The sequence below is a fragment of the Riemerella anatipestifer genome (genome assembly GCF_009663465.1).
In the GTDB taxonomy this organism is placed as follows: Bacteria; Bacteroidota; Bacteroidia; order Flavobacteriales; family Weeksellaceae; genus Riemerella; species Riemerella anatipestifer_C.
Map to the genome: position 1 here is coordinate 333,597 of NZ_QXHU01000002.1, position 55,699 is coordinate 389,295.

67 protein-coding genes (1 of these 67 running past the window's edge) are annotated in these 55,699 nt (G+C 36.1%); 22 read left to right on the forward strand and 45 right to left on the reverse strand.

Translation table 11 applies throughout. From position 1 onward, the window contains the following. The 12 genes from D1003_RS11070 to D1003_RS03920 form a co-directional block, all read right to left on the reverse strand. Positions 1–2,982: phage tail protein (locus D1003_RS11070; RefSeq protein ID WP_221410915.1), on the reverse strand; the 2,982-nt coding region annotated here is incomplete at its 3' end. Further along, positions 2,982–3,395 carry a hypothetical protein gene (locus D1003_RS03870; protein ID WP_014938808.1) on the reverse strand — a complete coding sequence of 138 codons (414 nt, stop codon included), beginning with the start codon at positions 3,393–3,395 and terminating at the stop codon, positions 2,982–2,984. The genes D1003_RS11070 and D1003_RS03870, both read right to left, overlap by 1 nt. Before the next feature lie 11 nt (positions 3,396–3,406). Next, a complete protein-coding gene (locus D1003_RS03875) occupies positions 3,407–7,774 on the reverse strand; it encodes a hypothetical protein (protein ID WP_153935783.1) in 4,368 nt (1,455 codons plus the stop codon). Positions 7,775–7,776: 2 nt separating this feature from the next. After that, positions 7,777–7,935 (reverse strand): hypothetical protein, encoded by a 159-nt coding sequence (locus tag D1003_RS03880; protein WP_153935784.1) that lies wholly within the window; start codon positions 7,933–7,935, stop codon positions 7,777–7,779. A 59-nt stretch (positions 7,936–7,994) separates the two neighbouring features. Then, entirely contained in the window at positions 7,995–8,468 is a 474-nt protein-coding gene (locus tag D1003_RS03885) for a hypothetical protein (protein WP_153935785.1), read from the reverse strand. Continuing rightward, the gene (locus D1003_RS03890; protein WP_049589134.1) at positions 8,468–8,941 is read right to left on the reverse strand and encodes a hypothetical protein; all 474 of its coding nucleotides are present in this window, start codon (positions 8,939–8,941) and stop codon (positions 8,468–8,470) included. The genes D1003_RS03885 and D1003_RS03890 overlap by 1 nt, the downstream gene beginning before the upstream one ends. A gap of 37 nt (positions 8,942–8,978) precedes the next feature. Continuing rightward, entirely contained in the window at positions 8,979–9,512 is a 534-nt protein-coding gene (locus D1003_RS03895) for a hypothetical protein (RefSeq protein WP_260393311.1), read from the reverse strand. A gap of 13 nt (positions 9,513–9,525) precedes the next feature. Continuing rightward, positions 9,526–10,215 (reverse strand): DUF6808 domain-containing protein, encoded by a 690-nt coding sequence (locus D1003_RS03900; protein WP_153935786.1) that lies wholly within the window; start codon positions 10,213–10,215, stop codon positions 9,526–9,528. Then, entirely contained in the window at positions 10,205–10,534 is a 330-nt protein-coding gene (locus D1003_RS03905; protein WP_153935787.1) for a hypothetical protein, read from the reverse strand. The genes D1003_RS03900 and D1003_RS03905 overlap by 11 nt, the downstream gene beginning before the upstream one ends. A gap of 2 nt (positions 10,535–10,536) precedes the next feature. Next, positions 10,537–10,986 (reverse strand): N-acetylmuramoyl-L-alanine amidase, encoded by a 450-nt coding sequence (locus tag D1003_RS03910; RefSeq protein WP_153935788.1) that lies wholly within the window; start codon positions 10,984–10,986, stop codon positions 10,537–10,539. Between the two features lie 64 nt (positions 10,987–11,050). Beyond that, positions 11,051–11,992 carry a hypothetical protein gene (locus D1003_RS03915; RefSeq protein WP_153935789.1) on the reverse strand — a complete coding sequence of 314 codons (942 nt, stop codon included), beginning with the start codon at positions 11,990–11,992 and terminating at the stop codon, positions 11,051–11,053. A 30-nt stretch (positions 11,993–12,022) separates the two neighbouring features. Continuing rightward, a complete protein-coding gene (locus D1003_RS03920; RefSeq protein WP_153935790.1) occupies positions 12,023–12,952 on the reverse strand; it encodes an HK97 family phage prohead protease in 930 nt (309 codons plus the stop codon). A gap of 176 nt (positions 12,953–13,128) precedes the next feature. Here D1003_RS03920 and D1003_RS03925 point away from each other — a divergent pair, with 176 nt between their 5' ends. From D1003_RS03925 to D1003_RS03955, 7 genes are all read left to right on the forward strand, one after another. Continuing rightward, entirely contained in the window at positions 13,129–13,593 is a 465-nt protein-coding gene (locus D1003_RS03925; protein WP_153935791.1) for a helix-turn-helix transcriptional regulator, read from the forward strand. Positions 13,594–13,597: 4 nt separating this feature from the next. Then, complete coding sequence (locus D1003_RS03930; protein ID WP_153935792.1) at positions 13,598–15,112, forward strand: hypothetical protein; 1,515 nt, start codon at positions 13,598–13,600, stop codon at positions 15,110–15,112. A gap of 18 nt (positions 15,113–15,130) precedes the next feature. Further along, on the forward strand, positions 15,131–15,541 hold the full coding sequence (locus tag D1003_RS03935) for a phage protein Gp36 family protein (RefSeq protein WP_153935793.1): 411 nt from the start codon (positions 15,131–15,133) through the stop codon (positions 15,539–15,541). Further along, positions 15,541–16,830 (forward strand): DUF935 family protein, encoded by a 1,290-nt coding sequence (locus D1003_RS03940; RefSeq protein ID WP_153935794.1) that lies wholly within the window; start codon positions 15,541–15,543, stop codon positions 16,828–16,830. The genes D1003_RS03935 and D1003_RS03940 overlap by 1 nt, the downstream gene beginning before the upstream one ends. Before the next feature lie 62 nt (positions 16,831–16,892). Further along, on the forward strand, positions 16,893–18,146 hold the full coding sequence (locus D1003_RS03945) for a phage minor head protein (RefSeq protein ID WP_153935795.1): 1,254 nt from the start codon (positions 16,893–16,895) through the stop codon (positions 18,144–18,146). 109 nt (positions 18,147–18,255) lie between these two features. Then, positions 18,256–18,777, forward strand: coding sequence for a phage virion morphogenesis protein (locus D1003_RS03950; RefSeq protein ID WP_153935796.1), 522 nt, complete (start codon positions 18,256–18,258; stop codon positions 18,775–18,777). Beyond that, positions 18,774–19,205, forward strand: coding sequence for a hypothetical protein (locus tag D1003_RS03955; RefSeq protein ID WP_153935797.1), 432 nt, complete (start codon positions 18,774–18,776; stop codon positions 19,203–19,205). The genes D1003_RS03950 and D1003_RS03955 overlap by 4 nt, the downstream gene beginning before the upstream one ends. Here the strand turns inward: D1003_RS03955 and D1003_RS03960 are convergent. The 18 genes from D1003_RS03960 to D1003_RS04045 form a co-directional block, all read right to left on the reverse strand. Next, entirely contained in the window at positions 19,129–19,455 is a 327-nt protein-coding gene (locus D1003_RS03960; protein ID WP_153935798.1) for a hypothetical protein, read from the reverse strand. The genes D1003_RS03955 and D1003_RS03960 overlap by 77 nt on opposite strands. A gap of 52 nt (positions 19,456–19,507) precedes the next feature. Further along, positions 19,508–19,981, reverse strand: coding sequence for a hypothetical protein (locus tag D1003_RS03965; RefSeq protein ID WP_153935799.1), 474 nt, complete (start codon positions 19,979–19,981; stop codon positions 19,508–19,510). Between the two features lie 58 nt (positions 19,982–20,039). Next, positions 20,040–20,162 (reverse strand): putative dsRNA-binding protein, encoded by a 123-nt coding sequence (locus tag D1003_RS11430; RefSeq protein ID WP_409347763.1) that lies wholly within the window; start codon positions 20,160–20,162, stop codon positions 20,040–20,042. Positions 20,163–20,273: 111 nt separating this feature from the next. Continuing rightward, positions 20,274–20,561: a hypothetical protein gene (locus D1003_RS03975; RefSeq protein ID WP_153935800.1), complete on the reverse strand. Its 288-nt coding sequence runs from the start codon at positions 20,559–20,561 to the stop codon at positions 20,274–20,276. A gap of 6 nt (positions 20,562–20,567) precedes the next feature. After that, the gene (locus tag D1003_RS03980; protein ID WP_153935801.1) at positions 20,568–21,008 is read right to left on the reverse strand and encodes a hypothetical protein; all 441 of its coding nucleotides are present in this window, start codon (positions 21,006–21,008) and stop codon (positions 20,568–20,570) included. After that, the gene (locus D1003_RS03985) at positions 21,005–21,328 is read right to left on the reverse strand and encodes a hypothetical protein (RefSeq protein ID WP_153935802.1); all 324 of its coding nucleotides are present in this window, start codon (positions 21,326–21,328) and stop codon (positions 21,005–21,007) included. Before D1003_RS03985 ends, D1003_RS03980 begins: the two co-directional genes overlap by 4 nt. 1 nt (position 21,329) lies before the next feature. Continuing rightward, complete coding sequence (locus D1003_RS03990; RefSeq protein WP_153935803.1) at positions 21,330–21,800, reverse strand: hypothetical protein; 471 nt, start codon at positions 21,798–21,800, stop codon at positions 21,330–21,332. A gap of 12 nt (positions 21,801–21,812) precedes the next feature. Beyond that, on the reverse strand, positions 21,813–22,010 hold the full coding sequence (locus D1003_RS03995) for a hypothetical protein (protein WP_153935804.1): 198 nt from the start codon (positions 22,008–22,010) through the stop codon (positions 21,813–21,815). Positions 22,011–22,012: 2 nt separating this feature from the next. After that, a complete protein-coding gene (locus D1003_RS04000; protein WP_064970211.1) occupies positions 22,013–22,192 on the reverse strand; it encodes a hypothetical protein in 180 nt (59 codons plus the stop codon). Positions 22,193–22,261: 69 nt separating this feature from the next. Next, entirely contained in the window at positions 22,262–22,612 is a 351-nt protein-coding gene (locus D1003_RS04005; RefSeq protein ID WP_153935805.1) for a hypothetical protein, read from the reverse strand. Beyond that, positions 22,587–23,303 (reverse strand): DUF3164 family protein, encoded by a 717-nt coding sequence (locus tag D1003_RS04010; RefSeq protein WP_153935806.1) that lies wholly within the window; start codon positions 23,301–23,303, stop codon positions 22,587–22,589. Before D1003_RS04010 ends, D1003_RS04005 begins: the two co-directional genes overlap by 26 nt. Next, the gene (locus D1003_RS04015) at positions 23,300–23,485 is read right to left on the reverse strand and encodes a hypothetical protein (RefSeq protein WP_153935807.1); all 186 of its coding nucleotides are present in this window, start codon (positions 23,483–23,485) and stop codon (positions 23,300–23,302) included. Before D1003_RS04015 ends, D1003_RS04010 begins: the two co-directional genes overlap by 4 nt. Before the next feature lie 102 nt (positions 23,486–23,587). Further along, positions 23,588–23,881: a hypothetical protein gene (locus tag D1003_RS04020; RefSeq protein WP_153935808.1), complete on the reverse strand. Its 294-nt coding sequence runs from the start codon at positions 23,879–23,881 to the stop codon at positions 23,588–23,590. Position 23,882: 1 nt separating this feature from the next. Continuing rightward, positions 23,883–24,512, reverse strand: coding sequence for a hypothetical protein (locus D1003_RS04025; protein WP_153935809.1), 630 nt, complete (start codon positions 24,510–24,512; stop codon positions 23,883–23,885). After that, a complete protein-coding gene (locus D1003_RS04030) occupies positions 24,513–25,409 on the reverse strand; it encodes an ATP-binding protein (RefSeq protein WP_153935810.1) in 897 nt (298 codons plus the stop codon). Between the two features lie 14 nt (positions 25,410–25,423). Beyond that, on the reverse strand, positions 25,424–27,469 hold the full coding sequence (locus D1003_RS04035) for a hypothetical protein (protein WP_153935811.1): 2,046 nt from the start codon (positions 27,467–27,469) through the stop codon (positions 25,424–25,426). 126 nt (positions 27,470–27,595) lie between these two features. After that, complete coding sequence (locus D1003_RS04040; protein WP_153935812.1) at positions 27,596–27,742, reverse strand: hypothetical protein; 147 nt, start codon at positions 27,740–27,742, stop codon at positions 27,596–27,598. Then, positions 27,739–27,954: a hypothetical protein gene (locus tag D1003_RS04045; protein WP_015345303.1), complete on the reverse strand. Its 216-nt coding sequence runs from the start codon at positions 27,952–27,954 to the stop codon at positions 27,739–27,741. The genes D1003_RS04040 and D1003_RS04045 overlap by 4 nt, the downstream gene beginning before the upstream one ends. A gap of 82 nt (positions 27,955–28,036) precedes the next feature. Between D1003_RS04045 and D1003_RS04050 the strand changes: the two genes are divergently transcribed. Beyond that, positions 28,037–28,735 carry a hypothetical protein gene (locus D1003_RS04050; protein WP_153935813.1) on the forward strand — a complete coding sequence of 233 codons (699 nt, stop codon included), beginning with the start codon at positions 28,037–28,039 and terminating at the stop codon, positions 28,733–28,735. 714 nt (positions 28,736–29,449) lie between these two features. Here the strand turns inward: D1003_RS04050 and D1003_RS04055 are convergent. From D1003_RS04055 to hemB, 7 genes are all read right to left on the reverse strand, one after another. Beyond that, entirely contained in the window at positions 29,450–30,514 is a 1,065-nt protein-coding gene (locus tag D1003_RS04055; RefSeq protein WP_153935814.1) for a DUF4407 domain-containing protein, read from the reverse strand. A gap of 147 nt (positions 30,515–30,661) precedes the next feature. After that, a complete protein-coding gene (locus D1003_RS04060; RefSeq protein ID WP_153935815.1) occupies positions 30,662–32,917 on the reverse strand; it encodes an inorganic phosphate transporter in 2,256 nt (751 codons plus the stop codon). A 163-nt stretch (positions 32,918–33,080) separates the two neighbouring features. Continuing rightward, entirely contained in the window at positions 33,081–33,353 is a 273-nt protein-coding gene (locus D1003_RS04065) for a hypothetical protein (protein WP_153935816.1), read from the reverse strand. 88 nt (positions 33,354–33,441) lie between these two features. Next, entirely contained in the window at positions 33,442–35,049 is a 1,608-nt protein-coding gene (locus tag D1003_RS04070; RefSeq protein WP_153935817.1) for a fumarate hydratase, read from the reverse strand. 130 nt (positions 35,050–35,179) lie between these two features. Next, on the reverse strand, positions 35,180–35,509 hold the full coding sequence (locus D1003_RS04075; protein ID WP_153935818.1) for a hypothetical protein: 330 nt from the start codon (positions 35,507–35,509) through the stop codon (positions 35,180–35,182). An 80-nt stretch (positions 35,510–35,589) separates the two neighbouring features. Continuing rightward, positions 35,590–36,849: a peptidase T gene (pepT, locus tag D1003_RS04080; RefSeq protein ID WP_153935819.1), complete on the reverse strand. Its 1,260-nt coding sequence runs from the start codon at positions 36,847–36,849 to the stop codon at positions 35,590–35,592. Positions 36,850–36,923: 74 nt separating this feature from the next. Beyond that, a complete protein-coding gene (gene hemB, locus D1003_RS04085; protein WP_153935820.1) occupies positions 36,924–37,916 on the reverse strand; it encodes a porphobilinogen synthase in 993 nt (330 codons plus the stop codon). A gap of 107 nt (positions 37,917–38,023) precedes the next feature. Between hemB and D1003_RS04090 the strand changes: the two genes are divergently transcribed. The 8 genes from D1003_RS04090 to D1003_RS04125 all read left to right on the forward strand — a co-directional run bounded on the left by D1003_RS04090 (position 38,024) and on the right by D1003_RS04125 (position 43,872). After that, positions 38,024–38,377 carry a T9SS type A sorting domain-containing protein gene (locus D1003_RS04090; RefSeq protein WP_153935821.1) on the forward strand — a complete coding sequence of 118 codons (354 nt, stop codon included), beginning with the start codon at positions 38,024–38,026 and terminating at the stop codon, positions 38,375–38,377. Between the two features lie 85 nt (positions 38,378–38,462). Then, entirely contained in the window at positions 38,463–38,999 is a 537-nt protein-coding gene (locus tag D1003_RS04095; RefSeq protein ID WP_153935822.1) for a 30S ribosomal protein S16, read from the forward strand. A gap of 16 nt (positions 39,000–39,015) precedes the next feature. After that, complete coding sequence (gene rimM, locus D1003_RS04100) at positions 39,016–39,540, forward strand: ribosome maturation factor RimM (protein WP_153935823.1); 525 nt, start codon at positions 39,016–39,018, stop codon at positions 39,538–39,540. Positions 39,541–39,689: 149 nt separating this feature from the next. Next, positions 39,690–40,322 carry a 7-carboxy-7-deazaguanine synthase QueE gene (locus D1003_RS04105; protein WP_153935824.1) on the forward strand — a complete coding sequence of 211 codons (633 nt, stop codon included), beginning with the start codon at positions 39,690–39,692 and terminating at the stop codon, positions 40,320–40,322. 6 nt (positions 40,323–40,328) lie between these two features. Continuing rightward, complete coding sequence (locus tag D1003_RS04110) at positions 40,329–41,660, forward strand: exopolysaccharide biosynthesis polyprenyl glycosylphosphotransferase (RefSeq protein ID WP_153935825.1); 1,332 nt, start codon at positions 40,329–40,331, stop codon at positions 41,658–41,660. Positions 41,661–41,698: 38 nt separating this feature from the next. Beyond that, positions 41,699–42,460 carry an ABC transporter permease gene (locus D1003_RS04115; RefSeq protein WP_013446861.1) on the forward strand — a complete coding sequence of 254 codons (762 nt, stop codon included), beginning with the start codon at positions 41,699–41,701 and terminating at the stop codon, positions 42,458–42,460. Continuing rightward, complete coding sequence (locus tag D1003_RS04120) at positions 42,460–43,236, forward strand: ABC transporter ATP-binding protein (protein ID WP_153935826.1); 777 nt, start codon at positions 42,460–42,462, stop codon at positions 43,234–43,236. Before D1003_RS04115 ends, D1003_RS04120 begins: the two co-directional genes overlap by 1 nt. A gap of 12 nt (positions 43,237–43,248) precedes the next feature. Next, the gene (locus D1003_RS04125) at positions 43,249–43,872 is read left to right on the forward strand and encodes an outer membrane beta-barrel protein (RefSeq protein WP_153935827.1); all 624 of its coding nucleotides are present in this window, start codon (positions 43,249–43,251) and stop codon (positions 43,870–43,872) included. Positions 43,873–43,909: 37 nt separating this feature from the next. On the opposite strand, the gene D1003_RS04130 is transcribed toward D1003_RS04125, so the two are convergent. Both D1003_RS04130 and D1003_RS04135 read right to left on the reverse strand, forming a co-directional pair. Next, the gene (locus D1003_RS04130) at positions 43,910–44,203 is read right to left on the reverse strand and encodes a hypothetical protein (protein ID WP_153935828.1); all 294 of its coding nucleotides are present in this window, start codon (positions 44,201–44,203) and stop codon (positions 43,910–43,912) included. A gap of 54 nt (positions 44,204–44,257) precedes the next feature. Continuing rightward, positions 44,258–45,070 (reverse strand): M48 family metallopeptidase, encoded by an 813-nt coding sequence (locus D1003_RS04135; RefSeq protein ID WP_038694287.1) that lies wholly within the window; start codon positions 45,068–45,070, stop codon positions 44,258–44,260. 280 nt (positions 45,071–45,350) lie between these two features. On the opposite strand from D1003_RS04135, the gene D1003_RS04140 reads away from it, so the two are divergent. Genes D1003_RS04140 through D1003_RS04165 form a run of 6 tightly spaced genes read left to right on the forward strand, consistent with a single transcriptional unit; the run spans position 45,351 to position 51,021 of the window. Continuing rightward, positions 45,351–47,108: a long-chain fatty acid--CoA ligase gene (locus tag D1003_RS04140; RefSeq protein WP_153935829.1), complete on the forward strand. Its 1,758-nt coding sequence runs from the start codon at positions 45,351–45,353 to the stop codon at positions 47,106–47,108. 21 nt (positions 47,109–47,129) lie between these two features. Then, positions 47,130–48,188: a diphosphomevalonate/mevalonate 3,5-bisphosphate decarboxylase family protein gene (locus tag D1003_RS04145; RefSeq protein WP_153935830.1), complete on the forward strand. Its 1,059-nt coding sequence runs from the start codon at positions 47,130–47,132 to the stop codon at positions 48,186–48,188. A gap of 15 nt (positions 48,189–48,203) precedes the next feature. Beyond that, entirely contained in the window at positions 48,204–48,581 is a 378-nt protein-coding gene (locus D1003_RS04150) for a VOC family protein (RefSeq protein ID WP_153935831.1), read from the forward strand. 35 nt (positions 48,582–48,616) lie between these two features. Beyond that, positions 48,617–49,726, forward strand: coding sequence for a 5-(carboxyamino)imidazole ribonucleotide synthase (locus D1003_RS04155; protein ID WP_153935832.1), 1,110 nt, complete (start codon positions 48,617–48,619; stop codon positions 49,724–49,726). A gap of 29 nt (positions 49,727–49,755) precedes the next feature. Continuing rightward, positions 49,756–50,256: a 5-(carboxyamino)imidazole ribonucleotide mutase gene (gene purE / locus D1003_RS04160; RefSeq protein WP_153935833.1), complete on the forward strand. Its 501-nt coding sequence runs from the start codon at positions 49,756–49,758 to the stop codon at positions 50,254–50,256. A 51-nt stretch (positions 50,257–50,307) separates the two neighbouring features. Then, positions 50,308–51,021, forward strand: coding sequence for a hypothetical protein (locus D1003_RS04165; RefSeq protein WP_153935834.1), 714 nt, complete (start codon positions 50,308–50,310; stop codon positions 51,019–51,021). 29 nt (positions 51,022–51,050) lie between these two features. Here D1003_RS04165 and D1003_RS04170 read toward each other — a convergent pair whose 3' ends face one another. The 6 genes from D1003_RS04170 to D1003_RS04190 form a co-directional block, all read right to left on the reverse strand. Beyond that, positions 51,051–51,692 (reverse strand): alpha/beta hydrolase, encoded by a 642-nt coding sequence (locus D1003_RS04170; protein ID WP_153935835.1) that lies wholly within the window; start codon positions 51,690–51,692, stop codon positions 51,051–51,053. A gap of 7 nt (positions 51,693–51,699) precedes the next feature. After that, positions 51,700–52,992 carry a tyrosine--tRNA ligase gene (tyrS, locus tag D1003_RS04175; protein WP_052910073.1) on the reverse strand — a complete coding sequence of 431 codons (1,293 nt, stop codon included), beginning with the start codon at positions 52,990–52,992 and terminating at the stop codon, positions 51,700–51,702. Between the two features lie 1,091 nt (positions 52,993–54,083). Beyond that, complete coding sequence (locus D1003_RS11205; protein WP_260393312.1) at positions 54,084–54,218, reverse strand: hypothetical protein; 135 nt, start codon at positions 54,216–54,218, stop codon at positions 54,084–54,086. 4 nt (positions 54,219–54,222) lie between these two features. Beyond that, entirely contained in the window at positions 54,223–54,705 is a 483-nt protein-coding gene (locus D1003_RS04180) for a hypothetical protein (RefSeq protein ID WP_153935836.1), read from the reverse strand. Between the two features lie 14 nt (positions 54,706–54,719). Continuing rightward, positions 54,720–55,289, reverse strand: a complete 570-nt coding sequence (locus D1003_RS04185) for a hypothetical protein (RefSeq protein WP_153935837.1) — start codon at positions 55,287–55,289, stop codon at positions 54,720–54,722. Between the two features lie 44 nt (positions 55,290–55,333). Further along, positions 55,334–55,699, reverse strand: the 3' portion of a protein-coding gene (locus tag D1003_RS04190) for a hypothetical protein (RefSeq protein ID WP_153935838.1). 267 nt of this gene lie beyond the right edge of the window; 366 of the gene's 633 nt are visible here — the last part of the coding sequence; the start codon falls outside the window, past its right edge; its stop codon occupies positions 55,334–55,336.

Genomic DNA, 55,699 nt, shown 5'->3' on the forward strand with positions numbered 1-55,699 from the left:
GGTGTATGTTTTTGAAATACGCCCTTTAAAACTTTCTCCCAAGTTCAAGTATTTCCAACATCTCAAATACATTCTACTTCCGTCTTGAAATAAAAACGATGGTTCAAAACCTATTCTAACTCCAGAAGTTATATCCGAAACTTCTATATCTATTGAAATAGTGATTGTCTGCCCTTGTATTTTAGAAAAATCGTCTTCAAACTCATAGCTAAAATTATAATCTGAATGGGTAATCGTTTTCTTAGAATCTAATACTAAATTCCGACCCCCGATAATGATACTATTGATGGCATTATTTAATTCTGCCGAAGTCGCCCCTCCACCGTTACTCACTATTGCCGAAGCGTTTAATAGCTCTGTTTTAATGTAACCGCCTTGTATAATCGTGTCGCCCAACATCGCTTTTTCCACAGAGTTCTGCCACGCCATTGTGCCAAGATTATCTATTTGATTAACTTTTGACTTTACCGCTATTATTTCCTGCTCTATATCTTGCGGATTGGGTGTCCAATCCGTTGGTTTATTACCTTTTTCAATTTTCCAACATTTAATGACAAACTCTCCATTTGCAGGTGCCCAACCTAAATGAGGGTGTAATGATTTGGCTTTTTTCCAAGTTCCTGTATAGCTTAGAGGCTTGAATTCGGAGTTGTTTAATTCGCCTTTCAGATAAAAGTAGCCCATTCCATCTTTTAGATAAATAGTAGGCTTGCCATAGCCACTCAACCTTTTCACCCAAAAGGTAATAGTGAAGGCTTCGCCTTCTGTCATTTGCTCCTCCATTTCATCTGTTCTTGAATACCATCTTGTATGCCAATTGTTATTTGAAATTGAGCTAATAACCCTCAAGTATCCTTCTGAAGTTATATTACTGCTTATTCCGTCCGCCGATATGCCATTTAGAAAAATATTGGATTCTCTCACTAAATTTCTGCCTCCTACACTCACCGCATCTACCGCTTGTTGTATCGCAGGGCTATTACTCGCAAAAGTAACTTTCGCATTTATTTCTATACCGTCTTGTTTTAGGTCTATATAGTTACTACCGTTTGGGCTGGCTATTCGCCCTGTGCTTATTTCACCAGGAGTTATTTGTGTGTAGCCGTAGCTTGTTTTGATACGCCGAACGCCGTTAATAATTGAAGAAACTGAACCCGCAAGGAAAAAATAAAAAATAGGGTCGCTATCAAACATGATTTGTTGTTCGGTTACGACTATGGTTGCGTTAGAACCTATTTTGTCCGCCTTAATATAAATGAAGTTGAAATTATCACTAAATTGTGATGTTATATTTTCCGCTAAATTCCAAGTCCTCGGGGCATTTGGGTCTATCGTTAGATGCACCATTTGCCCCGCTGTATTGTGCAGGCGTTTATTGTCGCTTGTAAGATTTAGAGCGATGTTTGGAAGCGAAAACTGTTGCATCCTAGCTGTTACTGCTATCATTGGAGTTTCGATGCTCAATGGCTTAATCTTCTTTGGGTCTAAATGCCCCTCATTATCAAAGGTATTATTATTGATTTCTTCGGCAAACAACCAAGAACGGCGAGCCATTTCCTCATTGTATTTCTGTTGTTTTTTGATTGCCGTTTGGGCTTTTTCTTTTTCGATGTAATTTCTTACAATTTGAGTAATAGTCGCTTGTTCTGATATTTCAAAACTAATGTCGTAGGGATTATTGATGTTTCTAGTGATACTAATCACTCTAATATCATCATCTAATCCAAAATCTGAATCTTTAAACCGTATGGTATGCCCCAGCTTCAAATTGAAATTTATTTTTTTTAGATAGATGGGGTCGGGTTCTACGGCATAGATAAATCGCTGTTTACTGTTTTTATCCAAATATTCTTGTGCAGCAGCTTGTAGCTCTTGCTCGGCATTATCTACATAAGATTTAGGCATAGCAATGTCAATGATAATGTACTTATCGCCCACTTGCGGACGGAAAGTATCGCTTGGAATATCAAAAGACTTTTCATCTTGATTTTTTAGCAGTGTGAATGTTTTGGTTGCACTATCAAAACCGTACTCTTTAACCTCCAAAGTGTACCCTGCCAAATCGCCTGTTTGGAAAATAATTTTTGCCGATATACCCTTTTGTATTATAGTATTTCCGTATTCGTTATATTCGTTTAAATCAAAATCTAAAGTGCTATCCGAGAACTTTAAAGGGTTATCTGCATATACTTGTGTAACGGTGCCCACACGCTTTGGGTAAATATCCTCAAAAGGTTGTGTATGTTCTACAATCCCATATTTATCGGTGTTTTTTTCCAAAAAAGGCACTGGCATACGCAGGAACTTTTGCCCATTGCGATAGTTCTTCGGGATATTTCGGGAAGAACCTCTTGCATACAGACGAGTAACTAAGCTACTCTCTGTGTAAGGATTTCGGGTAATACCTTTCAGTCCTTTGCTTTTGCCATATTCCAAAGTGTAACCAGACACCTTTTTTCTTTCCTCTAAATGGATAGATTTGTCCTCATCTACCCAAAACTCTAATCCAAATTCCTCAGATATTTTGGTGAGTGCAGCTAAACAATTATACTCGCTAAAATCTACCGTTTTAGTTTCTGTACTGTCTATGTTCCCAACACTCCAGCCTGTTTGCGTTCGGTTGGCATTAGCCACTAAAAGCTCTACCATTTTTTGAGCGGTTGCTGTGATAGAAAATTCCGAAATATTAAGTTCGTTGTTTTCATCATAGAAAAAATATTGAACTTCAGCGAGGCGGTATTTTTCGCCATTGAAAACTAAGTTGTAAACATACTCCCGTGAACTTTTTTTATTAACCACAGGTTCTTGCGATATATAGTAAGTTTTGCCATAAACCTCCACGGCATCGCCTATGCGGAAAAGAACGAAATGAGGCAGGCTAAAATCCATCGTAACAGTCTCCTCGCCAAATAATTTTTCGACAACTGTACCTTTCGCTTTTATTGGTGCAACGGTGCTATTATTTCTCTTAATTATGAACATCAGAACAAAACTTTAAAGGTTAAATCAAATTTCACAAACACTTTTTCTACATTTTTAAGGCGTTTTAAAACTTTTTTAAAGTTTCCAGACTTTTTATAAAACACCTTGTAGGTTTGGTCGTGGTCAAATACATAGAGCGACAATTCCCCCTCTTTTTTCAACTCGGCAAATAGTGTGTTATAATACTGCCAAAACTGAACATTATCATCTGCTAAAATTGCCATTTTAAGCGTTACCTCTTTGTCTTTAAATTTAGGAGAAGAGAGGTCATAATCTCCGCCGTTTTCTTCTGCCCAATCATTCTCCATTACTTCTTTTCTTTCGGGAAAAGCGAGCAATTCCTCTGTGCCTGTCATAATGACCACGCCTATATTACTGAGAAGAATGTTGTTTAATTTATCTTTAAAATCCATTTTAAACTATTTTAAAACCCTAAACCTTTAGCATCGTTGCCGTTGCCTTTGATTGCTTTTTCTACCTTAGAAATACCCTCATCTATATCGTGCAGCTTCTCCGTATTTTCCGCTGTTTTTCTGGTGTTTCTTTCAATATTCATTTGTATTTCTATCAACTTTGATAGCTTTTCCAAACCGCTCGTACCGTTAGATTTCATCATTTTAACTATCTCTATCACATGAAGTCTTACGCCTGCGAAATGCCCCGAAAGAATATCTATACTTTCCTGTGAAGCCCCTTTTATGGCTCCTTGTAAAGAATTTAGACGCTCTTGGTCTTTAATAACACCAATACCTGCTTGGTTAAGTATTTCTACTTTTTGCCTTTGCTCTTCAACCATTGCCATATAAAGCTGATTAAATTGCTCTCTTTCTTCCGATGTAATTACGCCATCTTGTAACATTTCTTCCATTACTTCGTGTAGCTCCTGTGTTTTCTTTCTAAACACATCGGTTTCTAAACCTGCTAAAACGGCATTTCGTAAAAAGCCCTCAATATCGTCCGCAAAATCTGCAAAAGACTTTTTTCCCGAAGCTATGCCCTGTTTGATACTATCGGCTAGGCTGTCTGCAGTAGTACCTGTTATAGCTTCTCGGAGTTGTTTTTTTAGTTCTCTATCGGCTGCCTCAATTGAACCGTACTCATCTCGCAATTTTTTTAATTGCTCGTAGGCTGTTTTAGCATCACCTGTGAGCGGTTTTTCGGCATTGAGTTTTTCTAGCTTATCAAATATTTCATCTGTTAATTCTACTTCTCCAGGTTCAAATACTCTTATTTTTAAAGACCAACCTGCTATTTTGGCAATTTCTTTTTCTACCCATTTCCCTATCCCTAGTAGTTTTGCAACACTGCTAGTTTCTTCTACGGCTCTAGTTTTTCTACCAATACCTAGAAAACCACCGTATTTTTCCGTGTGCATACCTGTAACCGTTCTGGCATTCAAAAGTCTTTTAAAAACCGCTTCTTGGTCTTTTTTTATACTCGCTGCATTTTTGCGATGAGCTTCCATTTCCTCTCGGATATTCGTAACTCGGGATTTATAAAGGTCGTTGAGTTTGACTTCTTCTGCTACTCGCTTCCGTAATTCTGCATTGTAGTTGAGTTGCGACTGAAAAATCTCATCATGATATTTTTTAATTTGCTCTTGGGCTTTTCTTTCACTCTCTCGTGCTTTTGCACCAATAGAAAATATAGAGGTGATAGCTTTTATGGTTTTTGTAATTCCACCAACAATATCGCCCGAAGCAAACGATGCAGCAGCTCCCGCAACATCACTCGCTACATTAAGGAGTTCTCCCATGGTTTCTACCGTGTCGCCAAGTCCCTCATCATATTCTTTCAATGCTCCACCTAGCTCTGAAAAAGCTCCACCTAATTGCCCTGCAACTTCGGATACTTTCGCAAATTTCTTAGCGAGAATATCCTTTAATTTCATATTGACCTCTTCGAGTTGTTTCAGCTCATCGGATACATTGGTAATGCCCTTAGATTGTAAATCAGTAATGCGTTTGAGTATCGCTTCTTTTTCTTGCAACAGTACTTTTTCCTCTACGCCGACATCGGTGGTCGCTCTTACCGCTTTAGCTTTTTTAAGTTCGTTTTGCACAAACTCTTTTTGGGTAGAATCTAAATGGTCTCCTGCTTTCTCCAAATATTCCTCTAGAGAGGCTATTCTGCTATTTAGCTCTCTTCTAGTAATGCCCATCAGATTTTCAGAGAGGCGTTGCATGATAGTTTCTCTATCGTACGCCTCCGTATTCACAGCATCTAATGCTACCTTTTTCTGAAACTCCAGCTCTGCTAACTTAGCCTGTCTTACTTTCTCATCTGTAATTTGGGTCAATAGAACCTTATCTTGTTGATATTTCTTATCTATCGCTCGGCGTTTATCATCAAACGACAATAGGGAATTGTAAGCCTCTGCGTACTTTTGCTCCGCTTCTTTGTTTTTGTCTTTGTCGTAGGACTGCTTTTCGCCTTGTAGTTTTTCTAATTTCTGCAATTGCTCAGGAGTAAGAGCATCGCCCAACGCCTTTATTTTTTCTATTTCCGCATCTAGCAAAGCACCGTAATTTTCAAATGCCAACAATTCATTTTGATAGCGTTTGTCTGCCTCTTCTTTGCCTACTTTGGTTTTAAACACCTCGTAAGCTGCGAACAATTCTTTTTGCTCTTCTAGTTCTTTGAAAAATTGCTCATTGGCGTGTTTCTCGGTTACGCTTTTGCTTTCTGATTTTTCGAGGTTATCAATACGCATGATGTCCATTGCTCCAAGTTTTGCTTTTTTCGCTTCGGCTCTAAGTTTGGCGTATTTATCTTGTATGTCTGCCAATTCTTTATCCGTGGCTATCATACGGGACTTTTGATAGTCCCTTTCAGCTTGGGCAATACTTGCTAGAGCCGCCTTTCTCGCCTCTGCTTCTTGTCTTGCCAATTGCTCTGCTTTTTTAGCGGCAGCTTCGGCTTGTCTTTGCCTTTTGTCTGCTTGTTTTTTAGCCTCGTCGTTTCGTTCTTTTTCCTTTTCTGCTAAAAGCATATTTCTCTGATGAATAAGCTCTGCCTCTTCCTTAGAACCTTTATCAACGAGCCTTAGTTGGGCTTTGATAGATTTTTCTCTTCTGTCATACTGTTTTTTGCCTGTTAAGTGTTCTATTCTTTCGGTTTCCCTGTCGTAGATTTCCAAACTTTTTTTAAGGTGAGCATCTTTCTTCTCTTGCTCCGATGCACTCAAACTATCCTGTTTGGCATTATTATAAGCATTTTTCGCATTATTAAACACATTCAAAGCTTCATTTACTGCTCCTTTAATATCTAATTTGAACAACTTTTTTAAGGTGTTCCAGACCGTTTCATATAGAGATAAATAAGCATTCAAAAATCCCATAACATGGGCTTTCACTTCGTCTACTTTATCGCCAAAACCTTTAAGTACTGGAAAAGATTTTTTAATACTCGCCGTTACTTTATCCCAGTTTGCAACCAGCGAAGCTAGGAGGACGATTATTAAACCTATCCCTGTACTCGCCAAAGCTATACGAAAAATTTTCAAAGCACCTGTACTGCTCCCAACTACTGCTGTGTATAAACCTTGGGCTTTCGTCTGTGCCATAGTAGCAAGACTATCAGACTTTTTTAGTTCTGCTTGTATCTGCTGTAATGACTGAAGGGCAGACATTGCAGCGGTAATTTTCATAATACTTTGCTCTACTTCTTCGTTTTCTGCACCAAATAAGGCAGCTGTACTTTGAGCTAAAGAATACCCCGAAGCTACAGCAGAGGTCGCCCTTATCAAAGTGTCTAAACTGCTTGTAGTAGAAGCAGAAGAGTTAATCTCTTGATTAGTCAATTGAATTGCAGACCGCACCTCTGTGGCTCTATCTCTCAACTCTGCATATTCCTGTGAGTTTTGCTGTCCCGCCATGCGGAGGCGTGCCATAGATTGCACCAAGTTTTCCAGCTCCGTTTGGAGATTGACCGTCTTTTCTTTGTTTTCCTCTAACTTGTTCCCGAAGTCATCAAAGCCCTCTTTTCCTGCATTTTTCAGTTTTTTGATGCTGTTTTCTAAATTCTCAATATTTTTATTGAGAATTTTAATCGCCTCGGGGTCGGTTTCGGATTTCAATTGGTCTTGAAACGCTTTCAATGCATCGGTCATTTGGTCGATGCTGTTACCTGCCGTGTCGTACGATTGCGGCAACCTACCCAGCATTTGGTTTGCAGTCGCAATGTCTTTCTCTAAATCTTTGAACGCCTGAGAACCGCTGTCCATGGTTCCCATTTTCGCCGAGATAAAATCTATCACAACGCCGAGCTGTTCCATTTCGTCGTTAGCGGTGTTAATTTCCTTGCTTAGAACTTCCAACTCTTCGGGAGAAGCAAACGAGGGTGTGAATATTTTATCCGAAATTTGGTCTAATAATCGCTCAGCCTCTTGTAGCTTTTGGTTGGCTTTTTCCATTTCGGCAGTATCAATCAATGTAGCTTTATTATTTGCCGATTCTAATATAGAATTGATAGCCTGCTGGGCTTGTTGCAATTGATAATTATAAACACCGAGTTGCGTAGGGTCAAAAGTATTAGCGACTTGACCTTTCAAATAGTCTATCGTTTCAGCGTGGCGTTGGAGGGCTTTCGTTTGAGCATCTGTGAGCTCTGCATTTTTTGACAATGCCCCAGAAGCGGATAGTTGAGTATTGATATACTCTTTGAATTTAGATTGAGCATTATCCACACTTTTCGTCTGCTCCTGAGCCGCCTTAACCATCTTTGCAAATTCTTCAAAGACGGTACTATTATTCACGGTAAAATCTAACTTGATAGGTTCTAAATCGCTCATCGTTATTCTGTTTCTATTTCTTCCGCTCCCAGCCACTCGGCGAGCTCGTTAATGTTTTTTAATTTCTTGGGTTCTTTTTTCTTATATTGAACCTTTGGAGCGTCCATAAGCATCATGTTTAATTCAGCAAAAGTGCTTTGCAGGACTTCTTTTTTACTCATATTCAGCTTGTGGCAACAATAGCCTACAAACCCAAAAACGCTATGAAAGCTGTCGCTTATTAACTCGTTTTCTCCGTCGGACTCAGGTTCATCGGCTTCGTTATCCTCGTTTCCTGTATTAACCTGATAGTATTCGTAAAATCATGCACGCCCGAAAAGGCAACTAAAAGACTAAACAAATAGGACATTTCCTCTGTATTGATGGTTTGGCGTAATCGCTTGGCTAATCTGCGAACTTTCCAATTGATTTTCGTTTCATTTTGGATAGCCATCGCCACGATTTCCGTGATGCGTACGCCGTGATTGGATAGAATTTCTAACGCTTTTTGCATAGAAATTTCGTCTTCTTTGAGGAAAATACCCGTTTGCAAAAAAACCTCTGATATAGCCAACTGACTTTCCAAACAAGGCGTTTTTAGCGTTAGTTTGATTTGCTTTTTGCCAAACAACCTAAGAAAAAAAGGAGCGGGGAGCATTAACTCCACGCCCCTTTTTAATAATAGTTTAGCTGCTTTAATTTCTGTTAATTCCATTACGAAGGTTGTTTGATTGAAATTTTTGCTAATGGTTTAAAGGTAATTTCAAGTAATGCGACTTCTTTTTTCTTTAGTTTTAGGTTTAGTCGTGCAAAAACCTGTGTCTTAGGGCATTTGATGAGATGTCCCGTGTCTGCTTCGATTTGTAATGCTTTGAAAATTGCGGTATTGTCGCCCTCTTTCCATTCGCCCGATAATACAGTACCCCCTTTTACGGATTTGATAAATTCAGCCGTATAGTCGTAGGTACTTACTTTAATATCTCGCTTTCCTTTCTCTTGAAACACAACAATAGGTTCATCGCTTTGGTCGCAAAATTCTTCAGACAAAGAGCCTTCTTCTTCCGTCATCTCAAAGCTATCTCTATAAGTTTTAAACGCCGTGAGAGCATTGTCCTGTGGCATTGTAGTTTCGTTTACTACATCTCCAATTTTGATAGTCTTAAGACCATATAATGCTTTTTCTGCCATGTTATTAGTTTTAAATGATTTTTAAATAGTTTTTAAATTAGTCTTCTACTGAAGCTCTTAACTTTTCAAGCCCAATATTATGCGGGGCTTTCTTCCCGTGCTTGGCTTCATATTTAGCCATTAGCTCTGCTCTTTCCTGTTCTTCGGTTTTAGTTGCCGTGTCTTTGGTATTATCTAAACCCGTATCCTGCGTTGCTTTATCGCTATTTTCAGATTTAGTATCTTCTCCCTTATCTTCCGTTTGGTCTTTGGTATTATCTAAATCCGTATCCTGCGGTGCGTTGTCGTCCAAATTTTCCTCATCTAAAATTTTTGGAATATCCGTCGGTTCAACATCAATTTTTACAATTTCAGACGGCTGACTAAGGTCTTTTCGCTGGAAGTAATGCACCTTTTTATCCGTTAGGGAAGTCGCTTGGTTTTCCGCCTTTTCAAGTTCTTTAAAACCTTGCAAATCTGAGGTAATATAAACTTCTTCTAACTCGGGATAATTTTTAAAAATCTTTTCTGCCTCTGCTTTTGCAAATTCGGCAATACTTGATGCGATTGTGATTGATTTTAATTTGCTCACGATGTTTATTTTTTTAAAAGTTTATTAAATTATAATTGATACCTAGCCCTATGACGGGCGTAGTCTTGAATATCCCATTATTTATGGATATTCCGTAGCCAGCATGTACGCCTAGCCCCCAGCGAGGTAAGGGCTGTCCCCTAATGCGGTAGCTTTTCAGTCCATTAATCTGTACTCTCGGGTCATCAGAAAAAACATCTATGTAGTAGTTGGTTTTCCCGAATAGCCATTTTCGGTCTTTGTAGCGGGCTTCATTCAGCCTAATATTGTATCTGAAATCTACACTATCCGTCTGCGGATAATAGTTTAGATTTAGGTATTTATCATTATGGCTTAAAATCTTATCTCCATTAGGCTGAGTAAACTCACGCAGTTGCAAGCGAGCCACTAGTTCGGCATTTATCTTACTTACTTGGTCTATCTTCTTGATAGACATTTTAAGTGCTTGCTCTAGGCTATCTGCGTAGGTTTTGCCGATAGCGAGTTGTTTCTCATTCGTGGTTTCCACTACTTTCTCTTTGAATACCGTGTGCTTAACGCTGTCTCGGTAGTAGTGGTTTATGATTTCATTTTTATACGAATGCTCTATAAGCTCCGAAATTTGTTGCTCTTGTTTGCCAATTGCCCGTTCTCTTTGAATGTGTAAAAACACACTAAAACCAAGGAGTAGAGATAAAATGATGATAAAAATTTTACTTTTCATATTTGTAAATTTTGTTGATTAGCGGTTCTGTATTTTCTCTCATTAGGCTGTCTTTTTTCTGTAAACGCCTATTTTCTTTTTTATAAAAAATCATCTCTTCATAAAAGAAAATGCGTTTGTTTCGCTCTTTTAAAATGGTGTCGTATAGCCGTGAAATTCGCTCTTGGCAGTTTTCGTCTTTGTCTTCCTTTCGGGAATACAACACACCGATTACACTTCCAAAAATTAAGAGTAAGCCTATCAAAAGTCCTATCACAACCGCTTTAGGGTCTTTCCGTATATCCTCTTGGTCAAATGGTTGCGGTAGGTGCGTTTTCATAATTAAAAATTGATTTCTTTAAGCCACTTTCTTGTGTCAAAGCTGGGGCATTCTTTCGTCCACTCGTGAGGGGAGATAATGCCGTCGCCATTCAAATCAGGCGATAAATCCCGATGTCCCAAAATTTCTGCGGTTGGAAATTTCGCTTGTAGCTCTCGCAAAAGTTTTACCTGCGAGGCTTTCTGTTGTAAGGTTCTATTATCTAGTGCCTTTCCTTTTTCCACACCACCGATATATGCAATATGAACACTATATCGGTTATGCCCTTTTACCCCATTAGTAATGGTATTTAAATCCGCAAGCTGGACGATTTCGCCGTCGGGTTTTATGATATAATGATACCCGACATTTTTCCACCCAAGTTTTTCTCTCCAAAAGCGTTTAATGCTTTCAGTGGTGGTTGTTTGAGAGGTCGCCGTACAATGCAGAACGATATACTTAATAGTTCTCATAGGTTATTAGTTTTTAAGATGCAGGGACTATGGGAATAATCCCTGCAATTAGTTTTGGTTAGTTTTATGCGTTAGCTTGTTTTAGTACCGCAACGCCTTCAAAATCCTTTCTCTTGGCTCTTCCTCCCATTCTCACAAGGAACGAGTAAATATCGCCGTAGTATTGAGGGTCTTTCTCTCTGTCAAAAGTCTCCAAGTCTCCAAAGACTTTCTCTACCATGTTTTTGTTCCAAAAAATAGCGGCTTCAGAATCGGTGTTATTTACCACAGAGCCAAACCCTTTAAATTCTTTTCCTTCAGTCATTGTGAACACGGACGAGCGAACAAGTATGTTAAAACCTTGTGCCTTATAAATAACCCCCTCTCTGCGTTCTTGCTCTGTAACCATCTGCATATAAGTAGCGGTTACAGGACTATCTGCGGGGAAGATGTCGAGTATGGCATTAGCTGGTAGCAAGGCTAACATTTGTCCTTCTTGCCACGCTTTTTGAGACCGTATAAAGTTTTGCATTCTTTGTAAGTCCGTTAATGTCCATTTTTTTCGATTTCCAGTGGCTCCCTCTAATAATACAGAGGTTGCTGCACCTGTGGTTTCTAAAATATTTTTTTGTGGGAGGGCTTTATTGTCGCCGATAGGAGAGACTACCATATTCGTCAGCATACCCTCTGCGACTTCTTCCGATAAGTTCGCAATATCTTGGTCTAATATTGAGCGTCTCTTGTCGTAAGAAAGTTCCACGGTCTCCGCATGCGGAATGTAAATTGGGTCGGTAGTGTATTCGTCTATTTTATAAAGAACTTCTCCGTCCGTTCTTTTCTTCACTTCTGCTGGGAGAGTGGTTCTGTTTTTAACTACCTTAGATGGAGCTCCCGCTTGTGGTATGTGTACTATCTTTCCGTTAATAATATTACTATCCGAAACATCGGATATATGATTGAGGAAGCTATTATCCTGCTTTAACTTCTCCTCAATGGTTGATTTCCAAATTTCTTTTTCTAGTCCCATGGTTATTGGTTTTAATGGTTATTGTTTCAGTTACTTGCCGAATTGCCTCTTTTTGCGTTCAGCGAAATAGTCAGGATAATCGGCTTTTAGCGTGGCTAAATGGTTGCCTCTATCTAACTCGTCCCAACTCATTTTATCAAATGCAGCTAGTTTTTCCTCATCGCCTTGTAGTTGCTCAGACACCGATTTTCGTTTTGGTAAGGCTTTAAGTAAAGCCATCGCCGAGTCGTGAGCCATTTCTAAAATCGGAGCTTTTCCTGCCTCGTCCAGTCTGCCGTCCTTTACAGCTTGCTCTACCTCGGCGGTTAAAAGAGCTTTTTTCCTGTCGCTCTCCGCTTTCTTCAAGGCTTCATTTTCAGCTTTGAGAGTTGCTTTTTCGTTTTCCGAGGCTGTGAGTTTTGCCTCAATTGCTTTCACGGCACCAATGATTGCCGTTTCATCTGCGTTTACATCTAATTGCAGATAGGATTTTAATTTGTTCATAGGTTTATTTTTAAATGAATTAGTGTTTTGTGCCGATAGGCATATTTGTTTTATTTGTCTTTCAGATAGAATTTCTCCTTGCTTGTTATAAAGTGTGATTGCAGCGGAGTTAGACGGAACAGCACAAATAGAGGCTTCTAATAATTCACACTCTGTAACTGTTAAAACGCCATCTTCCATTACGAGATTATCGGGGTCAAATGAAATACCCATAGAACAGGCTTTTAGTATGCCCTTTTCTACTTTTCTGACGACTTCTTTACCCTCTGCATCTTCCGTATCAAACTGAGGTTTAGCAGTTAATAAATGCCCTTGTTTCTCTGTATCTACCCAATTCCCTAATACATCTTTTGTGTTGTTGCTATGATTATTTAGACATACTGGGTTGCTTAAAAATCGGTCTAATTTTATCCCAGCGGTTTTTACTCTAAATCCGTAGGAATTGGTTACTCGTTCGTCATTTAGTATAAATTTCATCTGCCTGTTTCTTTTGGTTTTCGGGGCAAAATTGGAGTAAGAAAAAGGCTCTGAAAAGCTGGCGTTTTATGGTACTGTTAAATTCGGGGTATCATACCCTAAAAATTAGGGTATCATAAATTAACAGCTTTAGAAACTACCTTTAATGGAGGAATTTTGCCATAAAACTAATCGCTATGGCAAAGAAAGGGAGGCTCTCTAACAAGGAAAGAGAGCAAAAAAAAGAATATGCTAAAATCTTGTTTTTACAAGAAAAGAACATCACCATAAAAGACCTCGCTGAGCGTGTCGGAGTGTCTGTCAATACGCTCTCAGAATGGATAAAAGCCGAGAAATGGGAAGGGCTGAGAAGAAATATTTTGCTTACCCGACAAGAGCAACTCGTGCAAATGCAAGACGAGCTGGCAGAGCTCAACGCTTTTATAAAAAAGCAAGACGAGGGATTTCGTTTTGCTGACTTCAAAACGGCTCAAATCCGAAATCAACTCATTAAAAATATTAAGGATTTAGAAACTAAGGCACTACTTCCCGAGATTATTAACGCCTTAACTCAGTTCTTGGATTTTGTTCGCACGGAAAACCTCGAAGATGCCCAGCTGTTAGCTGACTATACAGACACTTTTATAAAATCAAAACTCTAACGCTATGCTAACAACCAAAAGATTAACTCCAGAGGATAGAAAAGCGTTAGAATTTTGGCAACAGTACTATACCAATCTTCGCCAAAAAGCCAGCGTGGACTTATCCGAAAATGCCAGCGACATCGAGAGGCGAAAAAAACGCTTAGAAGCCAATCCCGAAGAGTGGTTCAAATACTATTTCCATAAGTATTACAAATGCGAACCTGCGGAATTTCACAAAGCCAGTACCAAGCGTATCACAGAAAACACTGAGTGGTATGAAGTGCGTGCGTGGTCGCGGGAACTTGCCAAGTCGGCAAGGGCGATGATGGAGTTTACCTATTTAGCATTGACTGGTAAAAAGAAATTTATCATCATCGCATCAGCTACCAATGAATCTGCCGTTCGTCTTTTAAAACCTTTTAAAAGTGCTTTTGAAAACAATAGCAGAATTATTCACGATTACGGCATACAACAAAATCACGGGCATTGGCGAGAAGACCAATTCACCATAAAAAAAGGAGCAATGTTCATCGCCGTTGGGGCGGGTAACGCACCCCGTGGAGCGAGAAATGAGGATATACGCCCCGATGCAATTATCGTGGACGACTTCGACACGGACGAAGACTGCCGAAACCCCGATACCGTAGATAAAAAATGGGCTTGGTTTGAAAAAGCATTGTATGCAACCCGTTCCGTTTCAGAACCCTTGACGGTACTATTTAATGGAAACATCATTGCTGACTATTGCTGCATCAAAAAAGCCATAGAAATGGCAGACCATGCCGATATTATCAATATTAGAGATGAAAACGGAAAATCTACTTGGCCAGCGAAAAACAGTGAGGAACATATTGACCGTGTCTTATCCAAAATATCTGCCCAAGCGGTGCAAGGCGAATATTTTAACAATCCTATCAATCTTGGAAAAGTATTCAAGGAGCTGAAATATGGCAAAATTCAACCGCTTAAAAAGTATAAATTTCTTGTTTCCTATACCGACCCTTCCTATAAGAAAAACGGCGACTACAAGGCGACGGCTTTGGTTGGAAAATACAAAGACGAATATCATATAATAGATATGTTTTGCCAAAAAACCTCCACCGCAAAGATGCTGGAGCATTTGTATGAAACAAACAAAAAAACGGCAAATTCAGGCGTTTCAGTCTATTATTATATAGAATATCCGTGGATAGACGACACTCTGAAAAGGGAGATGAAAAAGGCGAATAAACGCTATAATATTACGCTACCACTCAAAGCGGACGAACGCAAAAAGCCAGAGAAGTTTTATCGTATTGAAAGCAACCTCGAGCCACTCAACCGCAACGGAAAGCTCATTTTTAATGAAGAGTTAAAAGGGCGAGAGGATATGAAAGAAGCGGAATTTCAATTTTTAGCCTTGTCGCCAAAGAGCAGGGCTAACGACGACGCTCCCGATTGTTGCGAAGGTGGTGTGTGGATAATTAACCACAAGAACATACAAGGCGACCACCGCCCGAAAGCGCACGAGAAGCCGACCAATAAAAAACGATACTAACCCCTAAACGCAAAGACTATGTACATAGAAATAGAAGAATTAAAAACACATTGCCACGAGACAGAACTCCGAGCGATTATCCACGACGACGAAACCATCGCCTTGGCGTGTATTGATATGGCGATTGAGTTTGCCACAACCAAACTGATGAAAGACTATAATGTCAGCGAGATTTTCGCTAAAACAGGAAATGAACGCAATCCGCTTTTAGTGAAGATAGTAAAGGACATTGCTGTTTGGGAATTGATAGGACTTTCCAACCCCAACATAGACTATGCAGATAAAAAATTCCGCTACGAACAAGCGGCTAATTGGCTGAATGCCGTCTATAAAGGTATGCCCGCCAACCTCCCAAAACTGGAAGAAACCGAAGACAAAGTAAAAGCATTCAGCTATCACTCAAACCCACCAAGACAAAACCACTACTAATGAAAAAGAAAAAAACGAATAACCAAAACCAAGGGCTAAAAATTAGCCAAGTCTTAGTCGTGAAGCCCGAAAGACACAGTCCGCTTGATATTCAAAATTGGATTTCCGCACTTTCACAGGCGTATAGAGGAAAGCGACAACGCCTCGTTGAATTATACAATAACTTATTGCTGGACGGCGTGTTGTACGAAGCGATGGACAAACGATTACGAGCCATTACCAATGCCAACCTCACTTTCCAAAAAGATGGAAAGGAAGTAGAGGAAATGTGGGACTTTATGGACACGCCCGAATTTGAAAACCTTTTGCGTGAAATATTGTTGTCTAAGTTTTACGGAAAGTCCGTAATTGAGTTGGATTTTTCCAACGGCTTCAAAATTGAAAGCATAGACCGAAGGCATTTAGACACCTTAAATAAAAAGATACTAAAAGACACTTCGAGCGATGAGGGGATTCCGTATGAAAACGACGATTTTATTTTAAATGTTGGGAACGATAGAGATTTAGGGATTTTTGCTCGCACCGCTCCTTACGCCATTTTTAAGAGAAACGGCGGGGCAGATTACGCCCAATTTTGTGAGCTGTTTGGCATTCCTCAACTCATCGGGAAGTATGACCCCGATGATGAGAACGGACAAAGAGAAATGGAGGAAGCTTTCCAAAAAAGAGGCTCCGCAGGAAGTATGACCATGTCCAAAAATTCCGAAGTTGATACGATTAACACCAGCCAATCTAATGGGGCAGTGCATAGGGAATTTTTAGACCATTGGGATAAACAAATTCTAATCAGTACCCAAGGGCAAACAATGACCACAACCGACGGTACTTCGTTAGCACAAGCCAAAGTACACGGCGAAACAGAAAACGATTTACAAAAAGCCGATAAAATATTTGTTCGCAGATTTCTCAATCAAGAGTTAAAGCCAAGACTTGAAAAACGAGGTTATCCCGTGGCGGGCGGTTTCTTCAATTTCATAGAGGAAAAAAGGGAAATGACGGCAAAGGAAAAAATGGAACTTGCCGAGAAAGTACACAATCTTACAACCGACGGCGTGGACGATGATTATTTCTATGAAGAATTTGGTTTGCCAAGAGGCAAGAAAACAAAAGCTGAATCTCAAGAACCCAACACCGAAGATGTGGAAGAAAGCAAGGAAACAGAAGAACCCAACAAGGAAAACAAAGTTGGGCAACCCAAACACAAAACACCTAAAAAGAAAAAAGTACAAGCCAAAGAGTTAAGCCTTTTTGAAAAGCTAAAGGATTTTTTCGCCCACGCTCCTCGTTAGACTTCTATCTATACGAGGAGCTGGACTGGCAACAATTAGAACAAGACTATCATAGTTGTTGTGTGCATTTGTCGCACAACAACGACCAGCCCGATTGGGCGGATTTGTTGGCTAAGGATTGGCTGGACACCATTAGAGGTATTTACAAAGAAAAAACACCTCCAAAAGACGGCTTTTCTACAGAAATAGTAAAAAAGACTGGTAAAGAACTATCCACGGCGGTAGATAAAGGTTATATATTTAAAGGCGTAGATTACGACACTCCAGACTACATCGCTCGAGAGGTACTAAAGCAGAATGTTTGGAAATTCTCGGTCGCAAAAAATTACAACGACTGCATTCGTCTTAATAATTTATTGCTTCGTCCCGACGGAAGCATACGCCCATGGCACGAATTTAAGCGAGAGGCGATGATGATAGTCGGAATGTCTAATCGCTATCTAAAAACAGAATACGACACGATTGTTGCAGGGGCGATGATGAGCCGTAAATGGCAGGAAATCCAACGGGATAAGCATATTTTTCCTTTTGTAAAATTTGTGGTAACCATGGACGACCACACTTCCGAAATATGCACACCTCTAAGCGGTGTAATAGTTAGCGTGGACGACCCTTTTTTACAGCAATATTTCCCGCCGAATCATTTCAACTGCCGAACCGATGTGATTAAACTAAGAAATGCTGAGCCAACGCCACAGCGTTTATTGCCTTACATTGATATTCCAAAAGCATTTTTGAATAATGTGGGTGCTACGGGCGAAATTTTCACAGAAGAAAATAGATACATTGCAAATACGCCCGAAGAAGTTTTAGAGAAAGGTATTGATTTTATGTATTTAGAAAGATACTCAAATGTTGAGTTTAAAAAAGTGTATTTAGGAAAAGGAATGCTCCATTTATTTACCAACGGAAGTCAAACAAAACAAGAGTTTTCTAAAAACAAAAACGCTTTATCTGTACTGGTTGAAAAAGGAAAAAACTATAAGATGCTACCAATAATAGATGACGGTGCAACAAACCCTGATGCTTTCAATTATGAAAAACTTGTTTTTTCTGATATTAAAGTAGCGATTACAGATAATGGAAAAAATGCTTTACAAAACGGATTGAAAGAAGCAAGTAAACAAGGAGCAGCAGAATTGATACTACATCTTACAGTGCCACCTAAAAGTTATATAGAAATGTATAAGGCTTTGAGATTAAGTTTAATTGAACAAAGAAATAAAAATGTAAAATACATTACTATTATTTTTCCTAACAAACAGGTAAAAGAGTATGATTTGCTTAGTATAAAGAAAAAGCTAAAACTCAAATAAGTTTTAGCTTTAATAGGGGTTCAGGCTTATAGGGCTCAGCTGTCCCGTCCTCAACCAGTATTGCAAATATACAAAAAAAATTAAAACAACTTTAAAACCATTTTAAAAGATGACCACTGAAGAATACTTTGAGCAATTACAGGGGCGAGTAGCTCAAACTTTGCGAGAACTTCCACCAATTATCGGCGAGGAAGTGGTGCATTTTGCACAGGATAATTTCGACCGTCAAAGCTACAATGGCGATGCGTGGCAAAAACGAAAAAATCCCACTAAATGGGGAAAAAGAGACGAAGAAGGGCGAGCTTTACTCGTCAAAACTGCAAAACTAAGGCGGAGTATTCGGATTGGACAAGTGTGGGAAGATAAAGTAAGGGTGGTCGCAGGTGGGGCTGATGTTCCTTATGCTAAGGCTCATAATGAGGGATTTTCGGGAGCAGTAGAACAAAAAGTTAATCCCTTTCTAAGACGAGGTAAGAAAGGCGAACCTATCGCTGTAAAAGGGCATACTCGAACTATTTATCAAAACATACCGAAACGCCAATTTATAGGCGATGAAGACAGTTCGGCTGAGCTTCGCTTTAGAATTAAAAACACAATAACTATCGAACTCAAAAAAATATTCAATAAATGAAAAAACTTTACAACAAACTATTCGAACTACTCAAAGAAATCCCCGAATTGAAATATATAGATTTGAACTTCGGGCAAATAATGGAAGAAAAACCGCCTTTGGCATACCCTGCCGTGCTTATCAATATAGGTGTCAATAGCACAGATACCTTTCACGATATTTTCCAGCAATTCAATGCAGAGTTTACGCTCTCTCTTGTTGTGAAAGCAGGCGATACCAACTCGCTTACCGAAGAGAACAGGAGAGAGCAAGCAATGGCTTATTTGGATTTGTCGGAAAAAATTTACAATAAACTACAAGGCTATGAGGACGGGCATTTTGAAACCTTTACTTTTCAAAGTGCCTCCGAGCCTAATTTGAGAAAAGGTCTAAAGATAGTTGCTTTGCGTTATTCCTGCGGTTGGAAGCAGGAAGTTGCCAAACCATAAAAGGATAAACTTGTTTGAGTTCCGTAATGGTTGTCTTTTGCATTTCTAGACGATTGATGTATTCGGTATGTTCCGAAATAAGGTCGCAAATGCGACTTTCGGAAAGGTCAAACTCAGGGATTAAGTTTTCTAAACAACGAGAGAATTTTAACCCCAACAAATAGGAATAATAGTAGAACCGTGCCGCCAACTTCTCGTTGCGATAGCGGATAAGTTCTGTATTTCTACCCTTATTTGCTAAACCTCTCATACTCGCAAAAATACAAAAACCCCAGCTATATTACAAGCTGGGGTTTGTTGGGTTATTTCATTTTATAAATACATCGTATTCTTTCTCTTAAAACTTCTGCTTTATCCAAATCCATTTTTTCTTCAAAAATTCCAATCTTGTATTTTTTTATAATTTTATTAGAAAGTATAGAAACATCTTTCGCTGATAACTTTACAAATGCAGAATAATCGAAATTATAATCTATTCCTGTGCTAACATCAATTTTTGTATTGGGTCTTGACCATTTTGTTCCATCCGTAAATATAATGTAGGCTCCCTCTAAATCATCAAAAAATGTACTACTTGAGGAGTATAAATATAAATAATAAGTACTTATGTTTTTGTAAATGTTTTTTTGAATGGACACAAATCTGTTTTCATAATCCATCGTGGTTGCAGATTTTTTACCAGTGAAATCATCTACAATTAAATCTATATCACAGTTTTGCCCCAAAGCAACCCCACTAAATAAGGATAGACACGCAAATAATAAGATTTTTCTCATAACGATTAAATTAAGCCCAAAAATAAAAAAAACGTTTGGGAGTTCCAAGCGTTTTACTTTACCTCAATTTTGCTAAGGCTTTTTTAGCAGCTTTTTGTTTTGCTGCCTTTTGGTTTTCTGCGGAGGCTATGAATACCCTCCCGTTGGGGAGTTTTATCTCTACCGTACATGGTAGGGCAATGGTCTGGACCCTCTTTTTTTACAACTCTTGTTTCAATACTTTCTCTAAAAATTTTTTGGCATGTTTCTGCCAATTTCACAATTGGATTTGTCATAATAATTTAATATTTAGTTAATAAAATTCTTTTAAATGCTTTTTAAACTCTTTTTCAAAGATTTTTAAATATAAATTGTCTTTGCTTTGTTTTTCGCCCTTTTTGGTAGCGGTTAAGGTTTGCTCCTCAAAGGGTGGTTCATCTATTAAAAAGCCTTGCTCCGCAGGCTTTCTGTAGATATAAGGCTTTATTTCATAGCCTCGTTTTTCTAAAAAATCTATTATTTTTGTTTGTGGTACATTTATAGACATTCCTATTTCCACAAACCATGGCTCTGTATATGAACGCTTATATATTTTTACCATAACTATTTATATTTTATCCGCCAACCAGTATTTTTGGTTGAGGAAGGTTGAAGGGTACGGCATCGCCGTTTTATCTATCTTTTTCGTTTCTTTGAATTTTGGAATGTAAAGAAGCACCTCTATTTTGTCTGCTTCGGACAATGCATTCCACGCTTTTTGGGTGGTAGCTATTTTGCCCTTTTTGTAGCCGTAGAGGTTCCAGAAAACCTCAAACCTTAAGTCTTTGGGCATTTCTAGGTAATCAAAGTCAGGGTCTTTCTCTTCCATTTTTTTTATAAAAGCTACCTCCGTGCGTAGCTTGTTGGCGTGTCTTAAGACTATGTTTATATCAACCTCCGTCCACCGAGCTTCGGACATTTCAACCGCTCTTAGCAAACCGAAAGTTCTATCATATGAAAGAATTATTTTTCTTTCGCTTTTTTTGTGGATTATAATGTACTGATTCATAAGGCTTGTGTTTTTTGATGAACTTCATTTTTAAGTTGGTCTATTTTTATAAATTGGTCGGGAGAAAGTTGAGACGAGGATAAAATGACTTCTAATAATTCATAGAACACTACGGCAGAGTGTTTATACAGCTCTACCGTTGAAGTATTAGATTGGGTAAAGTACTTTTTTGTTAAAATATCTCTAATCTCTATTATTAGTGATTTTTCAATTCTTTTTATAAACGCCGTTTCTCCTATTAGAGTTAAAATATACGGATTAACAAAAGCTTTGTTGAGCAACAATATAGTTTCTCTATCTATCTTTAGCTTTAATTTCATTTTAATTCAAATTTTTAATTTTATCAGCCTTATTCCAATAGGCTTTATTACCAAATTTTTCGGAGGCTTTTCTATTATTATCTGCCAGCTTATGAAGTTGGCTAAGAAGAACCTTCAGCTCTTCGGCTGAATGAAAAGCCAAAGGTTTTTTATAAACACTCCGTTCCAACATCCAGCGGTTCAGATGCCCGAAAGGATTGGGCTTTGCACCTTTTTCCGTTATTTCTAATAACGGCTCATTCGGGCGGTGTATGCCCTCTGCTTCCAAAATGGATAGGCAGGTGCTTATCAGCTTGGTTTTGCTCTTTTTGATACCCTCTAAGGCATTGCAGAGGTCTATCAACTCTTGTCTATTTAATTCTCTACTGCTAGAGGTTCTGCCATTCGTGAACTCGTAGATGACCTCGTGCCTTTCGTCTGTAGTAAACCCTTTTTTGGAGAATAATGTTTGGAGTTTCTTTATTGTTGCCATAGTATTTATTTTTTATTGGTTCAAATAATGGTTCCAGTCTATGAAGGCGGATAATCCAAAAATAATTGCCACTATCGTGTTTAAAATTTCTAAAAATTCCTCTTGTTCAATATTTATATCCATTCTATAACAGCGGTCTAATTTTTCCCTATTAGCCATTGCTCTGAAAAGAAACACGGTGGAGATTATTCCAAGTAAAATGTTTAGCATAGTTATAACCCTCTTTTTAATTCTTCTAAATTTTCCTTTAAGTTTTTTATATGAAAAAACATAGAGGCTTTGTTTCCTCTCGTCATTCTCATCATTAGTCTGTTTTCCAAGATTTCTAATTTTTCGCTCACAACATCAATCTTCATGATGTTGATAGCTTTTTTTGTTATTTTTTTCGCCATACTTTCTTTTTTGTTCCGCTCGGGGGCTTGAACCCCGAAGCCTGCCAGTGCGGAAAGTGAGTATATCTCTTAAGGTTTGTCCTGTATTTCTCTAAACCAACACTCATAGCTCTCGTTTGTTCCATCCTCATAATAAACCATGAGGATAGGTTTCGCCCAATCAGAAATCCTATAAGCATCATAACTAAAGAAGGTTTTTCCGTCAAATATCACGGTGTGGTTTTCTCTGAAATCGCCGTCTAATCCAAGTTTCGCCTCTTTTATTTTTTTTCCATTCTCTATTAGGTGTGTGATTATTTTGGTGGCTTTCGCCTCGTCCACCTCCATGAAAAAACCTACACTTTGCTCTATGCAATTAGAGCCATCCAAAAAGGATATGCTTTTAGGCGTGTAATTATTTTTTATCGGTTGATAGCTCATTTTTATTTGTTTTTTGGTTATAGTCCTCATGTACTGGAAACAATGCCTCTATATCCGTCCCCTCGGGGAAGTCCACTGCCGAAATAGACAGCGGAATATTAACCTTTTTACCTTGGGCATCGGTATAGCTGGCGTCAATAAAGAACGCCGAGCGTTGCGGTTTATACGACTGGCGGATAATGTTTACCGCATCGGTAAAATTCAAGTCGTTAAATTCTTCTGCCAGTTTAGTAAGTTCTAAAACCCTTGATGCTTTTAGATTACCTTTTGCGTCTTTTTTTAATAGTTGGTTCACGGCGTGAACGAGCTTTCCTGTGGCTTCGTCTTTTGCAAGAGAGGAAATAAACTCCCTTACTTTGTCTATTCCAGCGGTAACAGTATCGTCCCAACCGTCAATTATCCTAAAGCCGTAAGTAATGGTGTTCCCCTTGTCATCGCTGAAAGTATGGCTCTGCTGTGTGTCCTTCACATCGTAAGCCTTAGCCTTCAAATCTAGTAAGGTTTTTAGATTCTCGAAAGCAAACAATTTTACTTTGCTAATGGTTTGGCTTAACGCCCTTAGCGATGCCACTATTTGGGGAAGTTCTTGGCTTACTATCTCCTTGTAAGCCTTTCTGTCTTCCGCTTTTTCTTGGTTTCTGCGGTCTAGCTCCGCTTGTAGCTCCTCCGCTGTTAGGTTTGATAGGTTCATATCGTATTATTTTTAATAATTAGTTCTTTTAATTGTTTTTTGCGAAAAAGGAGTTCCTCGTGGATTTTAACCCACTCCTCCTCATAACTTTCATCTTCGAGCCTTCGTTTAAGCTCGGCGATGATTTCTTTGAGTTCCTCCTCCGTCGGGGGGAAAAACTCATTTCCTATACTTTCTTGCATTTGTTCTGTTTTTTGCGTTGGTTTTCTAAATCCTTTGCCTTTTTCAAGGCTTCTTTAGCAGCTTGTTTCCGCTCGTAAGCCCTGAATTCAAACTGATAGTTATTAAAGGCCTTCATTTTCTAATGGGTTGGGATATTTTTCTCTGTATTTATCTATCGGTAGCCATTGCATATTTTCTAAGTCTTCTACATAAAGGACAACATCGTCCTTCATGTATTTCATTGTGGGAGCTTGCCATTTGTTCCTGTGGATGCAGGCTCCAACTTTCAGTATTCTTTCCGTGGGTGGAAAATCTTGTCCTCTGCCAGATAGATAGCAGTGGAGTATCAATCTGTCTCCCCAATTAAGACCTCCGTAAAGAGTATCGAAAGCGAGTATGTCTGCTATTTTTTTCATATTACTGGTTTTTTATTTTGATTCCGTGATAAAGCATGGCTTTTTCGTCGTCTATCATTAGCTCTCCGCTTACACCACGCCCTTTGAAAATTGCTTTTTGACCTACGATTTGTATTATGGTTTTGCTTAGTTTTTTCCATAGGCGTCCCTCTGCGGTGTCAGGTTGTCCTCTTTCTGCGTGGCTAATAAAGATGATGAGCTTATCTTCATTTTTTCTATAAAAGTCTAGTACCCTTTTTTTGTTAATTTCATCTTTGTAAACTGTGATATTGTCTATCACAACTATTTTAGGGCATTGCCTTTTAGCAAGCCTTTCTTCTACATCTTCAAAAGGGGCATACTCCGCCAATTTTATCTTAGGTGTATTACCATCTATTCCTCTTTTCGCCATTAGGTTCACGAAGTGAAGACTTACGCCCTCCTCAGCACTTATGTAAAGTACTTTACCAAATTTGGTAAGGTAATCCGCCAGCATTATGGCAAATGTAGTTTTACCTTGTTTTTCAGTTCCATATAATAACCATGCACCTGTGGTTTCGGGGTTTTGATAAAAAACCTCTTTCCAAATGCCGTCAAATTCAAAAGTTTTGAATTTTTTTAAATAGGCTTGTTTTACGCTTATTGTTCTCATCTAGGCTGCTTGTTTAGTTCTGATTAGTGTTTCTAAATATCTAAGGCTTTTAACTTTGTCATCTTTCTTTGTAAAGCATTGTCTTACTATTGCGTTTACATTTGATTTGTCTTGAAGATTGGCAACGGCTACATCTCTCAAAAGTTTGTCGTAGAAGTCCATTTTCTGAACTTTGTCATCGGGCGTAATACCTCTAAATTCAGCAGAAAAGCGGTCAAATATTTCTCGGTAGCCTACTTTCTCATTATTGATACCTCTTTTTATTTTAGCTCTTAAACCGTCTGCCCCTATCATATACCAGCCACATCTGCCCGTAGTACCGTTTACTAAACCTTTAAGCTCTAAAAAAGCGGCGTAATCCAAATCGCCAGCCTCATCTATGCAGATAAACACTTTTCCAAGGGCATTGATGTAGTATTTTAGGTTTTCCAGTATTTCAGAATAAGTACCTGTGGTTCCGCTCCCTAATTCTCTTGCCAGTGCTTTGATGAACAAACGCTTGCTTTTGTATTGGCTCGCATCTACATAAAAAGCGTTTTTCATTTTAGAAATAAGAATTTTAGCACAATAGGTTTTCCCTATACCGCAATCGTCAACTAATATAAGGGACTTTGCATTTTCTTGACAAAAACGGAAATCGTCCTGCAGTTCCAAATACACATCAGTCTCTACCGCTTTCCACGTGTTTTTACCAAGTTTTACTTGCAGTTTTCTGCCGATGTTTAGCCATTGAGAAGGAGACAAAAGCCCCTCTATTTCGCCATTTTTTAGACGGCTAAATACAGAGCCACTCATACCTAAAGTTTTAGCATAAGCCTGTGCACTACCGCCGTAGCGTTCTCTATCTTTTAGCATCGCCTCTACGATAGCCTCTTTTAGTTCTTTTGAAATTTCCATATATCTGTTATTTTTTAGCTAAAGTTTGAGAATAAAGATTTAGACTTTCTACCCGTAGAAGGTTGCTCTAGTGGAGAATATTCCTCATCTTCTATATTGATTATTTTGGCTGGTTCTTCGCTTGGGATAAAGGCTTCTAGACCTGGTATCACAAAGCTGTTACCGATAATTTTAGAACGGCGGTCTATAACCGTGAGATTGTCAATATCATTTTTACGCTCACGCATAAAGGCGTTTACGGTGTTTTCATAAGCACTCATAATTTGGCGGTTGATTTTACCCGTATCATCTAACTCGTGGTAAGCACGGCTATATACTGGCTTTGGTAATAATTCACACAAAAGCATATCATCGTAATAAATCATTGCTTTTAATGGACTTCCGTCGTTGCCGTCAAGCCAATACACCTCAAAGCTCTTGCCCTCCACATACTTCATTAGTTTGATTAAATCGTCGCCTAAAGCTATTTCTCCACCTAATCCTAGTAAATATTCGGCACTTCTAAATCTTACTATACCCGCATTACAAGAGGTACTTGTAACTTTGCCTAAATAAGGGAGTATCGCTCTCCAGTTGGTAGGTTTCGTGTCTTTGCATTGCATTTCTGTAAAAACTTGCCAACGGCTTTTGCCCTCGTAGCGACTGTGCTCCATATTGTTCCATTTTTGAATGTCGTAGAGCGAGTTCATGATGATTTTTTCCTTTGGTAAAATGATGTCCGCACCAGCCCCTTTTTGGTTGTCTTCTTTCCTTGCAAACGGTCGTCCCAACCAGCCATTTTTATCTTTCTCAAACTCATAGCGGAGCTTACCAAAATACCTCTCAATATGCTTAGACCTTGCTTTGTTCGCCTCTATTCTTACTCGTTCGAACATGGCTCCTTGTTTTAAGAAAGTATCTTTAAAAGTGCTATTCAAGGCACTTTCGCACTCTAATTCTAAAGGCAGATTAAAGCCCCACTCGGTGTAGTTTCTTACCATTTGGCGGTAAAACTCCAATATTAGCCCCTCTTTAGTTTCCCCGTGTACCCAAGTCGTCCACGCTTCAGAACCCAAATCTATCGCCATATAAAACCACATTCTTTTACCTTTATCGTAGAAAAATGGAGGTTGTCTATCATCAATAGAAACTAATACGCCTGCTTCTTTTACTTTAGACAATGAGTGGTAAGGCACAAACTGCTGCAATAAGGTTTGGCGGTTGCCACTTCTTTTAGCAAAAGCTCCTATTTTGTACTCCCATTTAGCAAGCCATGCGATGATAGAGCTTTCGGATATTTTTTTGTACTTCGTTCTATCCGTATGGTCGTATACTTCTCCCGTTGTATGGTTGATAACTTCGACCTCGCCCTCCAAAAAACCTTGATATTTATCTGCAATCTCTGTGCGTGTCGGCTTATGCTCCTGCCCAGCAAACATAGCGTTAAGCAGTTCCATCATCTCGTCCGTCATAATACGGCGGTGCTGATTATTGAGTTTTTTAGAAATAAGGCTCTCAAAATTAAATCCCTTTTCATCGCCTTTTAAAAACGCTTTAAAAAGTCTATCAAAATGTCTTTCGCCTACCATCATGGTATGAGGGCGGTGGTGTATTTTCGGAAGAATATCATTAAAGGTTACCATATCCTCCCAAAGAGACTTAGTAATTCCCACTTTTTTACCGTCCTTCAATGCTAGTCTGTGTTCTTTCAGCTTTTGTAAAGCAATAAGTACGGAAGCGTTAGTGATATACTCCTCTTGGAACTCCATTTTTAGCGGCATACCGTCCTCAAACTCAAAAGTAGTATAGTAAGCCGTGGCTAGAGAGCTAACCTCCCAAAAGTGTAAAAGTGGGTGCTCCATTTTTCTAGGGTCGCCTATTGCCTCTTGCATTTCTTTAGGGAGCGTATCAAAATTAACTAACATTTGGCGACCATTACCTCCCTTCTGTACTTGTTTAATACCATAAGGCAAGTTTTTGTAACGCCAAATACTAACTTGAAGAGCCTGTATTGTTTTATAATATTTAGGCACAAGCTCGTCTTTTGTTACTACTAATATGTTTCCCCAAAGGTGTGGCATTTTATAGATTTGTTTTTTTTGTTCCCGAGGCGGTTTCGCTCCGCTTAACTAGTCTTACTAGCTCGGGATAAATCACTAAATTTGTAATGATATGAGAAATTTGTAACCTTTCATTTTAAAGTAGTTTTAAAAATAGTTTAAAGATCTAAGGGCTTCTTCTCTCGTCGCTCTTTGCTCTTTTAGAACAAAGAGCCTTTTTCCAAAAAGAGTGAACCAATATTTTTTAATACAATACCTCTCTACTAAAGAGTGGTGGTAAGTAATTGTTATCATAATTTTTTATTTTGAAATTCCTGTATTAAATTTTCTCTTGTCTCTATAACTTTGTATAAGGCTTCGTAGGTACCTTTATCTTTCCTTGTAAGCCTCATTCTTATCGCATCTGTTGTGTAACCAAACATTTTAGATAATGTTTGAATGTCGCCTGTTTGCTTTTTATGTTCGCAAAACCGAACAATCTCATCTAAATTCTCTATTTTTGCCATTGTTATAATGTTTTGACAATGCAAATATATAGACAATTGTCTAAATTAAACAAGCAAAAATTAAACTTTTTTCTATTTTTTTATGAAAGCGATTGATAGAGTAAAACAATATATTGATTACAAAGGGATTAGTAATAGTTCTTTTGAGAAAAAAAATGCCTTATCAAATGGTTACATAGGCACTCAATTAAAAAGAAATGCTGATTTAGGAGAAAGTATATTAAATAAAATATTAGACAATTGTTTAGAAATAAACCCTGAATGGCTCCTTACAGGAAAGGGGGAAATGATAAAAAGTAAACAAGGTGGTGAAGTAGAAAAATCTAAAAATTTAATCCCTTTCTATGACGATGTAGCCACTGTTGGTGGAACGGATTTAGTCGCAGATACCTACAACGCAGTATCCGTAGCCACAGACTATATAGATGCAGGAGATTGGTTTCCGAGTGCTACTGCTGCAATTAGACACTATGGCACCAGTATGGTGGAATATCCTAACGGCTGCATACTAGCCTTAAAACGTATCTATGACACTAATAGCATTGTTTGGGGGAGAAATTATGTTATAGAAACAGACGAAATAAGAGTAACAAAGCGAATGCAAACCTGTAAAACAGATGACGAGTGCATCATGGCATATAGCACCAATACAGAAACTTATCCCGACGGACAGCTAGTCCACGAGCCGTTTAAAATAAGAAAAGAAAACATTAGAAGAATTTTCTTGGTCTTGGGTAGGGTGGTAAAAGAGTACAGCTCAGACCCTGTATTTGTAGGGTAGTACGGTAAAAAGATGTAAGAAAAAAAAGCACCATTTGTACGGGGCTAATGGCTTACGCACATGTTTTTTTACTGCTTTATCTATTATTTTATTTAAAATCAGTTATTTACAAAAATACCACAATACACTAAAGGGGTGCGAGTTTTGAAAAAACGGCTATTTTTTGCGTTTTTTTTACACTTAAATATATCCGAGTTGGCTTCAAAAATGTGAGTTTTGTAAACCCAACTGTAAACCCAACTGTAAACCCAAAAAATAAAAACGCAATTTTTAAGGGGTGGGGTGTAGCATTTTGTTAGCGGTATCAATAAGGGTGATTATTTGCTCATTATAGAGCATAAAAAAAGCCCCAAAAGGGGCGTTTTTGCGGTATTTGTGGGGTTTTGTAGGTATATCTTATATAATCCTAAAATAATTCATTTTAATTGCATTTTTCAGGGCTTCAAAAACTCAATTAAAACTCAATTATTCTCAATTAAATGTATATTTCGTTTAGTTTGCTTTTTGGGGGCTTTTTTCGCTAAAATGCCTTTATTTTCGGGCTTTTTCGGGCTTTTTTATTCTATTCTAATTTAGATATTTTGTTATAAGGGGGATACTAGAAATACTAAATTCGGTTTTTTAAGAAATTATAGTCGTTTTTCACAGAATAAACTTAGAGTAGGAGCTTTTTAGTATATGGGGGTGTTGGGAAGCACTCCCCATTTTTGACTATTATAACTTTCTTTTAAACTCATCTAACCTTTTTTCTGAAGCTATTTGGTTTTTCTCTATTTTTTCCTGGGCATAGACTTTAAATTCGGTTTCGTTTTTCTCTAGTAAGAAATCATAAGGTCCAACTCCCGAGATAAGTTTTACTAAGACAGGAGAAATTTCTAGACAAATAAATAATCCCATAATAAACATCGCCGCAACAGCAATGATTGAGGTATTTTCTCCCAGTTCATCTAGTGCTTGAAGCCTTGCGGCAAAACCATTAAATCTGTTTTCTGAATCCTCGGTTTGAAGACGTTCCTTTTCTATATTAGAATAGACTTTTGATATTTCTTTATCCAAATATTCTAAGCGAGGGGCAACTTGTTTTTGGTAATTTTCTAAATCTAATCGGCGTTGTTCTTTGAGTTCCGATTTTCTTTTAGCGTTAGGTCCAAAGCCTTCTTTTCCGCTGGTAAGGGCGGAAGATTTCCCAAGCACCTCCTTCTCTAACTCCACAGATGCTGAATCGTAAGCTTTTTGGTAGGTTAATATTTTTTCTTGAATTTGTTTTTTCTCGGTTTCAAAAGGCGAACTTTGAGCTAAAATTCTGCTTTGCATTTCTTGTTGAAGTTCTTTTTTATTTCTTTGAATAATGGTGTTGAGCTGTTTATTTATTTCTTTTTCAAATATTTTCAATTCCAAAGGTTTAGAAATAATGATGCCTAAGAAAGTTGCTAATATCAATCTTGGAATTGCCATCAGAACTTGTTGCCACCAAGAGCTTGTCTTTTTTATAGAAGAGACAATATATCTATCAAGGTTAAATATCATCAATCCCCAAATCAAAGAAAATATGAGAGAAATATAGAAGTTATCAAAAATGGTATAAATGGCATACCCTGCCGATAATGTGGCAAAAACCGCTGTAAAAAAGACAATGCCTCCTATTCCAGAAAATTTATTCCATTCGCTAGGCGTTTTTTTCAAGATATGAATGTTAGCACCACTACAAACAAGAAGAAAATGTTGCAATCCATTTATTTTATGGTTTGTAGATAGTGGTTTTTGAAGTTTTGTTTTCATTTTTTTTGTTATTAAACTTATACAATAGGTCTTCAAAATCTGTGCTACGTTACAAGTATGTGTGAAATAAAGAATATTAAAAAAAATCTCAGAAGTGTATACTGCTGAGATTTTTTATGAAAAATATTTGACTTTTAATATTGATGATTATGATACTGTAACCCCTTTTTTATCATATAATTTTAGAAATATTTTAGAAATACGCATTAGTACCGCTTGTATATCTCTACTTTGTAGATAAACACTAGTTTGGAGAATACCTTGTTTAGTGCTAGGTTTAGTTTTGTTAATATTGCTTATTTGACCTTCTAATTTTTCGTTGATATGGCTTCTTACTATGTTTCTCAACTTTTTTACTTCGTCTAAACTTTCGTTTTCGGGTTGTTCTAGAGAGACTAGAATATGATTGAAAAACTGATTCATTTTTAACTCCAGAATACCAAGTTCTTTCATAAATTCAACATCACTAAGTTGATGTAAATTTTTAACATAGAAGAGGCACTCGTTACTTAGCGATTTGGTAGATTGCGTAAGGTCTTGGATAAAATCACTACTTAAGAGCAGTACTTCGGAAGTATCACGGTCTCCAGAGGAAAGTCCTTTGATGTACTTTATACTTTTGGCTCTTAATTTGTTGCTGTGTTCTTCTAAATCCAGTACTGTCTTGTGTGCTTTTTCAAGTTTTGCCATATCGGCTTGTCTAAGCCCGTTAATAGTATTTTCATAACTTTGAGCAATTTCAGAAACAACGGCACTTACTAGAGAACGATATTTCTCTACTAGATTAAGGTCTTCTTGGTCTAGTATGCTGAATTTATCTTCTGCGGTTTTATGTTTTTTCTCTTTTTTGTTGAATGAAATTTGGGAAGCTACGATAAAAGCAAATACTAAAGCAACCAGTATATAAGTACCTATTTCTCCACCTTTATAAAGAATAAAAGCAAATAAAGCAGATACTGTAAAGGCAATAAGAGCAGTGATAAACCAACCACCAATTACAGACAATACACCGGCAACTCGATAAACTGCAGATTCTCTTCCCCAAGCTTTGTCTGCTAGAGAGGAGCCCATAGCTACCATAAAAGAAACATAAGTTGTAGATAAAGGTAATTTCATAGAAGTTGCCCAAGCTATGAGTATAGATGCAACCACGAGATTTGTGGCTGCTCTCACCAAATCAAAAGCGGGTGGTTCTTGTACGATAGTAGCTTCCTCTATTTTACTTTTTTCAAAGCTTTTGTTATAGTGTTTTATGACGGAAGTTGGAATAATAACGCTGAAAATATTACCCAAAACTAAAGAAGAATTAACGATACTTCTTGAGATAGCATTAGGTTTAAACCGTTCATCGCCTTCATCTTGTCTACCTAAATTAACTTCTGTTTCTGTAACTTTCTTAGCTTTGGCGCTTAGCCATATAGTAAGCCCCATAACTATTCCAGCAATGATAAGCATATAATTAGGCACAATAACATCGTTACTTGCTAGATAATTTTGATAAAACTCATGAGCTGGAACGCCTGAATCTTTCCAGTGATTAAACGCTAAAAAACCTGTGATAGGAACACCTATAAAATTCACTAAATCATTCCCCGCAAAGGCCATAGCAAGAGAAAAAGTGCCTGCTAAAACTACTATTTTGAGAGGGTTTATTTTATATTGTTTTTGTAGTATGAATAAGATAGTGGTCGCTACTAAAAATATAGCTCCCAATATAGCCCAAGTATGGCTGTTTATAAAATCTCTAGATTCTGAACTGATGATGGTGGTGCCTTTAAGCCCTTTTATGAGGAGGAAATATACAATGGAAGTAATCCCAGCTCCCGAATACAAAGCTCCATATTTTTCTAATTTACTTTCATATTGAAAAGTAAACAATAGCCTGCAAAGATACTGTATAACTACTCCAGCCGTGAAAGCGATTAGTATGGATAAAAATATACCTGAAACAATATTAGAGGTGCTTTCAAAATTGATGTATTTACTTACCTCATTTAGTTTATCGTTTTTAGCTATAGAAAACAAAATACCACTAATTAGAGATGCTCCTAAGAGCTCAAACACAATAGAAACAGTAGTAGAGGTGGGGAGACCTAAACTATTAAAAATATCTAGTAGTACAATATCAGTCAGCATAACAGCCAAGAAGACAATGAGTATAATGTCAAAAGTAAAATATTGGGGATAGAATATACCTTTCCTAGCGATTTCCATAATACCGCTAGAAAATACAGAACCTAAAACTATGCCAATGATGGCTGTAATAATAATGGTTTTATAGGGAGCGGCTTTGGAACCTATGGCTGAATTAAGAAAATTAACAGCATCATTACTTACACCCACAATTAAATCTGCAATGGCTAGTACAAAAAGTAGGACTACGACGAATACAAAATACTCCATATTTGTGTTGTTTTTACAGGCAATTCTAAGAATTTTTTTAGAAATTACACTTAATGTTAATGAAATTTAATATAACAAAAAACGCTTCCATTTTAGGAAGCGTAATCCGTTACATTTATTTGAAGTAAATGTGTATGCTTGTTTGTACCCTTGTAAAGGTTATTTAGTGGTGGCTAGTATGTGTTTCTACAACATCACCTAGAGGTCTTTTATAAATTACCTCAACACCTTCTTGCTCATAAAGTTTTTTATATCTTACTTCTTCAGGATCAAAAGGCTTAGTTTTTCCGAAATATTCTAATAGACCTTCTGTAAGCCATAGAGGCACAATGTAAGTTGCGAACATCATGATACACCAAAACCCCGCCATCATCATGGTGAAGAAATAAATAGTCCAAAGGAACTGATAAAACGGCCAAAATGCTGATAACATCATTGTCTTAAATATTTTGGGCAAAATTAACATAAATTTCTCTTTTCACAAAAGAAATCTATGCTAATTTTTAATTTATACTCATTTTAATTTAGTGTGCAATGCTTGAGAAAAAATCGTTACCCTTATCATCGGTAATGATAAATGCAGGGAAATTTTCTATTTCTATTTTTCTCACAGCTTCCATACCTAACTCTGGGAAATCTACCACTTCCACAGATTTAATATTCTCTTTGGCAAGTATTGCTGCAGGACCTCCAATGGAGCCTAGATAGAACCCACCGTATTTAGCACAAGCATCGGTTACTTCTTTACTTCTGTTACCTTTAGCAAGCATAATCATACTTCCGCCATGTTTTTGGAATTCGTCCACATAAGGGTCCATTCTTCCTGCAGTCGTTGGTCCGAAACTTCCTGACGGCATTCCCTCTGGAGTTTTAGCTGGTCCAGCGTAGTAGATAGGATGATTTTTAAAATACTCAGGCATTGGCTGACCTGAATCTAAAAGCTCTTTTATTTTAGCATGTGCTATATCTCTAGCAACAATGAGAGTCCCTTTAAGTTTTAATCTTGTTTTGATAGGATATTTAGAAAGCTCAGCTAGAACTTCATTCATTGGACGATTAAGGTCGATTTCTACTGGAGCTTCTAGATGAGGTGGCGTTTCTGGTAAGAATTTTTTTGGATTTTCTTCCAATTGTTCCAAAAAGATACCATCTTTAGTGATTTTTCCTTTTATGTTTCGGTCTGCAGAACAAGATACCCCCATGCCTACAGGACAACTTGCTGCGTGGCGAGGTAAACGGATGACTCTTACATCATGAGTAAGGTATTTTCCACCAAATTGTGCCCCAATAGCACTTTTCTGACAAATTTCTTGTACTTTCTTTTCCCATTCTAAATCTCTAAAGGCTTGTCCACCCATATTGCCTTCCGTCGGGAGATTGTCATAATAACCCGCACTAGCTTTCTTTACAGCAGCTAAATTGGCCTCTGCTGAAGTTCCACCAATAACAAGAGCTAAATGGTACGGCGGACAGGCAGCAGTTCCTAAATCCATTATTTTTTCCTTAACAAAAGCCTCTAAATTTTTCTCATTAAGTAGCGATTTAGTTTTTTGATAAAGGAAAGTCTTGTTGGCAGAACCTCCTCCTTTTGCTAAGAATAAGAAATGATATTCGCAGCCCTTGTTGGCATAAATATCTATCTGTGCAGGAAGGTTAGAACCAGAATTTTTCTCCTCGAACATTGTTAGAGGTACAATCTGAGAATATCTTAAATTTTTAGATTGATAGGTGTTGTAAATCCCTTTGCTTATCCATTCAGCGTCATTTACGCCAGTATAAACATCTTCTCCCTTTTTTGCAACGCATATTGCTGTACCTGTATCTTGGCAAGATGGTAATGCACCTTCCACGGCAACAGCCGCATTTTGAAGGAGATTGTACGCTACAAAGCGGTCGTTATCGGTAGCTTCTGGGTCGTCAATAATGTTTTTTAATTTTTGTAAATGGGTAGGGCGTAGCATAAAAGAAACATCTGCTAAAGCATTTTCTGCTAAAAGTTCTAGTCCTTTAGGGGCTACGGTTAAAATTTCTCTATCTCCTAATTTCTCCACTTTTACATACTCGGAAGTAAGTTTTTTATAAGGCGTGTCGTCTTTTAGGATAGGGAAGGGTTCTTGGTAATGAAATTCCATTATTATATTTTTTAGCTGTTATACAATTTTCCGTAAAAATAAAAATAGCCGTGGTTTTAACGAAAAAATAAGGATATGATTTCTTCCTTTTTTGGTGTGAAAAACAGAAATTTATATTGGTTCTAAATAATTATTTCCTTAGACTTTTCGAACTTCTAAAACTCGCTAGTAAGAAATAAGCTACAAAAACAATAGAAAACCTAAGTACAGAAGGGATTGCAATCATAGGATTAAAGAATAAAAATCCTATCCCTAAAAGTAACCCAATACCGATGAACGAAATCCCTAGTTTTTTGGGCAAGCTATAGTCTGGACGATCTAGAAAGAATGCCATGCCCCAAGCTAAACCAAATGCGAAGCCATAATATAATGCTACGGAAGGCTCTTGTCCGTTGACGAACCTGTTGCTTAGAAAACTAATGATGGTAATTACAATAGCGTATAAAATTGCTTTTTTCATTATATTAAATCATTGAAATTTAATAAAATCTCTCCTTTCTTTTATTAAAAGGAGAGATGTAATTGGTCTTTGATTAAAGATTATTTTTCGGCTACTAGTTGAGCGATGTTTAGTATCACTTTAGTGGCTTTCTCCATACTTTCTAAAGGAACATACTCGTAAGGTCCGTGGAAGTTGAGCCCTCCCGCAAAAATATTAGGACACGGTAATCCCATATAAGAAAGCTGAGCACCGTCTGTGCCACCTCTTATCGCTTTTATTTTTGGCTCTATATTAGCTATTTTCATTGCTTCTTCTGCAAAGTCTATAATGTGCATTTTTCCTTCAAACTGTTGCTTCATGTTGCGGTATTGCTCTTTAATTTCTATTTCTGCCACGCCTTCTCCATATTGAGCATTAAATTCTTTAACCTTTTCTAGCATGAATGACTTTCTAGCTTCGAACTTCTCTGCATCGTGATCTCTAATGATGTATTGTAGCTTAGCTTCAGAAACGTCGGCATTTACTTCTAGTAAGTGATAAAAGCCTTCAAAACCTCTAGTGGTAGAAGGCGTTTCGTTAGACGGGAGACGGTTTATGAAATCTGCTGCTAAAAGTCCAGCGTTTACCATTTTACCATAAGAATATCCTGGGTGAACACTTAAACCGTGTATTTTAACAACAGCTCCAGCAGCGTTAAAGTTTTCATATTCTAGTTCGCCTACTTCACCGCCGTCCATTGTATATGCCCATTCTGCATCAAATTTTTCTACATTGAATTTGTGAGCTCCTCGTCCAATCTCTTCATCAGGGTTAAAGCCTACGGATATTCTACCGTGCTTAATTTCAGGGTGAGCTATAAGGTACTCGGCTGCGGTTACAATTTCTGCAATACCAGCTTTGTCGTCCGCAGAAAGCAGGGTTGTACCGTCTGTAGTGATGAGGGTTTGACCAATATAATCTTTAAGGCTCTCAAATTTAGAAGAAGAAAGAGTAAAGCCTGTTTCTTGGTTTAGTACTAAATCTCCGCCGTCGTAGTTTTTCCATATTTGAGGATTAACGCCTTTACCATTAAAGTCTGGTGTGGAATCATAGTGTGCAATAAATCCTATTTGAGGTACTTCTTTATTGTCTAAATTAGAAGGAATAAAGCCAAATACATAACCGTGTTCATCAATGGAAACATCTTCTAACCCTAACTCTTTAAGTTCGTTGAAGAGTAGATTTGCCATATCCCACTGTTGAGGTGTAGATGGGGTGGTTTCGCTTTCAGGGTCGCTGGTAGAGTATATTTTAACATAGGTTAAAAATCTTGCGAGTAGTTTATCTTTCCATTCTTGGGTAAAATCTATGTTTATCATTTTGTATATATTTTTTACAAATTTAGTTTTTATAATAGAAAAATAGCGTCCGGTAATTAGGTCGCTATTTTGTTTTATTTTTGTAGAAGTATTGCGGCTTCTTTTGCTGCATAGGTGAAAATCATATCAGCTCCAGCTCTCTTAAAGCAAGTAAGGCTTTCGATTAAGACTTTATCATTGTCCAGCCAGCCATTCTGCGAAGCGGCTTTTAGCATAGCGTATTCTCCACTTACTTGATACACAGCAATGGGAATATCTATTAGTTCTCTAACTCTAGAAACAATATCCAGACAAGGCATTCCTGGCTTTATCATAACAATATCCGCGCCTTCTTCTACATCTTTAATTACCTCGTTTATAGCTTCTCTAGTATTATGAAAATCCATTTGATAAGTTTTTTTATCCTTAGGAATATTTGCAGTTTCCTTCGGAGCACTATCCAACGCACTTCTGAAAGGCCCATAAAAATAACTAGCATATTTAGCCGCATAAGACAAAATACCTACATTATGAAATCCATTTTCCTCTAATCCTTCTCTTATAGCCATTACTCTACCGTCCATCATATCACTTGGAGCTACAATATCTGCTCCAGCTTCGGCTTGTGAAATAGACATTTTAACCAAGGCCTCCACCGTAGCATCATTATCCACCACACCATTGGTTACAATACCATCGTGTCCGTAGATGGAATAAGGATCTAGAGCGACATCAGGCATTACTACCATTTCTGGAACAGCTTCCTTAATAGCTCGTATAGTGTTTTGCATCAACCCATTAGGATTCCACGCTTCCTTTCCTGTGTTATCTTTGAGTTGGTCTGAAACCTTCATATAGATATTAACTGCTTTTACGCCTAGAGAAAATAGTTCTTTGCACTCTTCCACCGTCAAATCTATACTTCTACGATAGATGCCTGGCATAGATGAAATAGCTTCTTGCCTTTTTTCTCCTTCCATCACAAACATAGGCATTACAAAATCTGATGCAGAAAGATGGCTTTCTCTCACAAGACTTCTAAAACTGTCGTTTTGTCTTAACCTTCTATTTCTTGAATATATAATCATTTTTGGAATTGTATTTGTTGTGCAAATTTAACAAGACTTTAGCAGAATTAAATCTTGTAAGCTGATTTTATTTTAGATATATTTGTAAATATTTTTAAATCAATACTATGAAACAATTTTTATTCTCTATATTTTTATCAATTGCATTTTTTGGATTACCTTCTATCATGAAGGCTCAGAATGTGAGAGATTATATCAATAATCAACAAAAATCTGATGATGTTCTTGTGGTAGCTTACCCTAACCCAGCTAAAGATTTCATTGTATTAAAAACTAAAAATCCATCAACAAGGGTTAGAAGTGTTACTTTCTATTCTATAGTTGGAGCTCAAGTAATGGAGGTTTTTCCCAATTCAAATTATGTGGAAATTAGATTAGACAAGCTTATATACGGCAAGTATCTTATAAAATATACTCTAAGCGATAACACTCAACAGGTTACACAAATTATAAAACAGTAAATTTTGTGTTGGTTAGTTCAAAAAAAAATACTACTTTTGCCAACTAATTATTAACAGGGACGAGTTCCCATAAAATCAATATTTTATGTCAGTAAAAATTAGATTACAAAGACACGGTAAAAAAGGAAAACCGTTTTACCACATCGTGGTTGCAGATTCTAGAGCTAAAAGAGATGGTAGATTTATCCAAAAACTAGGAACTTACAACCCAATTACTAACCCAGCTACTATTGATTTAGATGTAAATGCAGCGGTAGATTGGTTAAACAAAGGAGCTCAGCCTACGGATACCGCTAGAGCTATCCTATCGTACAAAGGTGCTCTTTACAAGAAACACTTACTTGGAGGAGTAGCTAAAGGTGCTTTTGATGAAGCTGAAGCAGAGAAGAGATTCAATGCTTGGTTAGAAGAAAAAGAAGCGAAAGTGCAAGGTAAGAAAGAAAACTTAGCCAAATCTAAAGAAGAAGCTAAGAAAGCGGCACTAGAAGCTGAACAAAAAGTAAGCGAAGCTAGACTAAATGCTAGAAAAGAAGCTGAAGTTACTGAAGAGCCAGCAGAAGATGTAGTTGCTGAAGAAAGCGCAGAAGCTCCTGCAACTGAAGGAAACGAAGCAGAAGCTTAAGAATTAAAATTTAATCATGCGAAAGGAGGATTGCTATTTTCTTGGAAAAATCACTCGTAAGCATGGTCTTTCGGGGAATGTTATCTTGAAGTTAGATACAGACCAACCCGAATTCTACAACAAATTGGAATCAATATTCGTTGAAATCAACGGGTTATTGGTTCCTTTTTTTATAGAAAAACAGCAGTGGCAAAAATCAGACTCTAAAATCATTACTTTTAAAAATGTGTCTGATGCTATGGTAGAACAAGCACTGGGTAAAAGTGTTTTTTTACCACTTTCTACTTTACCTCCGCTAGACGGTAACCAATTCTATTACCACGAAGTAATAGGTTTTGACATCTTTGACGAATCTGAAAACTTTTGTGGTTCAATCAAAGAGATTAACGACCAAACCACACAACACTATTTTATTCTTAATAATCAAGGTAAGGAAGTTATCATTCCTATTATCAAAGATTGGATTCTGAAGGTTAATAGAGATGAAAAAATAATTTCTATGCAACTGCCAGAAGGGCTTTTAGAAGTATTTGAGGTATAAGTCTTCTATTATTATTACGATATTATTGCGTTTTTCCTTAATATTTCCTAGTGGCTTAAGTTAAAATCACTACTTTTGTAGTAGATTTTGTGTTTATAATCTTCTATGTAGGTTTTTACAATTTACACGTTCAAAAGAATAGGTTTTTAATGATGACTAATACTGAAAAAGAATTACTAAAATTAGGAAAGCTACTCCCTGTAATGGAGCATTTCTACACGATACAAGGCGAAGGTGCACATACGGGTAAAGCGGCATATTTTATTCGTTTAGGAGGTTGTGATGTTGGTTGTCATTGGTGTGATGTTAAGGAAAGTTGGGATCCTAACTTACATCCTTTAATGGACGCAGAAGAAGTAGCCCAAATAGCAGCACAGTATTCTAAAACCATTGTTTTGACGGGTGGAGAGCCACTTATGTGGAATTTAGAAATACTTACCAAAAAATTAAAAGATTTAGGTTGTACTATACATATAGAAACTTCTGGTGCTTATGAAATGACTGGGCATATAGATTGGGTGTGCCTTTCTCCTAAGAAAACAGGTTTGCCTAAGGAAAGTATCTATGCAAAGGCAAATGAATTAAAAGTAATTATTTTCAATAATCACGATTTTAAATTTGCTGAAGAACAAGCCTCTAAAGTTTCTCAAAATTGTAAATTTTATCTCCAAAGCGAATGGAGTAAAAGAGATGAAATGTATCCTAAAATAACCGATTATATTTTAGAAAATCCTAAATGGCAGGCTTCGGTACAAACCCACAAATATCTTAATATCCCATAAGATCAAATGCAGAATATCCGCTATTCTAGATATTTGAAATTTTTATTTATAGGAGCAGATATTTTTGCTATACTTACTTGTTTTTATATACTTTTCACTAACAAAGAGGGAGAGTGGTTGTGGAGAACTGAAAACCTTATATTCTTGTTTATTGTTTGTGTATTTTGGGGATTATTAAGTGGTTACACTCGTTTGTATCATGTTCCTCGCACACTTACTTATACACTTCATTTAGAAAGAATTTTAAAACACACTCTGTTTTTCTTTTTAGGAATATGGATGTTGGAGTTACTGTCTACAAAAGTAAATTTCAGTCAAAATGAATTAACTTTTTGGGGATATTTTCTAATTTTGATATTGTTATTTAAGTCGTTTACTTTCTTTCTTCTTAAATATTACAGAAGTTTAGGTAAAAATCACAGAAATGTGATGTTTTTTTCAGATGATAATCTTTCTACTATTTTAAAACAAACTCTTCTGGAGCGTAAGGATTATGGTTATAAAGTATATAGTTTTAATGGAAATGTCACTGAGCAAGAGCTTACTCTTTTTTGGAAAACCAATGGTATAGATACATTATTTTTATCTTCAGAAAATGAAGGAAGTCAAATAAAAGAAATTCTAAAATTGGCGGAAATACATAAGGTTAATGTAAATCTTGTACCCAATACCTTTAATCAAGTTTTTTTTAACTACCATCTACAGTATTTTGGAATATCACCAGTGCTTATTCCAGAAACATATCCGCTAAGTTTTGTTAGTAATCAAATAATTAAAAGATTATTTGATATCTTGTTTTCATTTTTAGTATTGCTGTTTGTTGGTATTTGGCTTTTTCCTATTATCTCATTTTTTATTTGGTTAGAAAGCGGTAGCCCTATCTTATTTATACAAAAAAGATATGGTTATCGGGGGAAAATCTTCCAATGTTTTAAATTCAGAACAATGGTTGATGACCGTCAATCTTGTGAGAAACGAGTTACAAAAGTGGGAAGGTTTCTTAGAAAAACCAGCCTTGATGAAATGCCTCAATTTATAAATGTTTTGTTTGGAGAGATGTCTGTGGTAGGTCCACGTCCTCATATGCTTTCTGTAGATGATTTTTATAAATCTCAAATAGAGCAGTATAGTACACGAAGTTTGGTAAAACCTGGGATAACAGGGCTTGCTCAAGTAAATGGTTTGAGAGGTGATAGTGGAGAAAATCTAGATAAAAAGATGAAAAAAAGGCTACTAGCTGACATTTTCTATATTAAAAATTGGAGCATTAGTTTAGATATTGTAATTATATTAAAAACCATTTTTTTGATTATTAGAGGCGACGAAAATGCTCAGTAGTTGCTGAAAGTATCAATTAAAAGTATTAACTTCGCAAAATGTTAAAGTTATCAAAAAGAATGCTTACCTCTGTGGGAGAGTATGTTTTGTTACTAGGAAAGGTAATAAAGCGTCCACAGAAACATAATATTTTTTTTAAACTCTTGATGAGAGAGATTAACGATTTAGGCGTTAACTCCTTTGGTTTGGTGTTATTTACCTCCATATTTGTGGGAGCCGTGGTCGCAATACAGATGTATAATAATTTTAAGGCGTCTACCATTCCCATTCCACTATACTTCATAGGTTATGCTACTAAGGTAGTACTTATTTTAGAGTTTTCGCCTACTATTATTAGTCTTATTTTGGCCGGTAAAGTAGGGTCTTATATCGCTTCTAGTATAGGAACGATGAGAGTAACGGAGCAAATAGATGCTTTGGATATTATGGGAGTTAATTCTCCTAACTTTCTGATTCTTCCTAAAATAGTAGCTAATGTTATTTTTAATCCGTTACTTATAGCCATTAGTATTGTTTTTGGTATTTATGGAGGTTATTTAGCAGGAGTTGCCACGGGCAATTGGACAGAAGCTGACTATATTACAGGGATACAAAGATATATCCCAGACTATTTTATATGGTATGCATTTTTTAAAACGGTGGTGTTTGCATTCCTTATTGCCACAATTCCAGCCTATTTTGGATATAATGTAAAGGGAGGGTCTCTAGAAGTAGGTAGAGCCAGCACTCAAGCGGTGGTTTGGACTATGGTAGCAATTATTATTGCCGAACTTGTATCAACCCAATTATTTTTAAGCTAATGATTGAAGTTAAAGATTTAAGAAAAAGTTTTAATGATGTAGAGGTTCTCAAAGGGATTACTACTACTTTTGAAACAGGGAAGGTAAACCTCGTCATTGGTCAGTCGGGTTCTGGTAAGACAGTATTTTTGAAGTGTTTACTCAATGTTTTTGACCCTTCTTCTGGAGATATTTTATTTGACGGGAGAAATTTAAGTATTATGGAACGAACTGAAAAACAGCAAATTCGTTCCGAAATAGGGACGGTGTTTCAAGGGAGTGCTTTGTTTGACTCTATGACGGTGGAAGAAAATATATCTTTTCCTTTGGATATGTTTACCAACCTTACTTATACCGAAAAAAGAAAAAGAGTAAAAGAAGTAATTGGAAGAGTGCACTTAGAAAATGCTAACACCAAGTTTCCTTCCGAAATATCAGGCGGAATGCAAAAGCGAGTAGCAATAGCTCGTGCAATTGTGAACAACCCTAAGTACCTCTTTTGTGATGAGCCAAACTCTGGTTTAGATCCCAATACAGCCATTGTAATAGATGAGCTTATAAAAGAAATTACAGAAGAATATAATACGACGACAATTATCAATACCCACGATATGAATTCTGTGCTTACTATAGGTGAGAAAATAGTTTATTTAAGAAAAGGCGTTAAAGAGTGGGAAGGTAACAAAGACCTTATTATCAAAGCAGAAAATGAACATTTGATAGATTTTGTTTATTCTTCAGCTCTATTTAAGCAGGTGAGAGAAACGATGTTGAGAAATAATCAAACTAATTTATAAAAATAAAATATTATGAAAAAAGTATTCGCAGGTTTAGCTATTGTTGTTTCGTCTTTGGTGATGGGGCAAGTGAGCTTTGGAATAAGAGCTAATGCATTACTAAATGCTAGTTCTCCTAGTTGGTCTGATTTAAAGAACAACATTTCCGAATCATTAAATACTAAAGGAAATAACATTACAGGTTTTAACATTGGTTTATCAGCTAAAATTAACCTACCTATTACTTCGTTATTTTTAATGCCAGAAGTATATTATACACAATTTGGTAGTAAAACAACTTTAGGGGATTTGGAGCTAAAAGCTAAAAGTAATAGACTAGATGTTCCTATTCTAGTAGGGTATAATGTTCTAGGTGAAAAATTAAGTTTATTTACTGGACCTGTAGCTTCTTATAATTTGACTTCTGGAGAAACTTTTAAAGACTTTAAAGAGAATATCTTTAAAACATTTACGGTAGGTTATCAAATAGGTGCTAATGTAAGAGTATCAGATTTTGTATTCAACGCACGCTACGAAGGTGCTTTTTCTAAGGACCAAAGGGACTTCATAAGAGCGGTGTCTAGTAGTACAGACGAAGTGGTGAGATATGATAACCGTCCTAGCTTCTTTATAGTAGGTCTAGGTTATCAGTTTTAATATCTTTTAAAATTATAAAATAACAAAAATACTCAAGTTAGTCTTGAGTATTTTTATTATAAGCATTTTGTTGTGCTGCTAATTCTGCCGCTTGTTTTTCTATTTCTATTTTTTCCCTCTGTAGTCTTTGAAACTCCTTTTTCTTGGTGGCCTCTTTTACAGCATTACCTTTGCTAAGATACCCTATGACACCTCCAATAATGAGGCCAATCCCCACACCTCCCATAACTCCTATGAAATGAGAAAGTTCTATTTTAAAATCGGTAGTGAGGTAGAATAAAAGAATTGCTACAGCTAAAAGTAGAATTCCTACAGTAGTTAAACTTTTCATAGCCAAAGTTGATTTGTATTATTTTTTGTTCAAAGGTAATAAATTTAAGATAAACTACACTTTACCTCCTGCTATTTTATAATATTCTAAAGCTTTAGGTAAGTGTTTTTGTATATCAGCTCTTCTATGTTCTGGGTTGGGGTGGGTTGAGAGAAATTCAGGCTGTCTTGAACTGTTTCCTCCAGATGCAGACTCCATTCTTTGCCAAAAAGGTTGAGCTTCTCTTGGGTCATAACCAGCCATAGCCATAATATATAAGCCCATCTCGTCTGCTTCTAACTCTTGTTTTCTTCCATAGGCGAGTAGTGTAGCTTGAGTACCTAAAGGGTAAGCTATAGAGAATATTTGTTTTAAGGTTTGGTCTTTCATACTAGCTCCAGCAACCACACCTAGTCCTTGGGCAACCATTGCTGATGATATTCTTTCATTTCCGTGTCCTGCTAATGCATGAGCTACTTCGTGTCCCATAACTACAGCTACTCCAGTTTCGTTTTTACATACAGGCATTATTCCGGTATAGAATGCTACTTTTCCCCCAGGCATACACCAAGCATTAAGTTGTGTATCATCTATTAAATTAAATTCCCACTGATATGATGATAAATCTCCTTCTCTTCCGATTGAGCGGTAATAATTCTCCGCAGCATTTTTAATTCTTAATCCTACATTTTTCACTTGTCTAGCCTCTGTAGTTCCTGATACCACCTTGGCTTTTGATAATGTAGATTGGTATTGTTCTAAAGACATACTAGCCAATTGGCTATTATTCATAAACTGCAAAGATTTTCTTCCTGTAAGAGGATTTGTGGTACACGCAACTAATCCCAAAGTTAATATACTTATTCCTAGTATTTTTTTTATTTTCATAGACATTGTTTTAGTATAATTATGTAGTGCAAATTAAACAATTATTATTCCAAACTAAGGAATAAAATAGCACTTTGTTAAATTCAAGTTTTTATAAAATACTCTAATTAAATTTAATTCATTGAATGTTAATTGTTTAAAATCAAAAACGGTAAAGCGTTATTTTTATAACTTTTGTTAGTTCTTACATCAATAAATCGAAACTTAAAAGGACTATTTTTGAAAAAAAATCACTACCTTTAGGCACTGATTTGAACACACAACTTTAAAATTATTTTAAATGAATTTAGCTGCATTTGTAAGTGTTAATGCTGAGAAATACCTCTCCAAACCTGCCATAGGTTTTAAGAAATATGATGAGTGGAAATCGCTTAGTTGGACTATGTTTAAAAGAACTATTTTTAAAACAGCCAACGCACTTAAAGACATTGGAGTAAAAGAGGGTGATAAGGTAGCCATATATTCGGATAATTCTGCAGAATGGATTATCTTTGATTTGGCAGTTTTGTCCTTAGGCGCTATAAGTGTGCCTATCTACAGCACCAATGGAAAGCAACAGACGCAACATTGTATACAAGATTCTGGCGCATCAATCGTTTTTGTGGGGAATCAGGAACAATATGATATTTGTTCTGAAATAATGGAAGAAACCTCTTCGCTTAAATTCATTATTGCGGCAAAAAAAACTACTGTATTAAGGCATAGTAATAGTATTCACTTAGAAAATTTAACTCAGAAAGGAAGCGAAGATTTTGAAGTGTGTCCTAGAGATAAAAGTGATCTTTCTACAATTCTTTACACTTCAGGTACCTCGGGGACACCTAAAGGAGTAATGCTCACTCACGGAAATTTAATAGATTGTTTCCAAGCTCATACCGATTTTTTCAAATTCAAAAACTTTGAAAATGAGACTTCTTTAGCTTTTTTACCATTAAGCCACATTTTTGAAAGAAGTTGGACATTATTCTGCTTAAGTAAAGGGGCTAAGGTTTCTTTCTTAGAAAATACAAAGTTAATCGCTCACGCCCTAGAGGAAGTAAAGCCAAGTATGATGTGTGCCGTCCCTAGATTTTATCAGAAAATCTATGGGGCTCTTAGAGAAATGGTTGAAAAAAGTTCTTCTACTAAAAAGAAAATTTTTGATTGGGCACTCAATATAGGCACTCAATGTAGTGAATATAGACGAAAAGGAAAATCTGTACCTTTTGGCTTAGCTCTTAAAGATAAGATAGCTAGCAAGTTGGTATTTAATAAAATAAAACAAAAATTAGGTGGTAATCTTTGGTTTATGCCTTGTGGTGGTGCGGCTATATCTCCCGAAATCCTCAAATTTTTTGATGCTATGGGGATTCACATTACAGTAGGCTATGGTCTTACCGAAACTACTGCTACTTTGACTTGCTTCCCTGCATACAACTATGAGTATGAAACAGCAGGTATTCCAATAGGTGATACGCAGATAAAAATAGGTGAACACAACGAGATTTTAGTTAAAGGTAGTGGCGTTATGAAAGGATACTATAACCTTCCCGAAGAGACAATCAAAGCCTTTACCGAAGATGGTTGGTTCCGAACGGGAGATGCAGGGGTAATAGAGAATGGCACTTTGAAAATCACTGACCGTATCAAAGATTTAATGAAAACCTCTAATGGCAAATACATTACTCCACAAGTGATAGAGAATATATTGACTAATAGTAACTATATACAACAAGCTATGGTAGTAGCAGAAGGTAAACCTTTTGTAACAGCAGTTATAGTTCCTAACTTTGAAGCTCTAAAGGAAAAAGTAAAAGCAATGAAGCTGTCTATGACAGATTGGAATGAGATTGTATCGTCAGAAAAAATCACTCAGTTTTATCACGATATTTTACAGGATGTTCAGAAAGAATTATCTGCGTTTGAAAGGGTTAAAAAATTTGTATTACTTCCTAGTGAGTTTGAAATTAAAACGGGAGAGATTACCCCAACGCTCAAAGTTAAAAGAAACGTGGTAATGTCTAAATACAATAATTTAATAGAAAGATTATACTCTTAATTATTTAATAATGTGATTTTTATGTCGGAACGATTTTTAGGAATACCAAATTTTGAAGTCAAAAACATACAAGTTTCGGAGACTTGTCCGTCCAATATTGCTTTGATAAAGTATTGGGGAAAGTATGCGCAACAGATACCAGCCAATCCTAGCATCAGTTTTACACTAAATAATGCTAAAACAACTACCAATATCGTTTTTAATGCTGATGAACCTTTTGGAGTAAAGACTTACTTGGCAGGAAAGGAAGAAACTCAATTTTCAGCTAAAATAGAAAAATATTTTAAAACTATTGAGCCTTATCTCCCTTGGATTCTTAGCGGAAGTTACGAAATTAGAACCGAAAATACCTTTCCTCATAGTTCAGGAATCGCTAGCTCTGCATCAGGGTTCGGAGCGATAGCCAAATGTCTAATGAAGATAGATGAGGCTTTTTCTAAGGAAACTACAACCCACGATTTCAGGTTGAAAAAAGCCAGTTTTTTAGCTAGATTAGGAAGCGGAAGTGCTTGTAGGAGTTTGTACAATGGCTTAGTGGTTTGGGGCGAAACACCAGAAGTAGAAGGTAGTTCTGATTTATTTGCTGTACCTTATCCTACGGAAGAAGTTGCTGAAGTATTTAGAAAGTTTAACGACTGGGTATTGCTTATTCACGAAGGGCAAAAGAGTGTATCCTCTACTATAGGACACGGGCTAATGAACACCAACCCTTATGCTGAAAGACGCTTTAAGGAGGCTAGAGAGAATTTTATTCCTCTAAAAGAAATTTTAAAATCTGGAGATTTAGAAAAATTTATTACCCTAGTAGAACACGAAGCTCTAACATTACATGCTATGATGATGATGAGTGAGCCTGCATTTATCCTTATGAAAACAGGTACTTTAGAGGTCATCAATAAAATTTGGGAGTTTAGAAAATCAACAGGACTGCCGTTATTCTTTACCCTAGACGCTGGAGCTAATGTGCATTTGCTTTTCCCTGAAAATCAAGAGACAGAAAAAATAACTGCTTTTATTGAAAAAGAATTATTACCTCACACCCAAAACGGAAAAGTAGTAAAAGACAGTATAGATTTTTAAATATTTAAAAATTAAATGAAACTTCATCATATTGCCATTATTTGCTCTGATTATTCAGTTTCAAAATCTTTTTATACCGAAGTTTTAGGGTTAAATATTCTACGAGAAGTGTACAGAGTAGAAAGAAGCTCTTACAAACTAGATTTAGGCATTGGTAATGCTTATGTTATTGAACTTTTTTCTTTCCCTAATCCTCCTAAAAGGCTTATCAGACCAGAGGCGTGTGGATTAAGACATTTGGCTTTTTCTGTGGACTCTGTGGAGGAGCAAAGAGAAAAGTTACTAAAATTAAATATCAGTTGTGAAGCTATTCGGGTAGATGAATGGACGAATAAAAAGTTCTTTTTCACGCAAGACCCAGATGGACTTCCGATAGAATTCTACGAAAGGTAAAATATCCAAATAAATTATAATAAAAAAGTAATAAAATGAAAATAGGAATTTTAGGTGGCGGACAGCTAGGAAGAATGTTGATACAAGAAGCTCTGAAATACGATGATGATTTTTATACTTTAGACCCCAGCCTTGAATGTTCTTGTGCGTCTATTTCAAATCTTACGCAAGGTGATTTTAATGATTACGAAACTGTACTCAATTTTGGTAAAGATAAAGATATTGTTACCATAGAGATAGAACACATCAATACAAAGGCTCTAGAACAACTAGAACAGCAGGGTGTTAAGGTAGTTCCTAACTCTAGCATTATTAAAATTATACAACATAAAACGCTTCAAAAATTATTTTACCAAAAACATCAAATTCCAACACCTGATTTTCAAATCATTCAGAATGCTTCGGAAGTAGATTTTCCATTTCCTTTTGTTCAGAAATTAGACAAAGGAGGTTACGATGGTAAAGGAGTACAAGTCATTAAAAATGAGAATGATTTAACGAGACTTTGGGACGCACCTTCTGTTTTAGAAAAATTGGTAGATATTGATAAAGAGCTTTCAGTCATCGTTGCTAAAAATGAAAGTGGAGAAATAAAAACTTTCCCAGTAACGGAAATGGTGGCAGACCCTAAGCTCAACCTTTTAGATTTTAATATTTGTCCTGCATTTATATCAGAAGACACTCAATTACAAATAGATACTATTGTTTCTAAGTTTATATCTGCTGCTGATTCTGCTGGACTTTTTGCTATAGAATTATTCTTAGATAAAGAAGGGAAAGTATGGGTGAATGAAACAGCCCCTCGTTTGCATAATAGCGGACATCAAACTCAAGAAGGAAATTACAACTCACAGTTTGAACAATTTTATAGAGTGATAAAAAACCTACCACTCGCTGAAGTTACTATTAGAGGATTTTCAGGTATGCTGAATTTAGTAGGGGAAGAAAATGCTTCTGGAACAGTAGTTTATCAAGGTTTAGAGAACGTGCTGAAGCGCCCCAACACCTATGTCCATCTTTATGGAAAAAAAGAAACCAAGCCTGGTAGAAAAATGGGACACATCAATGTCTTATCTGATAATAGAGAACAGTTGATACAAGAATTAACCAAAATTAAAGCATTAGTAAAAGTAAGTGCTAAATAAATCTAATTTTAAGTAAAAAAGAATAAAAAATGGTAGGAATTATTATGGGCAGCCAAAGCGATTTGCCAATAATGCAACAAGCAGCAGATTTTTTACAATCTATGGCGATACCGTATGAACTTACGGTGGTGTCTGCACACAGAACTCCAGAAAGAATGTTTGATTATGCTAAAACCGCTAAAGCAAGAGGTCTTAAAGTTATTATAGCGGGAGCTGGTGGGGCGGCTCACCTCCCAGGTATGGTGGCAAGTTGTACTACACTTCCTGTAATTGGAGTGCCAATACTTAGTAGTAATTCTATTGATGGCTGGGATTCGGTACTATCTATATTACAAATGCCTTCGGGAATACCTGTAGCAACGGTAGCTCTTAACGGAGCCACTAATGCTGGAATACTAGCTGCCAAAATTTTAGGCTCGGCGGACGAAAGTATTTCTAATTCATTAGAAAATTATCAAGAAGGTTTAAAAAATAAAGTATTGGATAGTATAGAGTACATTAAAACTCAACACCCTAATCAATTTGATTGAAAAAATAAATACAATGCGCTAATCCATATTTATTTACAAAAAATAGTATATATGAAGATAATATTTAAACTCATAATATTCTTTTTTGTTTTACAATCTTGTGATAATAAAACGGTCTTAAATAAAGAAAAGCAGAAGACTCAAGAGAGAAAAATAAATACAGATAAAGCTAATAAAAAGAGTGAACTTTATACAGACACTTTTGAGTTTGAATATTATAATGACAATGGAGATTATACATGGTTATCAGCAAAAAAAGGTCATGTTAAATATGATTTCGTAAATGACAATAACACTCAAAGAAATCTATTGAGAGGAGATGTTTGTGAAATTATATGGAAAAAAGATACCATATATATTGCTAGCGAAGGGGAAACACCAAAAATTGAGAATTGGTTAGTTTCTATTAAGAAAATTAAAGATGGGAATGTTTCTAAATTCAGAAAAGATTATAAAAAAGAATTGAAGTATTATTATTCTGATAAAGGCTATACACAAAGTACTTTGGACGATTTATATCTTTCTGCAGAATACTATATTGCAAATACAAAAAACGAACTGATAAAATTAGCTATACAAAATAAAGAACAATTAGAATATTCTATTGAAAGTAGAACAGAAAATAATAGAGATTATCAAGTTTTGGGTATTGGATATACTTTTGAACATAAGTCTATCATTATGCAATGGCTATATATTGATAGTGAAACACAAGAAATCTATGAATATGATGTAGCTAATGACAAGTTGGTTGAATTTAAGTAGAAACTATCTAAAAATAAAAATGGGAACGCCTAAGGTGTTCCCATAAATTCCATTAAATCTATATAATTTTTTTGATTGATGCCGTGTCCACCCATATACTCTCTAAAGGTAAAATAAGCCCCAAAATCATAGAGTAAATCGGCTGCCTTTCGTCCCCATTCCAAAGGAATAATAACATCATCTGTACCGTGCGAAATAAAAAATCTAAGATGTTCTATCTCCTTTTTTGATTTTGGATAACCTTCCAATAATTTTAGTTCAGGGTAACAGCTCATACAAGCTACTTTACTAAATAATGAAGGAAACCTAAATGCCAAAGCATAGCTTAACATACCACCCTGACTAAACCCACATAAATGTACTTTAGAACTAATGCCATAATGCTGTTTTAAAGCCTGTATATTAGTATAAAGTTCTTCTATTGCTACTTTTGCCTGTTCTACATCTATACGGTTATTTTCGTCCATAAGGTTAATATCAAACCAAGCGTAACCTTGATAAGGCGTAGACTTAGGAGCTCTAAAACTCACGATAAGCCAATCTTCTGGTAGATTGGGCACGAATGAAAACAAATCCTCCTCATTACTACCATATCCGTGCAGAAGAACAAGCATTGGAGTTTCAGAGGTGATATTCAGTGGCTCTCTAACTAAGTGGTACAAATCCATCATTTAAAAATTAAATGGCTTTTACTATGAAATAACTCTTTTTCCCTTTTTGTAAAAGAATAAACTTATCGTCTATAAAATCCTTTTCAGATAGACAAAACTCCTCATTTACTTTGGATTTGTTGACAGAAATGGCATTTCCTTTTAGTTCTCTTTTAGCCTCTCCTTTTGATTTTAAAAACCCTGAATCCGCTAATAAGTCGGTAATGTTTATTCCAACAAGTTCCTTTCTAGATAGTTCTTGCTGAGGTACACCATCAAAAATATCTAAAAATGTGGCCTCATCTAGTGCCACCAAATCCTCTGCTGTAGAACGACCAAAGAGAATTTCAGAAGCCTTAACCGCTTTTTGATACTCTGCTTCTCCGTGTACCCAAGAGGTTACTTCTTGTGCCAGTTTCTTTTGTAGTTTTCTTTCGTGAGGAGCTTCTCTATGCTCGTTTATAAGGTCTTCTATTTCCTCTTTATTAAGGAAAGTATAGAATTTAATAAAGCGTTCTGCATCTTCATCAGTAGCATTAAGCCAAAACTGATAAAAACGGTACGGAGAAGTCTTTTTAGCATCTAACCAAATATTTTCACCAGCTTCACTCTTTCCGAATTTGGTACCATCAGCTTTCGTAATTAGCGGAACTGTAAGTGCATAAGCCTCTCCTTGTGCTTTTCTTCTAATGAGTTCAGTACCAGTAGTGATATTTCCCCATTGATCTGAGCCTCCCATCTGAAGTTTAACACCTTGATTTTGGTAAAGATGAAGAAAATCATACCCTTGTAGAAGCTGATAGGTAAACTCCGTAAAACTCATACCTTCAACACCTGCATCGCCAGAAAATCTTTTCTTTACAGAATCTTTTGCCATCATATAATTTACTGTGATGTGCTTTCCGATATCTCTAGCAAATTCAAGGAAAGAGATAGATTTCATCCAATCGTAATTATTTACGAGTTCTGCCTTGTTAGGGCTATCGCTTTCAAAATCTAATAAACGAGAAAGCTGACCTTTGATACATTCTTCATAATGTTTTAATGTAGCTTCATCTAAAAGATTTCTTTCTGCAGACTTTCCAGAAGGGTCTCCAATCATTCCCGTAGCACCACCTACTAGTGCGATAGGCTTGTGCCCATGTTGCTGAAAATGAGCCAATATTTTAATAGGAATTAAACTTCCGATATGCAGTGAGTCGGCTGTAGGGTCAAAACCGATATAAGCCTTCGTCATTTCTTTATTTAGCAAGTCTTCTGTGCCAGGCATCATATCGTGGACTAAACCACGCCATTTAAGTTCTTCTATAAAAGGGTTCATAGTTGTATTTTTCGCAAATATAATGATTTTTAGGTTTATGGTTTTAGGAGATAAAAGAGCAATTAACCTCTATTTACTATTAAATAATAGGCATTCAACAAATATCCCTTTATAATAATTTTTAATCTATCTTCCTAAAAATCAGCTTTAATTATTTGGTGATTACAGATTTTTTAGACGTTGTCAATCTGATTTAAGAGGCTCTCTGTCATCCACATTGGCTTGGGTAACGCAGAAGCTTAGGATCTCGCCTATAGCATAGGTTTTGGCAAACATCGTAAGAGCTATCAAGTTAGACTGCATAAGTTCCGTAAATCATTTGTAGGAAACGGTTTTAGGAAATTCTTCCTGCATATGCTTCTGTATATAATAAATGTAAAAGTGCTTAAATGTTCTAAAGTCGCTGAGATGAAAAAGAATCATAATGGTGATAACTTCCGAATTACTCATCTTTGGGGTCTTCTTTGGAGGGGTTCCAACTAAAAAAGGTTGTGTGAATTTTTCAAATTCAGTACAAAATTCATCAACAGTACAAAAAATATCCGTAATTTTATCAAGGTTAATCATGAGAAATAGTTATTAAATATTTGAATATAAATAACTTAAGTATACGGTTTTTTCTCTTTTTATGCAATACTTTTACTCAAAATTATTAATCGAATTCAGGTTGATATATTTTAACACCTTGCTCTATCTTGTGAAGAGAAGTTCTCTGTATTTTGTCATTTTTTAGGGGCTTTTTCGTCTATTTTTTAATAGATTTTGCTTTAATTTTTTTTTAAAGTGCTTGAAGCTTTAGTATATCTTATGCTGTGAAATGTAGCCAAAACTAAATAATTTGTCATTACTATTGTAAACAATATATTGATTTTCTATGGTTTACAATTAAAATATATGCCACAACATATTGGTTTAATTATAACTCTGCAACTAATTTGGTTGAATGACTGATATACACATTTTATTTGAATTGTTTATAAGCCAGTTTAATTTTTTTGGATAAGTTTATGAGTATTAAAAATATATTATTTTAGAATTGCTAATCTTGCTTCTATTCACAAGACTTGATACACAAATTTAATCGTTACTTTCTATCTTATTTTCTCCTGCGGCAAAGGTGCATTCACATTGATATTTCCGTTCGTCCATAAGGTAAGATTTCGAATAATCTTGGCGCTCCCTTTGAGAAGAATTTCCCCCTCTCCAAAAAATCTTAGAAAATACATATATTTAATTTTGTTTAATACGAAAATCATCTAAAAAAATTCTTATTAACGCATCGTCTGCAAGCTCTCTACCTTCGACTGTATAATAAAAAAAATAACATCCCAAAAAATTTTTACCACCATACTTAGCATAGTTTTTAAAATTATAAACATAAATATCTTTGGTCTTATTTATTGTAATCTTTAAACTATCTCTTGTTTTTAATAATGGAGGGGTTAATAACTTAACCTCATCATGTTCTAATGTTGTATATTTTAGCTCATTAATAATTTGTCCATCTCGTATCTGACAAATATCAATTTGCTTTATTTTCTCAATATTTTCCCCTATAAACCATACTCGCAAATCATTTTTATAATAATAATTTATATTTTCTTCTTGATTACAAAATATTTTTTTCTCTCTTTTTTCCTTCTCTTTATTGATACATCCAATTGATAATAAACAAAGTATAAGAAAAATATTGTTTAACTTTAGTACTGTCATCGTAAAAAACTAATTTAAAATACAATACCTTTATTCAATGCTTCTTTGGGGATTTGAAAAACACGTGGTTGTTCAAATATATATTCTTTACCATTGATATTTAATGATTTTATCATATTATAAGTGGAATCGATAGCCGAAGGCATGTAAGGTGTGATGACATAACTTGTTTCAATATCTTTTATCATATACAATACGGAATCATTAATCGTTAATTTATAATCCTTATCCATAGGCATTTTCGCATAAAACTCTAAGTAAATTGCTTCATTATACTTCGCATCAGCTACAGAATCTAACATAAATTCTAATTCTTGAATAGTAAAATCGCTCCCTTTTTGGTAACTCTTCAAGGAAACCTTATGTATAGGAAACTTTTTCAAGTCCCAATTACGTAATACAATAGTTTTATGTTCAGCTTCAGATCTTGTTCTTGGTATTTCTCTACAAGAGAACAAAATAAGTAAGATTAAAAATAAAACTTTAGTTGATTTTAATATATCCATAAAATCTTGATTTTTCTTTCTATCTTGACAGGAGATAACAAGAATAAAGATGCTGATGTAATGGATAATGGTTTTCATTTTATCTCAATAATTGATTCTTTTATGTTTTTAATATAGACGATTTATCTAAAAAAATCAATTAAATTAGTTCGATATAAATTAAAATTTACAGTATCTTTTCTGTCGTAAAAAAGGTAACTCACACCTAATCTTTCATTCAAAATAACTTTGTAGAACTTTTTTTGAATTTCAATGTCAATTTCATCAGTATCAAGTACATTTATTGAATTTATTTTTCTAGATTTTATAACTTTATAATCTAGTTTTTTTGATTTTAAATATTTTGTAAAACTCTCTAAATTAGTAAATTTATCAAAATCAGAATCAAGTCTGTATTCAAAATAAAAATTTCTAAAAACAATTTTATTATTTATCTCTAAATACGATAAATTTTTACCTTTTAATTCCTTATCAAAATAGTTGATGCT

Bases quoted from the DNA above. Each gene is read 5' to 3' on its own strand.
- D1003_RS03870 (WP_014938808.1), bottom strand. From the start codon at position 3,395: ATGGATTTTAAAGATAAATTAAACAACATTCTTCTCAGTAATATAGGC.
- D1003_RS03875 (WP_153935783.1), bottom strand. From the start codon at position 7,774: ATGAGCGATTTAGAACCTATCAAGTTAGATTTTACCGTGAATAATAGT.
- D1003_RS03880 (WP_153935784.1), bottom strand. From the start codon at position 7,935: ATGAGTAAAAAAGAAGTCCTGCAAAGCACTTTTGCTGAATTAAACATG.
- D1003_RS03885 (WP_153935785.1), bottom strand. From the start codon at position 8,468: ATGGAATTAACAGAAATTAAAGCAGCTAAACTATTATTAAAAAGGGGC.
- D1003_RS03890 (WP_049589134.1), bottom strand. From the start codon at position 8,941: ATGGCAGAAAAAGCATTATATGGTCTTAAGACTATCAAAATTGGAGAT.
- D1003_RS03900 (WP_153935786.1), bottom strand. From the start codon at position 10,215: ATGAAAAGTAAAATTTTTATCATCATTTTATCTCTACTCCTTGGTTTT.
- D1003_RS03905 (WP_153935787.1), bottom strand. From the start codon at position 10,534: ATGAAAACGCACCTACCGCAACCATTTGACCAAGAGGATATACGGAAA.
- D1003_RS03910 (WP_153935788.1), bottom strand. From the start codon at position 10,986: ATGAGAACTATTAAGTATATCGTTCTGCATTGTACGGCGACCTCTCAA.
- D1003_RS03915 (WP_153935789.1), bottom strand. From the start codon at position 11,992: ATGGGACTAGAAAAAGAAATTTGGAAATCAACCATTGAGGAGAAGTTA.
- D1003_RS03920 (WP_153935790.1), bottom strand. From the start codon at position 12,952: ATGAAATTTATACTAAATGACGAACGAGTAACCAATTCCTACGGATTT.
- D1003_RS03925 (WP_153935791.1), top strand. From the start codon at position 13,129: ATGGCAAAGAAAGGGAGGCTCTCTAACAAGGAAAGAGAGCAAAAAAAA.
- D1003_RS03930 (WP_153935792.1), top strand. From the start codon at position 13,598: ATGCTAACAACCAAAAGATTAACTCCAGAGGATAGAAAAGCGTTAGAA.
- D1003_RS03935 (WP_153935793.1), top strand. From the start codon at position 15,131: ATGTACATAGAAATAGAAGAATTAAAAACACATTGCCACGAGACAGAA.
- D1003_RS03940 (WP_153935794.1), top strand. From the start codon at position 15,541: ATGAAAAAGAAAAAAACGAATAACCAAAACCAAGGGCTAAAAATTAGC.
- D1003_RS03950 (WP_153935796.1), top strand. From the start codon at position 18,256: ATGACCACTGAAGAATACTTTGAGCAATTACAGGGGCGAGTAGCTCAA.
- D1003_RS03955 (WP_153935797.1), top strand. From the start codon at position 18,774: ATGAAAAAACTTTACAACAAACTATTCGAACTACTCAAAGAAATCCCC.
- D1003_RS03960 (WP_153935798.1), bottom strand. From the start codon at position 19,455: ATGAGAGGTTTAGCAAATAAGGGTAGAAATACAGAACTTATCCGCTAT.
- D1003_RS03965 (WP_153935799.1), bottom strand. From the start codon at position 19,981: ATGAGAAAAATCTTATTATTTGCGTGTCTATCCTTATTTAGTGGGGTT.
- D1003_RS03975 (WP_153935800.1), bottom strand. From the start codon at position 20,561: ATGGTAAAAATATATAAGCGTTCATATACAGAGCCATGGTTTGTGGAA.
- D1003_RS03980 (WP_153935801.1), bottom strand. From the start codon at position 21,008: ATGAATCAGTACATTATAATCCACAAAAAAAGCGAAAGAAAAATAATT.
- D1003_RS03985 (WP_153935802.1), bottom strand. From the start codon at position 21,328: ATGAAATTAAAGCTAAAGATAGATAGAGAAACTATATTGTTGCTCAAC.
- D1003_RS03990 (WP_153935803.1), bottom strand. From the start codon at position 21,800: ATGGCAACAATAAAGAAACTCCAAACATTATTCTCCAAAAAAGGGTTT.
- D1003_RS03995 (WP_153935804.1), bottom strand. From the start codon at position 22,010: ATGCTAAACATTTTACTTGGAATAATCTCCACCGTGTTTCTTTTCAGA.
- D1003_RS04000 (WP_064970211.1), bottom strand. From the start codon at position 22,192: ATGGCGAAAAAAATAACAAAAAAAGCTATCAACATCATGAAGATTGAT.
- D1003_RS04005 (WP_153935805.1), bottom strand. From the start codon at position 22,612: ATGAGCTATCAACCGATAAAAAATAATTACACGCCTAAAAGCATATCC.
- D1003_RS04010 (WP_153935806.1), bottom strand. From the start codon at position 23,303: ATGAACCTATCAAACCTAACAGCGGAGGAGCTACAAGCGGAGCTAGAC.
- D1003_RS04015 (WP_153935807.1), bottom strand. From the start codon at position 23,485: ATGCAAGAAAGTATAGGAAATGAGTTTTTCCCCCCGACGGAGGAGGAA.
- D1003_RS04020 (WP_153935808.1), bottom strand. From the start codon at position 23,881: ATGAAAAAAATAGCAGACATACTCGCTTTCGATACTCTTTACGGAGGT.
- D1003_RS04025 (WP_153935809.1), bottom strand. From the start codon at position 24,512: ATGAGAACAATAAGCGTAAAACAAGCCTATTTAAAAAAATTCAAAACT.
- D1003_RS04030 (WP_153935810.1), bottom strand. From the start codon at position 25,409: ATGGAAATTTCAAAAGAACTAAAAGAGGCTATCGTAGAGGCGATGCTA.
- D1003_RS04035 (WP_153935811.1), bottom strand. From the start codon at position 27,469: ATGCCACACCTTTGGGGAAACATATTAGTAGTAACAAAAGACGAGCTT.
- D1003_RS04040 (WP_153935812.1), bottom strand. From the start codon at position 27,742: ATGATAACAATTACTTACCACCACTCTTTAGTAGAGAGGTATTGTATT.
- D1003_RS04045 (WP_015345303.1), bottom strand. From the start codon at position 27,954: ATGGCAAAAATAGAGAATTTAGATGAGATTGTTCGGTTTTGCGAACAT.
- D1003_RS04050 (WP_153935813.1), top strand. From the start codon at position 28,037: ATGAAAGCGATTGATAGAGTAAAACAATATATTGATTACAAAGGGATT.
- D1003_RS04055 (WP_153935814.1), bottom strand. From the start codon at position 30,514: ATGAAAACAAAACTTCAAAAACCACTATCTACAAACCATAAAATAAAT.
- D1003_RS04060 (WP_153935815.1), bottom strand. From the start codon at position 32,917: ATGGAGTATTTTGTATTCGTCGTAGTCCTACTTTTTGTACTAGCCATT.
- D1003_RS04065 (WP_153935816.1), bottom strand. From the start codon at position 33,353: ATGATGTTATCAGCATTTTGGCCGTTTTATCAGTTCCTTTGGACTATT.
- D1003_RS04070 (WP_153935817.1), bottom strand. From the start codon at position 35,049: ATGGAATTTCATTACCAAGAACCCTTCCCTATCCTAAAAGACGACACG.
- D1003_RS04075 (WP_153935818.1), bottom strand. From the start codon at position 35,509: ATGAAAAAAGCAATTTTATACGCTATTGTAATTACCATCATTAGTTTT.
- pepT (WP_153935819.1), bottom strand. From the start codon at position 36,849: ATGATAAACATAGATTTTACCCAAGAATGGAAAGATAAACTACTCGCA.
- hemB (WP_153935820.1), bottom strand. From the start codon at position 37,916: ATGATTATATATTCAAGAAATAGAAGGTTAAGACAAAACGACAGTTTT.
- D1003_RS04090 (WP_153935821.1), top strand. From the start codon at position 38,024: ATGAAACAATTTTTATTCTCTATATTTTTATCAATTGCATTTTTTGGA.
- D1003_RS04095 (WP_153935822.1), top strand. From the start codon at position 38,463: ATGTCAGTAAAAATTAGATTACAAAGACACGGTAAAAAAGGAAAACCG.
- rimM (WP_153935823.1), top strand. From the start codon at position 39,016: ATGCGAAAGGAGGATTGCTATTTTCTTGGAAAAATCACTCGTAAGCAT.
- D1003_RS04105 (WP_153935824.1), top strand. From the start codon at position 39,690: ATGATGACTAATACTGAAAAAGAATTACTAAAATTAGGAAAGCTACTC.
- D1003_RS04110 (WP_153935825.1), top strand. From the start codon at position 40,329: ATGCAGAATATCCGCTATTCTAGATATTTGAAATTTTTATTTATAGGA.
- D1003_RS04115 (WP_013446861.1), top strand. From the start codon at position 41,699: ATGTTAAAGTTATCAAAAAGAATGCTTACCTCTGTGGGAGAGTATGTT.
- D1003_RS04120 (WP_153935826.1), top strand. From the start codon at position 42,460: ATGATTGAAGTTAAAGATTTAAGAAAAAGTTTTAATGATGTAGAGGTT.
- D1003_RS04125 (WP_153935827.1), top strand. From the start codon at position 43,249: ATGAAAAAAGTATTCGCAGGTTTAGCTATTGTTGTTTCGTCTTTGGTG.
- D1003_RS04130 (WP_153935828.1), bottom strand. From the start codon at position 44,203: ATGAAAAGTTTAACTACTGTAGGAATTCTACTTTTAGCTGTAGCAATT.
- D1003_RS04135 (WP_038694287.1), bottom strand. From the start codon at position 45,070: ATGAAAATAAAAAAAATACTAGGAATAAGTATATTAACTTTGGGATTA.
- D1003_RS04140 (WP_153935829.1), top strand. From the start codon at position 45,351: ATGAATTTAGCTGCATTTGTAAGTGTTAATGCTGAGAAATACCTCTCC.
- D1003_RS04145 (WP_153935830.1), top strand. From the start codon at position 47,130: ATGTCGGAACGATTTTTAGGAATACCAAATTTTGAAGTCAAAAACATA.
- D1003_RS04150 (WP_153935831.1), top strand. From the start codon at position 48,204: ATGAAACTTCATCATATTGCCATTATTTGCTCTGATTATTCAGTTTCA.
- D1003_RS04155 (WP_153935832.1), top strand. From the start codon at position 48,617: ATGAAAATAGGAATTTTAGGTGGCGGACAGCTAGGAAGAATGTTGATA.
- purE (WP_153935833.1), top strand. From the start codon at position 49,756: ATGGTAGGAATTATTATGGGCAGCCAAAGCGATTTGCCAATAATGCAA.
- D1003_RS04165 (WP_153935834.1), top strand. From the start codon at position 50,308: ATGAAGATAATATTTAAACTCATAATATTCTTTTTTGTTTTACAATCT.
- D1003_RS04170 (WP_153935835.1), bottom strand. From the start codon at position 51,692: ATGATGGATTTGTACCACTTAGTTAGAGAGCCACTGAATATCACCTCT.
- tyrS (WP_052910073.1), bottom strand. From the start codon at position 52,992: ATGAACCCTTTTATAGAAGAACTTAAATGGCGTGGTTTAGTCCACGAT.
- D1003_RS11205 (WP_260393312.1), bottom strand. From the start codon at position 54,218: ATGTATTTTCTAAGATTTTTTGGAGAGGGGGAAATTCTTCTCAAAGGG.
- D1003_RS04180 (WP_153935836.1), bottom strand. From the start codon at position 54,705: ATGACAGTACTAAAGTTAAACAATATTTTTCTTATACTTTGTTTATTA.
- D1003_RS04185 (WP_153935837.1), bottom strand. From the start codon at position 55,289: ATGAAAACCATTATCCATTACATCAGCATCTTTATTCTTGTTATCTCC.